Annotated in this window: 49 protein-coding genes and 1 riboswitch (2 of these 50 only partly in view); of the genes, 16 read left to right on the top strand and 33 right to left on the bottom strand. The window is 70.6% G+C overall.

The features are described 5' to 3' along the window. The 3 genes from AB0I04_RS19975 to AB0I04_RS19985 form a co-directional block, all read right to left on the bottom strand. On the bottom strand, positions 1 to 802 hold the 5' portion of the coding sequence (locus AB0I04_RS19975) for a LacI family DNA-binding transcriptional regulator (protein ID WP_360886372.1). The gene continues 248 nt to the left of window position 1, outside the view; only the first 802 of its 1,050 coding nucleotides appear in the window; it begins with the start codon at positions 800 to 802; the stop codon falls past the left edge of the window. A gap of 220 nt (positions 803 to 1,022) precedes the next feature. After that, positions 1,023 to 1,649: a helix-turn-helix domain-containing protein gene (locus AB0I04_RS19980; protein ID WP_360886374.1), complete on the bottom strand. Its 627-nt coding sequence runs from the start codon at positions 1,647 to 1,649 to the stop codon at positions 1,023 to 1,025. A gap of 30 nt (positions 1,650 to 1,679) precedes the next feature. Beyond that, entirely contained in the window at positions 1,680 to 2,525 is an 846-nt protein-coding gene (locus tag AB0I04_RS19985) for a class I SAM-dependent methyltransferase (RefSeq protein WP_360886376.1), read from the bottom strand. A 159-nt stretch (positions 2,526 to 2,684) separates the two neighbouring features. Between AB0I04_RS19985 and AB0I04_RS19990 the strand changes: the two genes are divergently transcribed. Together AB0I04_RS19990 and AB0I04_RS19995 are read left to right on the top strand one after the other, a co-directional pair. Beyond that, positions 2,685 to 3,500, top strand: coding sequence for an SAM-dependent methyltransferase (locus tag AB0I04_RS19990; protein ID WP_360886378.1), 816 nt, complete (start codon positions 2,685 to 2,687; stop codon positions 3,498 to 3,500). A gap of 30 nt (positions 3,501 to 3,530) precedes the next feature. Next, on the top strand, positions 3,531 to 4,397 hold the full coding sequence (locus AB0I04_RS19995; protein WP_360886380.1) for an ADP-ribosylglycohydrolase family protein: 867 nt from the start codon (positions 3,531 to 3,533) through the stop codon (positions 4,395 to 4,397). 6 nt (positions 4,398 to 4,403) lie between these two features. Here the strand turns inward: AB0I04_RS19995 and AB0I04_RS20000 are convergent, their stop codons facing one another. Further along, a complete protein-coding gene (locus AB0I04_RS20000; RefSeq protein ID WP_360886382.1) occupies positions 4,404 to 5,276 on the bottom strand; it encodes a helix-turn-helix transcriptional regulator in 873 nt (290 codons plus the stop codon). 119 nt (positions 5,277 to 5,395) lie between these two features. On the opposite strand from AB0I04_RS20000, the gene AB0I04_RS20005 reads away from it, so the two are divergent. Beyond that, positions 5,396 to 6,175, top strand: a complete 780-nt coding sequence (locus AB0I04_RS20005) for an NAD(P)H-dependent oxidoreductase (protein WP_360886384.1) — start codon at positions 5,396 to 5,398, stop codon at positions 6,173 to 6,175. Positions 6,176 to 6,244: 69 nt separating this feature from the next. On the opposite strand, the gene AB0I04_RS20010 is transcribed toward AB0I04_RS20005, so the two are convergent. From AB0I04_RS20010 to AB0I04_RS20055, 10 genes are all read right to left on the bottom strand, one after another. Next, positions 6,245 to 6,559 carry a hypothetical protein gene (locus AB0I04_RS20010; RefSeq protein WP_360886386.1) on the bottom strand — a complete coding sequence of 105 codons (315 nt, stop codon included), beginning with the start codon at positions 6,557 to 6,559 and terminating at the stop codon, positions 6,245 to 6,247. Positions 6,560 to 6,904: 345 nt separating this feature from the next. Next, complete coding sequence (locus AB0I04_RS20015; protein WP_360886388.1) at positions 6,905 to 8,062, bottom strand: glycoside hydrolase family 5 protein; 1,158 nt, start codon at positions 8,060 to 8,062, stop codon at positions 6,905 to 6,907. A gap of 152 nt (positions 8,063 to 8,214) precedes the next feature. Then, positions 8,215 to 9,912 carry a glycoside hydrolase family 6 protein gene (locus AB0I04_RS20020; protein ID WP_360886390.1) on the bottom strand — a complete coding sequence of 566 codons (1,698 nt, stop codon included), beginning with the start codon at positions 9,910 to 9,912 and terminating at the stop codon, positions 8,215 to 8,217. A gap of 115 nt (positions 9,913 to 10,027) precedes the next feature. Continuing rightward, positions 10,028 to 12,949 (bottom strand): glycoside hydrolase family 48 protein, encoded by a 2,922-nt coding sequence (locus AB0I04_RS20025; RefSeq protein ID WP_360886393.1) that lies wholly within the window; start codon positions 12,947 to 12,949, stop codon positions 10,028 to 10,030. A gap of 76 nt (positions 12,950 to 13,025) precedes the next feature. Then, the gene (locus AB0I04_RS20030; RefSeq protein ID WP_360886395.1) at positions 13,026 to 14,054 is read right to left on the bottom strand and encodes a LacI family DNA-binding transcriptional regulator; all 1,029 of its coding nucleotides are present in this window, start codon (positions 14,052 to 14,054) and stop codon (positions 13,026 to 13,028) included. Between the two features lie 242 nt (positions 14,055 to 14,296). Next, a complete protein-coding gene (locus AB0I04_RS20035) occupies positions 14,297 to 15,082 on the bottom strand; it encodes a CPBP family intramembrane glutamic endopeptidase (protein WP_360886397.1) in 786 nt (261 codons plus the stop codon). Continuing rightward, positions 15,070 to 15,822, bottom strand: a complete 753-nt coding sequence (locus tag AB0I04_RS20040; protein WP_360886399.1) for an enoyl-CoA hydratase-related protein — start codon at positions 15,820 to 15,822, stop codon at positions 15,070 to 15,072. The genes AB0I04_RS20035 and AB0I04_RS20040 overlap by 13 nt, the downstream gene beginning before the upstream one ends. Positions 15,823 to 15,902: 80 nt before the next feature. Next, entirely contained in the window at positions 15,903 to 17,828 is a 1,926-nt protein-coding gene (locus AB0I04_RS20045; protein ID WP_360886401.1) for a biotin carboxylase N-terminal domain-containing protein, read from the bottom strand. A gap of 3 nt (positions 17,829 to 17,831) precedes the next feature. Continuing rightward, positions 17,832 to 19,430: a carboxyl transferase domain-containing protein gene (locus AB0I04_RS20050; protein ID WP_360886403.1), complete on the bottom strand. Its 1,599-nt coding sequence runs from the start codon at positions 19,428 to 19,430 to the stop codon at positions 17,832 to 17,834. A 131-nt stretch (positions 19,431 to 19,561) separates the two neighbouring features. After that, positions 19,562 to 20,014, bottom strand: coding sequence for a MarR family transcriptional regulator (locus AB0I04_RS20055; RefSeq protein WP_360886405.1), 453 nt, complete (start codon positions 20,012 to 20,014; stop codon positions 19,562 to 19,564). A 100-nt stretch (positions 20,015 to 20,114) separates the two neighbouring features. Here AB0I04_RS20055 and AB0I04_RS20060 point away from each other — a divergent pair, with 100 nt between their 5' ends. Genes AB0I04_RS20060 through AB0I04_RS20075 form a run of 4 tightly spaced genes read left to right on the top strand, consistent with a single transcriptional unit; the run spans position 20,115 to position 22,391 of the window. Beyond that, positions 20,115 to 21,161, top strand: a complete 1,047-nt coding sequence (locus tag AB0I04_RS20060) for an alpha/beta fold hydrolase (RefSeq protein ID WP_360886407.1) — start codon at positions 20,115 to 20,117, stop codon at positions 21,159 to 21,161. Beyond that, complete coding sequence (locus tag AB0I04_RS20065) at positions 21,158 to 21,550, top strand: PPOX class F420-dependent oxidoreductase (RefSeq protein WP_360886409.1); 393 nt, start codon at positions 21,158 to 21,160, stop codon at positions 21,548 to 21,550. The genes AB0I04_RS20060 and AB0I04_RS20065 overlap by 4 nt, the downstream gene beginning before the upstream one ends. Positions 21,551 to 21,600: 50 nt before the next feature. After that, entirely contained in the window at positions 21,601 to 21,834 is a 234-nt protein-coding gene (locus AB0I04_RS20070; RefSeq protein ID WP_360886411.1) for an RNA polymerase subunit sigma-70, read from the top strand. Between the two features lie 2 nt (positions 21,835 to 21,836). Beyond that, positions 21,837 to 22,391, top strand: a complete 555-nt coding sequence (locus AB0I04_RS20075) for a Clp protease N-terminal domain-containing protein (protein WP_360886413.1) — start codon at positions 21,837 to 21,839, stop codon at positions 22,389 to 22,391. Between the two features lie 242 nt (positions 22,392 to 22,633). Here the strand turns inward: AB0I04_RS20075 and AB0I04_RS20080 are convergent, their stop codons facing one another. Next, positions 22,634 to 23,476 carry a TetR/AcrR family transcriptional regulator gene (locus AB0I04_RS20080; RefSeq protein ID WP_360886415.1) on the bottom strand — a complete coding sequence of 281 codons (843 nt, stop codon included), beginning with the start codon at positions 23,474 to 23,476 and terminating at the stop codon, positions 22,634 to 22,636. A 176-nt stretch (positions 23,477 to 23,652) separates the two neighbouring features. On the opposite strand from AB0I04_RS20080, the gene AB0I04_RS20085 reads away from it, so the two are divergent. Beyond that, a complete protein-coding gene (locus tag AB0I04_RS20085; protein ID WP_360886417.1) occupies positions 23,653 to 24,294 on the top strand; it encodes an SDR family oxidoreductase in 642 nt (213 codons plus the stop codon). A gap of 58 nt (positions 24,295 to 24,352) precedes the next feature. On the opposite strand, the gene AB0I04_RS20090 is transcribed toward AB0I04_RS20085, so the two are convergent. After that, the gene (locus AB0I04_RS20090) at positions 24,353 to 25,882 is read right to left on the bottom strand and encodes an MDR family MFS transporter (RefSeq protein WP_360886419.1); all 1,530 of its coding nucleotides are present in this window, start codon (positions 25,880 to 25,882) and stop codon (positions 24,353 to 24,355) included. Between the two features lie 452 nt (positions 25,883 to 26,334). Here AB0I04_RS20090 and AB0I04_RS20095 point away from each other — a divergent pair, with 452 nt between their 5' ends. After that, the gene (locus AB0I04_RS20095) at positions 26,335 to 27,348 is read left to right on the top strand and encodes a pectate lyase (protein WP_360886421.1); all 1,014 of its coding nucleotides are present in this window, start codon (positions 26,335 to 26,337) and stop codon (positions 27,346 to 27,348) included. Between the two features lie 72 nt (positions 27,349 to 27,420). Here the strand turns inward: AB0I04_RS20095 and AB0I04_RS20100 are convergent, their stop codons facing one another. The 6 genes from AB0I04_RS20100 to AB0I04_RS20125 form a co-directional block, all read right to left on the bottom strand. Beyond that, a complete protein-coding gene (locus AB0I04_RS20100) occupies positions 27,421 to 28,443 on the bottom strand; it encodes a glycosyl hydrolase 53 family protein (RefSeq protein WP_360886422.1) in 1,023 nt (340 codons plus the stop codon). A 221-nt stretch (positions 28,444 to 28,664) separates the two neighbouring features. Beyond that, a complete protein-coding gene (locus AB0I04_RS20105; protein ID WP_360886424.1) occupies positions 28,665 to 29,642 on the bottom strand; it encodes a leucine-rich repeat domain-containing protein in 978 nt (325 codons plus the stop codon). 61 nt (positions 29,643 to 29,703) lie between these two features. Next, complete coding sequence (locus AB0I04_RS20110; protein WP_360886426.1) at positions 29,704 to 30,450, bottom strand: hypothetical protein; 747 nt, start codon at positions 30,448 to 30,450, stop codon at positions 29,704 to 29,706. A 75-nt stretch (positions 30,451 to 30,525) separates the two neighbouring features. Beyond that, positions 30,526 to 31,230, bottom strand: a complete 705-nt coding sequence (locus tag AB0I04_RS20115) for a PhzF family phenazine biosynthesis protein (RefSeq protein WP_360886428.1) — start codon at positions 31,228 to 31,230, stop codon at positions 30,526 to 30,528. A gap of 85 nt (positions 31,231 to 31,315) precedes the next feature. After that, complete coding sequence (locus AB0I04_RS20120) at positions 31,316 to 32,353, bottom strand: hypothetical protein (protein WP_360886430.1); 1,038 nt, start codon at positions 32,351 to 32,353, stop codon at positions 31,316 to 31,318. A 284-nt stretch (positions 32,354 to 32,637) separates the two neighbouring features. Then, entirely contained in the window at positions 32,638 to 35,190 is a 2,553-nt protein-coding gene (locus AB0I04_RS20125; protein WP_360886432.1) for a carbohydrate-binding protein, read from the bottom strand. A gap of 169 nt (positions 35,191 to 35,359) precedes the next feature. Between AB0I04_RS20125 and AB0I04_RS20130 the strand changes: the two genes are divergently transcribed. The 5 genes from AB0I04_RS20130 to AB0I04_RS20150 all read left to right on the top strand — a co-directional run bounded on the left by AB0I04_RS20130 (position 35,360) and on the right by AB0I04_RS20150 (position 42,787). After that, on the top strand, positions 35,360 to 36,544 hold the full coding sequence (locus AB0I04_RS20130; protein WP_360886434.1) for an ROK family transcriptional regulator: 1,185 nt from the start codon (positions 35,360 to 35,362) through the stop codon (positions 36,542 to 36,544). A 284-nt stretch (positions 36,545 to 36,828) separates the two neighbouring features. Beyond that, complete coding sequence (locus tag AB0I04_RS20135; protein ID WP_360886436.1) at positions 36,829 to 37,275, top strand: GNAT family N-acetyltransferase; 447 nt, start codon at positions 36,829 to 36,831, stop codon at positions 37,273 to 37,275. A 110-nt stretch (positions 37,276 to 37,385) separates the two neighbouring features. After that, positions 37,386 to 37,484, top strand: a riboswitch (TPP riboswitch). A gap of 61 nt (positions 37,485 to 37,545) precedes the next feature. Further along, positions 37,546 to 38,226 (top strand): TenA family protein, encoded by a 681-nt coding sequence (locus tag AB0I04_RS20140; RefSeq protein WP_360886438.1) that lies wholly within the window; start codon positions 37,546 to 37,548, stop codon positions 38,224 to 38,226. Positions 38,227 to 38,643: 417 nt separating this feature from the next. Beyond that, entirely contained in the window at positions 38,644 to 41,646 is a 3,003-nt protein-coding gene (locus AB0I04_RS20145; RefSeq protein WP_360886440.1) for a hypothetical protein, read from the top strand. Positions 41,647 to 41,671: 25 nt separating this feature from the next. Continuing rightward, complete coding sequence (locus AB0I04_RS20150; RefSeq protein ID WP_360886442.1) at positions 41,672 to 42,787, top strand: GDSL-type esterase/lipase family protein; 1,116 nt, start codon at positions 41,672 to 41,674, stop codon at positions 42,785 to 42,787. A gap of 6 nt (positions 42,788 to 42,793) precedes the next feature. Here AB0I04_RS20150 and AB0I04_RS20155 read toward each other — a convergent pair whose 3' ends face one another. From AB0I04_RS20155 to AB0I04_RS20185, 7 genes are read right to left on the bottom strand one after another with little or no spacing between them, the layout of a single operon-like run. Then, positions 42,794 to 44,032 carry an acyltransferase gene (locus AB0I04_RS20155; RefSeq protein WP_360886444.1) on the bottom strand — a complete coding sequence of 413 codons (1,239 nt, stop codon included), beginning with the start codon at positions 44,030 to 44,032 and terminating at the stop codon, positions 42,794 to 42,796. 6 nt (positions 44,033 to 44,038) lie between these two features. Next, positions 44,039 to 45,211: a sialidase family protein gene (locus AB0I04_RS20160; protein ID WP_360886446.1), complete on the bottom strand. Its 1,173-nt coding sequence runs from the start codon at positions 45,209 to 45,211 to the stop codon at positions 44,039 to 44,041. 5 nt (positions 45,212 to 45,216) lie between these two features. Beyond that, positions 45,217 to 46,608: an ATP-binding cassette domain-containing protein gene (locus AB0I04_RS20165; RefSeq protein WP_360886448.1), complete on the bottom strand. Its 1,392-nt coding sequence runs from the start codon at positions 46,606 to 46,608 to the stop codon at positions 45,217 to 45,219. Positions 46,609 to 46,610: 2 nt separating this feature from the next. Then, a complete protein-coding gene (locus AB0I04_RS20170; protein WP_360886450.1) occupies positions 46,611 to 47,507 on the bottom strand; it encodes an ABC transporter permease in 897 nt (298 codons plus the stop codon). Then, entirely contained in the window at positions 47,504 to 49,441 is a 1,938-nt protein-coding gene (locus AB0I04_RS20175; protein ID WP_360886452.1) for a glycosyltransferase, read from the bottom strand. The genes AB0I04_RS20170 and AB0I04_RS20175 overlap by 4 nt, the downstream gene beginning before the upstream one ends. Then, positions 49,438 to 50,574, bottom strand: coding sequence for a UDP-galactopyranose mutase (gene glf / locus AB0I04_RS20180; RefSeq protein ID WP_360886454.1), 1,137 nt, complete (start codon positions 50,572 to 50,574; stop codon positions 49,438 to 49,440). Before glf ends, AB0I04_RS20175 begins: the two co-directional genes overlap by 4 nt. Then, positions 50,564 to 51,427 (bottom strand): glycosyltransferase, encoded by an 864-nt coding sequence (locus AB0I04_RS20185; RefSeq protein ID WP_360886456.1) that lies wholly within the window; start codon positions 51,425 to 51,427, stop codon positions 50,564 to 50,566. Before AB0I04_RS20185 ends, glf begins: the two co-directional genes overlap by 11 nt. A 184-nt stretch (positions 51,428 to 51,611) precedes the next feature. On the opposite strand from AB0I04_RS20185, the gene AB0I04_RS20190 reads away from it, so the two are divergent. Beyond that, a complete protein-coding gene (locus AB0I04_RS20190; RefSeq protein WP_360886458.1) occupies positions 51,612 to 52,481 on the top strand; it encodes a glycosyltransferase in 870 nt (289 codons plus the stop codon). A gap of 3 nt (positions 52,482 to 52,484) precedes the next feature. Here AB0I04_RS20190 and AB0I04_RS20195 read toward each other — a convergent pair whose 3' ends face one another. Then, a complete protein-coding gene (locus AB0I04_RS20195) occupies positions 52,485 to 54,062 on the bottom strand; it encodes an LCP family protein (RefSeq protein WP_360886460.1) in 1,578 nt (525 codons plus the stop codon). A gap of 248 nt (positions 54,063 to 54,310) precedes the next feature. Here AB0I04_RS20195 and fdhA point away from each other — a divergent pair, with 248 nt between their 5' ends. Beyond that, positions 54,311 to 55,528, top strand: a complete 1,218-nt coding sequence (gene fdhA / locus AB0I04_RS20200) for a formaldehyde dehydrogenase, glutathione-independent (RefSeq protein WP_360886462.1) — start codon at positions 54,311 to 54,313, stop codon at positions 55,526 to 55,528. Positions 55,529 to 55,549: 21 nt separating this feature from the next. Here fdhA and AB0I04_RS20205 read toward each other — a convergent pair whose 3' ends face one another. The 3 genes from AB0I04_RS20205 to AB0I04_RS20215 all read right to left on the bottom strand — a co-directional run. After that, positions 55,550 to 56,479: a DMT family transporter gene (locus AB0I04_RS20205; protein WP_360886463.1), complete on the bottom strand. Its 930-nt coding sequence runs from the start codon at positions 56,477 to 56,479 to the stop codon at positions 55,550 to 55,552. 138 nt (positions 56,480 to 56,617) lie between these two features. Next, entirely contained in the window at positions 56,618 to 57,556 is a 939-nt protein-coding gene (locus tag AB0I04_RS20210) for an aldo/keto reductase (RefSeq protein ID WP_360886465.1), read from the bottom strand. 38 nt (positions 57,557 to 57,594) lie between these two features. Next, positions 57,595 to 57,671: the final stretch of a lanthionine synthetase LanC family protein gene (locus tag AB0I04_RS20215; protein WP_360886467.1), read on the bottom strand. The gene runs 544 nt beyond the window's last position; only the last 77 of its 621 coding nucleotides appear in the window; its start codon lies beyond the right edge, outside the window; its stop codon occupies positions 57,595 to 57,597.

Below are 57,671 nucleotides of genomic sequence, written 5' to 3' on the forward strand. Positions count from 1 at the left end.
CGCCGAGCGCGATCAGGTCGTTGGCGCACAGGATGGCGTCCGGCCGGGAGCGTTCCAGGAGGCGATGTGCCGCCTCGGCGCCCTCGGAGCGGTAGAAGTCGCCGACCTCCACCAGGTCCGGGTCGTACGGCAGGCCGAGGCCGTCGAGCGCGTCGGCGTACGCGGCGGCCCGCGCCGCGCCCGGGACCGTGTCGAGCGGGCCGTTGAGGAAGCCGATGCTCCGCCGCCCGAGGCCGTACAGATGTTCCAGGGCCAGCCGCACGCCGGCCCGCGAGTCGGTCCGGACGTTGTCGACCGGTGCCCCTTCGGGGATCGAGCCGATCACGACGACGGGCGCCCGTGCGGCGATCAGCAGGTCGAGATGCTTCTCGGTGATGCCGCGCAGCGGGCTGATGATGAGCCCGTCGGCGTAGCGCTCGCCCAGCCGCCGGAGCACGTCCACCTCGTCGTCGACGTCGCCTCCGGTCGAGTGCAGGACCAGCCGGTATCCGGCGGTCTTCAGCACGGGCTGGATCTCCCGCACCATCGCGACGTACGTCGGGTTGCCGATGTCGGCCATCGCGAACGCCACCTGGTGCGTGCGGTTGGACTTCAGCGAGCGGGCCACGGCGTTCGGCACGTAGCCCAGCTCGTCGGCGGCGGCCAGCACCTTCCGCACGGTGTCCTCGCGGGTCGGCAGCCCGTTCAGCACGCGTGACACCGACGCGATCGAGACGCCCGCACGCGCGGCGATCGTCGTGATCGTCGGCCCCTGGGCCACGGCGTCCTCCCCGCTTCGTACGTGAGCCGACGAAGCGGTCACGAAGGTCGATCCCGGCTGCCGTAAACGTTTACAGACGGCCTGCACCGGAGCCGTAAACGTTTACGGAAGTGAGGAGTATGAAACCGGCCGGAAACCGTCGCCGTCAAGAGCCGAGGCGGAGATTCATGACACAGCGTCGCCGCGCAGTGGCGGAACAGAGGTGACACGGGAGCACGGGCGCCCGCCTTTACGTAGTAAGTTTCAGCCGGATCGGCGCAGGTCAGCGGCCGATACCGGCGAGCACGGCGGCGACCAGCGCGTCGACCTCCGCCGGCTCGACCGGCATCGCCTCCGGCACGAGGCCGCCGCCGAACAGGAGCGACAGGACCGCCTCATGGCAGACCCCGACGATCATCCTCGCCGCGGCGTCGACCTGCGCGTCCGGGGCCAGGCGGCCCAGGTCCCGCTCCGCCCGTAGATAACCGATCAGCCGGCCCCGCCAGGTCTCCCCCGACCCGACCAGGTCCGCGAACCTGGTCAGGGTCTCGGGCTGGGCGAGGAGCCCGGCCATGGCCGGCAGGATCGTCCGGTGCAGCGCCATTCCGTGGGTGACGTAGGCCCGCAGATTGGCCTCGATCGTGTCGCTGCCCGGCTCGGGGAGGGCCGGCAGGCCGCGTTCGACCGCCCGCACCCGGGCCCGCAGGGCGTGCGCCAGCAACTCCTCTTTGTCGGCGAAGTGGTTGTACAGCACGCCGTCCGCCACCCCGGCCTCACGCGCGATCCCTCGTACGGTTAGCCCGATCGTCCCGCGTTCGGAGATCATGCGTTCGGCGGTGGCGATCAGATGCTCGCGCAGGCTCCGCTCGCCGCCGCCGTCGCGGAGCACCGCGGCTCTTCTCGGTGACATCAACAGGCATCGTACGGGCGGAGCGCCGGGTCAGGATCCAGCGGGGCGGCGCGCGGTCACCAGCCATGCCGTCCCCCGCAGCCGGACGCCGTCGGGCCGGGCGAAGGACGCGAGGGCGGCCGTGAGCGCGTCCCGGGCCTCGGCCGCCGCCTCCGGGCCCGCCTGGTCCATGTGGTGCTTGACGGGCCCCCAGCCGCCGATGAACTCGGCCGCGTCGGCGCCGTCCCGGCCCCAGACCTGATCCGCCTCGACGCGCGTGCAGTCGACCTCGCCGAATCCCGCATCGGACAGGACCTCCCGGACATGCGCGGGGTCGGCGAACGACGTCGGGCCGGTGCCGTCCGGCCCCGTCGGCCGTGGCAGATGGGCGGCCATCGCCCCGAAGACGGTGCCCAGGTCCGTGCCTTCCAGCCGGGTCATGCACACGAACGCGAGCCGCCCGCCCGGCCGGAGGGCCTGGCCGATGTTGGCGAACGCGGCCACCGGGTCGGCGAAGAACATGACCCCGAACCGGCTGATCGCCGCATCGAAACCGCCCGCCGGGAACGCGTGGACCTGGGCGTCCGCCTGCTCGAAGGTGACGTTGGCCACGCCCTCCTCGGCCGCGCGGGCGCGCGCCGTGGCGAGCATGGGCGCGGACAGGTCGACCCCGTGGGCTCGCCCGGACCGGGCCGCGCGGGCGGCGAGCCGGGTCAGCCGGCCGTTGCCGCAGCCGATGTCCAGCACCTGCCCCTCAGCGGTGATCGTGGCCGCGTCGAGGATGAACCGGTTGAACCCATTGTTGACGGCGTCGTAGCGGTCGGCGTGGCCCGCCCAGTGCTCGCCCTCGTAGCCATTCCACGCCTCCGCCTGGGTGGTGTTGACGATCTGAGCCATTGAGGCCCCCTCACTTCCGAACGATATGAACGCACGTTCATGAACGTATGTTCATAATGAGGTCGAGACTCGCCGCCGTCAAGGGCGGCATAGCGGTACACGCGGAGGAACCGGCAGGATGGGGACTCCGTCCGTCGAACGGCATCGAGGAAGGGCCCCGTGACCGACAGCTCATCCAGCCCTGGACCAGCCCCCACGCCGGAGATCGACACCACCGTGCCGCACTCGGCGCGCGTGTGGAATTACTGGCTGGGCGGGAAGGACAACTATCCGGTCGACCGGGCCGCCGGCGACCGGTACCGCGAGATCTTTCCCGGGATCATCGACACGGCCCGCGCCTTCCGTCATTTCCTCGCCCGCGCCGTCCGGTATCTGGCCGGGGAAGAGGGCATCCGGCAGTTCCTCGACGTGGGGACGGGACTGCCGACGGTGGACAACACCCATGAGGTCGCCCAGCGGGTCGCGCCCGAGTGCCGCATCGTCTACGTCGACAACGACCCTTTGGTCCTCGCGCACGCCCGCGCGCTGCTGACCAGCTCGCCCGCGGGCCGCACCGACTACATCGACGCCGACATGCGCGAACCCGAGAAGATCGCTCAGGCGGTGGCGGAGACCCTCGACCTGACCCGCCCCGTCGCGCTGATGCTCATGGGCGTACTGGGCCACATGGACGACTACGACGAGGCCCGGTCGATCGTGCGGCGGCTGATGGACACGCTCCCCTCCGGTAGCTTCCTGGCGCTCGCCGACAGCATCAACGTCGGAGCCGGGCATCAGGAGGCGGCCCGGAACTACAAGGACAGCGGCGCGGTGCCCTACCACCTGCGGACACCAGAGCAGATCACCGGCTTCTTCGCCGGACTGGAGCCGGTCGAGCCCGGCATCGTGCCGATTCAGCGCTGGCGTCCGGAACCCGACCCGTTCGGCCCTCCCGCCGAGGTGGCGACGATGGGCGGCGTCGCCCGCAAGCCCTGACGGCGGAAACGTCCGCTACCGTGGCGGGCGATGACCGCTCTGGACTCTCTTGCCGGGCTCTCCGTCGGTGACGCGTTCGGTGCCCAGTTCTTCGCCGCCGAGAACAGACCGCTGCTCCTCGACGAGACGGCGGTGCCGCCCGGTCCCTGGCCGTGGACGGACGACACCGAGATGGCCTGCAATCTGGTCGATGTCCTGCATCGGCACGGGGAGGTCGACCGCGACGCCCTCGCCGCGGCGTTCGCGGATCGTTACGACCCCTACCGCGGGTACGGGCCGGGCACCGTGGTCCTGCTGAGGGCGCTGCGCGACGGAGAGTCGTGGCGTACGGTCTCCCCCGCTCAGTTCGGCGGCCGCGGTTCGATGGGCAACGGGGCGGCGATGCGGGCCGCACCGCTCGGCGCGTACTATCCCGGCGACCTCGAACGGGTGGCGTTGGAGGCCGCGGCGTCGGCCGTCGTCACGCACGCTCACCCGGAGGGCATCGCCGGTGCCGTCGCGGTGGCGGTCGCGGCCTCGTACGTCACGCGCGGTGACGCGGACGGGCTGATGGACGCCGTCCTCTCTCACACTCCGCCCGGCACCGTGCGCGACGGCGTGGAGCGGGCCGCCGGGCTGCTCGACCGGACACGCGAGGAGGCGGCGTACGAACTCGGCAACGGTTCGCGCGTCCTCGCGCACGACACCGTGCCCTTCTGCCTGTGGGTCGCCGCGCGCCATCTCACCGACTACGAGCAGGCGGTGCGCACCTGCGTCGCCGTCGGCGGGGACATCGACACGACGGCGGCCATCACCGGCGGTATCGTCGCCGCCCACACCGGCGCCGGCGGCGTTCCGGAATCCTGGCTCGCGGCCCGCGAGCCCCTGCCGGGCTGGGTGACCGGGTCCCTGATCTGACGGGGGCTACCCGCGCTCGGCCCGCCGTTCGTCTCCGGCCGGTGCGGTCCACGCCCCCAGGAGCCGCAGGGCGGTCTCCGCGTCGCCGCCCTGCTCTGGCAGGTGGACGTCCAGCTGCCGGCCCGGCTGCCCGTCCGACGCGGGAACGTGCAGCGTCTCGTACCGCAGCCACAGCTCCCCCACCGCCGGATGACGGAACCCCTTGAGCCCGTTCTCGCAGACCATGACGTCGCCGGCCGCCCACATGGCCCGGAATTCCCGGCTGTGCGCCGACAGCTCCGCCACCAGCTCCGCGAGTGCCGGGTCGTCGGGATCCCGGCCCACGGCCAGCCGCAGGACGGCCACGGTCTCCCGGGCGCGTTGCTCACGGTCGGGGAAGGTCTCGCCCGACCGGGGATCGAGGAACAGATACCGGGCCTGGTTACGGTCGCGCGCGCCGTCCTCAAGCCCGCCGAACAGCTCGGAGCCCAGCCGGTTCCACGCCAAGAGGTCCAGCCGGCCTCCCATGATGACGGCCGGCATGCCGGTCATTCCGTCGAGCACGCGCCGCAGCTCCGGGCTGACCCGCTCCCGCCGGGAGACAGGGCCGGAACGCGCCCGCCGGGTCCTGGCCAGGCGACGGAGATGATCGCGTTCGGTGGCGTCGAGGTCCAGCACGTCGGCGAGGGCGTCGAGCACCTCATCCGACGGCTGGGTCGCGCGCCCCTGCTCCAGCCGTACGTAGTAGTCCACGCTGATCGCCGCGAGCTGCGCCAGCTCCTCCCGGCGCAACCCCGCCACCCGGCGGCGCGGACCGGCGGTGAGCCCCATGCTCTCCGGGCTCACCCGTGCCCTGCGCGCGCGGAGGAACGCCCCGAGTTCCCGACCGTCGTCGTTCATACCGACCACTATGCACGTCCGGGAACATCCGAAACCGGCCCTGTCAGTACCAGGATGGCGAATCCGCCGGAGGCACAGGGTTCTGGCAACGTCCGACCGGGTGCGGGAGAACGGTGACCATGAGCAACATCCTCGTGGTCAGCGCCCATCCCGAGCCCCGTTCTCTCAACGGCGCGCTCGCCGCGTTCGCCGCCGACGAGCTTCGGCGGGAGAGGCATGAGGTGCTGGTGTCCGATCTGTACGCCATGAAGTGGAAGCCCGCCGTCGACGCGGACGACTTCCTCGACCACGATCCGGGCGAACGACTCGACGTCATCGGCGCCTCCGGCCGTGCCTACACCGACGGCCGCCTGTCTCCGGAGATCGCCGCCGAACAGGACAAGCTCCTGTGGGCCGACGCCGTGATCCTCCAGTTCCCGATGTGGTGGTTCTCGATGCCGGCGATCCTCAAGGGCTGGGTGGACCGGGTCCTCACCTATCGGTTCGGGTACGGCACCGGCAAGGTCGGCCGCGCGCTGTACGGCGACGGAACGCTCGCCGGGAGGCGGGCGATGCTCTCGCTGACGATCGGCGCGGACGAGCCGTCGTTCTCGGCCCGCGGCGTCCATGGGCGGCTGGACGACCTGCTGTTCCCCATCCAGCACGGCATCCTCTACTACACGGGCATGGACGTGCTGCCGCCGTTCGTCGTCTTCGACTCTCTCACGGTCGACGAGGAGCGGTTCGGGCGGCTGACGGACGCCTACGGCGAGCGGCTCCGGGCCCTCTTCACGACCGAGCCGGTGCCGTACCGTCCGCTGAAGGGCGGCGACTACACCCGGAGCATGGAGCTCAAGCCGGGCCTGGAGCCGGCCGGTGCCGGCGGTCTCGCGATCCACCTCTGCCCGGACGAGCGGTGAACGGCGGTGCCGCCCGCCGCCGTCAGGCGCGGCACGCGGCACCGCCGTCCGGGGCGCACCGCCTCAACGTCAGGGAGTGCAGGTGTACGTCGTCCAGTTCTTCGTGGACTTGGCCTTGATGATCCAGGCGATCGTCTTGCCGCGCTTCACGTAATGGCACTTGCCGCCGAACTTCAGGGTCTTGGTGTTGATGGGCACCTTCGCGATCGTGAAGTCACCGCAGTTGTGGTAGTGCATGGAGATCTTGCCGCCGGCTTGCTTGGCCGTCGACGTGCCACAGCGCCAATGCGGATCGGCGTGTGCGGCCGGGGAGACGGTGGCCAGCAGTCCGGCCGTCATCGCCACACTCGCGAGCGCCGTGTGGGTGATCCGAAGATTCTTCATGTGATCACATTCTCGCGACCGGAAGAGCCGGTACCAGGGGCCGCAGTCTCAATCTCACCGCTCCGCATTGGGCTCGCAGACCCAGCGACCGGCGGGGCGAGTCGTGAACGGGACGCCGGGGTCGCCCGGCGCTCCCACACCGTTGGTGGCGGCCCCGGCGTTCCACTCGTCCAGTCGTTCCAGGTGCGCGGAAGGTTGCCGTCGAATCGCGATTTTTCGGACACGACGAAAGGACGCCGGGGTCGCGGCGCTCCCACCGTTGGGTCGACCCCGGCGCCCCGTCTGGCGGTCGTCTCCCGGGGACTGCGACGCGCCGTCCCCGAGAGGCGAGCCCCCGGACTCCGGTCAGCTCGGAGGGATCAGGTAGGGGGTGAGGTAGGCCTGCTTCGTGGTGTTGACGGTGGTCCAGTCGTCGTTCAGGATCCCGCCGGTGTCACCGGAGTTGGGATTCCAGCACCAGTACGTGAAGCTCATCCCGCCGGCGCCCTGGCCGAGGTAGGCGAGCAGCGTCTTGAGCCAGGTCTGGTCGCGCGGGTCCTGCAGGGTCGTGCCGAACTCCCCGAGGAGGACCGGCGCGACGTTGTTCTTGTACAGGTAGCCCCAGTTCTTGTCCCAGATCCCGGCCAGGTTGTTCGGGAAGCTCGGGTCGGAGAACCACGGCTGCGGGTAGACGGAGGTCGCGTAGTCGTGCGCGGAGTAGACGAGGCGGTTCGCGACGTTCAGCCGCACGGGGGCCGAGGAGGCGCCCTGGAGGTTGCCGCCCCACCAGTAGCCGTTCCCGTTGTAGCTGTCGACGCCCTCGACGATGATCAGCCAGTTGGGGTTGACCGCCAGGATGGCGTTGCCGGCGCGTTCGGCGGCGAGCCGCCAGTCGGTGGACTGGTCGCCGCAGCCCCAGCAGGCCGGGCTGTGCGGCTCGTTGTGCAGGTCCGCGCCGACGACCGTGCTGTTGCCCGCGTACCGCTGGGCGAGCATCTTCCAGTCCGAGATCCACCGCGACTCGGGGTAGGCGCTGGTGTACCAGAGCGCGGACTGGCTTCCGGAGTCCGGCCGGTGCCGGTCGAGCACGACCTTCAGGCCGATCTGCCCGGCATAGGCGATGATCTTGTCGAGGATCTGCAGGCCGTTGAGCCCCTGCAGGTCGGGGTTCTTGTTGTAGTCGATGCTGTTCGGCGTGGATCCGGAGTCGAAGAGCTGGTTGGAGTACGGCAGCCGGAGCGTGTTGTACTTAAGGCCCTTGATCTGGTCGAGCATTTCCTTGTAGCCGCGGCTCCACAGGCCGTGCGGCGCGTACGTGCTGGTCTCGGCGCCGAACCAGTTGATGCCGGTCATCCGGACGGGCTGGTTCTGGGAGTCGAGCAGCTGCCGGCCGCTGGTGTGCCAGTAGCCCGTGCCGGCGGCGCTCGCCGGGCCGGCCGGTCCGACGATGGGCAAGATGGTCAGGGCGAGCAGGGCGACGATGGTGGTCAGGACGCTGGGAACGCGTCTGAGCGGCGAGGTCAACGAGACTCCCTCCGGCGGTTCGAGTGCGGGACGAAGCGGCGCGCCCCGCGGGAGCGGGTCCCCCGTGGAGGGCCGGGCGGAGGCGCCATGAGGCAGCGCCTCCGCCCGGCGTCGGTGGCGCGGGTCAGACCCGCGTGACGGTCACCGGCGTCTTACGACACCGGCGGGTAGGCGTTCTGCATGAGCTGGTGGAACTGCGCGGAGAACCAGTGGCCGGACAGAGGCGCGTCCGGCAGGGCGCCGCTCGGGCTGTTGCCGTTGCGCACGTTCCCGCCATAGGTCGGGTCGCACATCTGGTCGAAGCCCTTCCCCTCGTCATTCGGGATGGACTTGCTGGAGCCGTCGGACTCCCCCGGCGGCTTGACCCACGCGTAGGCGTCGAAGCCGGCGGCCGGAGAGGCGGTCGGCCGTGCCCCGAGGCCCGCGCCGGACTGGTTGCACCAGTCGCCGACGTGCGGCCGGCGGTCGACGCGCTCGGCGTTGACCTGCGTGTTGATGTCGCTGGCCGAGCTCGGCCCGGTCGGGCGGGCCGCGCCGCCCCAGCCGTTGCGGGAGGTGTCGATGACCATGCCGATCGACGACGAGAAGCCGTCCGAGATCAGCTGCTGGCGGAACGCCGCCGCGAAGCTCGACTCGTCGACGTACCAGTTCCAGTCCACCCACTTCGACTGGCGGGTCTGGCTGTTGACCGGCAGGTACGGCTCGGTGGTCGGCGAGTAGTTGGCGGTGTTGACGACGAAGCCGTCAACACTGTTCACGCCGGCCGTGGTGCCCTTGGCGACGGTGGCGAACAACTGCGTGGCGGGGCCGAAGTTGCTGTCCCAGCCGAGCCAGCCGTGATGCCCGGCGTCGAGGTAGGTGTAGACGTTGCTGATCGCGTGCAGCTTGTTCAGGGCGTACTGGACGCCCTTCACGTAGTTGCCGTTCTGCTGCATCGTCTGACACGCGGTGGTCGCGGTGTTGCCGCTGACATTGGTGACGAGGTTCGGCAGGGAGTCGGGCTCGATGTAGGTGACGATCTTGAGGTTCGCGTACTTCGAGTCGCTCATGATCGACGCGATGGCGTCGATGTACTCGGTCTCGTAGCGGCTGAGATCCCCCGCGCCGAGCTCGCCGTTGGAGGCCAGGGCGGCGCAGTCACGGCCGGGCAGGTCGTAGATGACGAACTGCGCGTAGTTCGCGCCCTGGGAGAGCGCCGCGTCGAGGTGGGCGCGCAGGCCCATGCTGCTGCTCGTCCCGGCGATGGTGGCGATGCGGTCCAGCCAGACGGCGGTCGGCTGGTTGGCGATCGCGGTGCCGCCGTCGCCCTTGGCCTCGGCCGACCACTCGGGGTTCACGTAGCCCTTGCCGCCGGCGAACGGGTTGTCGACATGAGATCCGCTCGGTGGCGGCGTAGGCGTGCCCCCACCGCCACCGGGGGTCCCGTTGCAGGTGGTGCCGTTCACGCTGAACGACGTCGGGGCGTCGTTCGTCCCGGAGTAGGAGGCGTTGAAGCCCAGCGACGTCGACGTGTTGGTGCCGAGGCTGCCGTTGTAGGACAGGCTCTGGACCGTGACGTGCTTGCCGGACTGCGAGAACGTGCCGCTCCAGCCCTGACTGATCTGCTGGTTGCCGGCGAAGTCCCACTCCAGGGTCCAGGAGCTGATCGGGTCGCCGAGGTTGGTGATGCCGACGCTGGCGGTGAAGCCGTTGCTCCACTGGTTCACCGAGTAGGTGACCTGACAGCCGACGGCCGCGTGGGCCCGGCCCATGCCGAACAGTACGGATACGAGGCCGAGCAGGAGCGCGGCGATCGCCACGCCCGCCCGGTCCATCCGCAGCGCCAGGGCGCGGTGGGGGTTGACCTTCATCGGGATGTGTCCTCCTCAGAGTTTTGGGAGCGCTCCCATATGCGTGACTCCGTGGCCATCGGGGCCGCCGAGTCGGGGGCCCCGGGGACGCGGGCCGCGTCCCCGGGGCGCTCGTTCACTGGTCGAACAGCTGGCCGTAGGTCGCCATCGCCATGGCGATGTCCGACTGCGCCCAGAACCGGTGGTAGTTGAAGCTCGGCGCCGCCCCGCCGTTCAGGTACGACTGGACCTTCGACCAGGCGGGGTCCTGCTTGTACCAGGAGCGGATCGACAGGAACGTCGCGCTGCTGTCGATCTTGTCGCCGTTCGGCATCGTCCCGGTCCAGCCGGACGGCACGTAGACGCCGTCGTGGTTGGTGTTGGAGGTGCTGTAGGCCTGGTTGAACCGGTTGTAGTCCGTACGGGTCTCCGGCACCGAGATGCCGATCCCGTCCTGGTCCTTGCTCCACATGTCGTCGAGCAGGGTCTGCGCGGTCGACTTCGCGGTGGTGTCGCCGGACTTGGCCGCGTAGTACGCCAGGGTCTTGGCGTACGCCGCCGTCACGCCGACGTCGTTGGTGTAGTCGGCGATCGTGACGTGCAGGCCCGCGTTGGAACCCGGGCTGGAGGCGTTCCAGGTGTCGGGCTGGCCGCTCCAGTGCAGCGTCGAGGGGATCTGGTAGGTCCCGTCGGCGTTCAGCTTGGTGTTGGCCGTCGCCCAGGTCACCCACTTGCTCAGCAGGGTCTTGGCGGTGCTGTCACCGGTGACGTAGTAGTACTCGGCGACCCGCTCCATCGACCACGCCTGGAAGCCGAACCACTGGTTGCTCGGCGGGTCGTGGTAGACCGGCTCCCAGTCGTAGGCCATGCCGTAGAAGGTGGAGTCGCCGGCCGGCGGCGTGCCGTACGCCCCGCCCCAGCTGTTGGTCGCCCCGCCGGCGATCGCGCCTTCGGACGACTGCAGCCAGCGGTAGAACTCCAGCTGCCGCTGCAGGCTCTTCTTCCAGTCGTCGACGCCTGTCGCGGACTTCGGCTGCATCGCCGTGTCGTTGGTGAGGGCGTACGCCGCCATCGGGTTCTGGTATCCGGAGTGGGAGGCGCCGTCACCGATCCGCCACGCCCAGCCGGCGCTGGTGTCGGTCGCGCCGCCCCAGGCGTAGTACCACGACAGCAGGTAGTGCTCGCTGTCCTTGCCGGTGCCGGCCGGGCAGCTCGGGCTGGTGCAGTTACCGATCTTCTTGAAGTACTTGTCGAAGAAGGAGTACCGCAGGTAGTCGCCCATCTTGCCCGCCTTGGCGACCGTGGCGGACACGTCCGAGCCCTTGCCCTGCTGCTTGGCCCAGGTGTCGGCCCAGTACGCGGCCTGGATGGCGCGCGCGTCGGCGTCCGGGGCGTCGGTGTACTTCCACTGCTTGGCGTAGCTGGAGTCCTTGATGAACAGGTCCAGGTAGCCGTTCTTGCCGCCGTAGGCGAACTTGTCGCAGGTCGGCTGCGGGATCGTCTCCCAGACCGACTCCTGCGGCCCGCGCTGGTAGCTGTTGATGTAGGACGGCGCGTTGGTCTTCGGGCCCTCCTCGCAGCCGCCGCCGGGGGTGTCGCCGTAGCCGTAGGTGTTGTCGACGTCCTGCAGCCAGTGCATGCCGTACACGTCGTCGGTGCCGTACGCCGACTTCAGCTCGGCGGCGATCGGGTCCTGGCCGACGGACACGCTGGAGTCGATCTGCGACGGGTACTGCTCGGGCAGGTCGTGCTCGGCCGCGTACGTCGCGGGCTTGCTCGCGTTGTAGAAGCTGTTGGTGGGCTGGTCGGCGTGGGTGGGGATCATGTACTTCTCCATGAGCGCCCACGCGTTGTTGAACTTGCTCCAGTCGCCGGTGACCTTCCCGTACACCGCCTGCATCCAGATCAGGTAGCTGTAGGCCTCGGAGGTGGTCTCGTGCCCCTGGTCCGGCGCCTCGACCATCAGCGTCTCCACCGAGTGGTACGGGATGCCCTCCTTGCTGAAGTAGCCGTTGGCCGGGTCGGTGATCTTGTTGTAGAGCGTGAGGAAGCGGTCCTCGTACGCGCCGTTCGACTTGGTCTCGGTGACGGTGACGCTCGCCGTGTCGTACCCGGTGGCCTTGGCGGTGAAGGTGGCCGCGCCCGTGCTCGAGGCGTCCGCGGTGACCGTGACGTTCTGCGCGGTCGACCAGTTGGACGACGTGAAGGTCAGCGTGCCGCCCGCGGAGACCGTGAGGCCGGTGTTGCCGCTCGCCCGCGCGACCGTGACGGTCACGTTGCCGGACGGCTGGCTCGACAGCTTCACGCCGAACGTCCCGGTCGTGCCCTGCTGGACCGCCAGCGCGGCCGGGCTCGCGACGACGGCGGGGCCGCTGGCGACGTGCACGCCGACCGGCGTGGACTCGGCGGTGGCGCCCTGGCTGTCATAGGCCTTGGCGTACAGCGAGTAGTCCCCGGCCGGCACGCTCGCCCAGTCGAAGGAGTACGGCGCGGAGGTGTCGGTGCCGAGCAGCGTCGTGTCGTTATAGAACTCGACCTTGCTGATCGTCGCGCCGTCGTTCGCGCTCGCCGTGGCGGCGAGCGGGATCGTCGCGCCCGAGGTGTACGTCGAGCCGGCCGCCGGGCTGGTCAGCGCCGCGGTCGGGGCCTTGTGCGCACCCGTGCAGGTGGTCCCGTTGAGGGAGAAGGACGTCGGGTTGGCGTTCGTGCCGCTGTAGGTGAAGTTGCCGCCGACGCTGACGGTGCCGTTGGTGGCGATCGCGCCGTTGTAGCTCAGGCTGGTGACGGTGACGTCCTTGCCGGACTGCGTCCAGGTGCCGCTCCAGCCCTGCGACAGGGTCTGGTTTCCGGCGTAGGAGTAGTTCAGGGTCCAGCCGTTGATCGCCGGACCGAGGTTGGTGATCGTGATGTTCGCGGTGAAGCCCGAGCCCCAGTCGTTGACCGAGTAGTCGACCTTGCACTGCACATCGGCGGCGTGCGCTCCAGTGCCGGCGACGAGCACGCCGGCCAGGAGCGACAGGACGACCAAGAGCGGTCGCCACCTCTGCCGTCTCTTCATGGGCGGTTTTCCTCCTGACGGGGGGCACCACCGGCCCGCCGGGCCGGCTGCTGAGGGGTCGGCCGTACGGGCCGGGTCACGCGGAGTCGCGGATGATCAACTTGGTGTTGAGCACGACGCCCTGGCCGACGGGCGCGTCGCCGGCGATGCGGCCGAGCAGCTCGCGGGCCATCCGGACGCCCATGTCCTCGATCGGCTGACGTACGGTCGTCAGCCGTGGACGGACGCGCCCGGCGATCGGCGAGTCGTCGAAGCCGACGACGGCCACGTCGTCCGGGACCCTTCGGCCGGTGCGGCGCAGGGCGCGCAGCGCGCCCACGGCCATCTGGTCGGAGGCGGCCAGCACGGCGTCGATGTCGGGCCTGCGGTCCAGCAGGCGGTTCATCGCGTGCTCGCCCGACGCCTGGTGCAGATCTCCATAAGTGATCAATCCGGAGGTGGGCAGGCCGGCGTCGCCGACGGCGGCGCGGTATCCGGCCAGCCGGTCGACCCCCACGGCTCGGTCGGGCGGCCCGGCGATCGTGCCGATCGTCTGGCGCCCGCACTTGAGCAGGTAGTCGACCGCCGTACGGGCGCCGCCGCGGTTGTCGGCGTCGACGTACGGCAGCGGCGTCGTCCAGAGGGGACGCCCGGCCAGCAGGACGGGGACCCCGGTCTGGCGGAGGGCCATGGCGGGGGCTCCGTGCGCGCTGATGAGGAGCACGCCGTCGGCACGACCGCCGCGCAGGTACTCGGCGACGGTGCCCCAGCGACCGGACCGTCCGACGACCAGGACGACCAGCTCACGTTGGTCGCCGAGCTCGCGCCGGACGCCGGAGAACAACCGGGCGTAGAAGTGGTCGGTGAAGACGCGGGCGTCGTCCTCGCAGACGACCGCCGCGATCGACCCGCTACGGCGATCCGCGGGGGCGGCGCGGTGACGCACGTAGCCGAGCCGTTGGACGGCCTCTTCAACGCGGGAGCGGGCGCGCGGGCTGACCCGGGCGGTGCCGTTGATGACGCGTGATGCTGTGGCGGGTGAAACTCCGGCGAGGGCGGCGACGTGGGCGAGCGTCGGCGTCTCGGCCGTGGTGCAGGAGGGTGCGGAGAGTTCCCTTCCGTTCACGGAAATGACTCCCTTCGGGCGCTAACGGCTCGAGTGGCGGGGGTGTGGGAGCGCTCCCACCATCCAAGGCGCGCGAAAGGGTTGTCAAGAGGAATGTATCAACCGTGTAAACGTGGAGTTTCCTGACGGCGATCACCGCACGTCCGGCCCTGCGGAAGAGCAGGCGGGTTGCCCGCGGAGCCGTCCTGACGGACCGGCTATCCGCCGTGAAAATCCATGAAAGAGGAAGAAAGACGTGGCGTTCAGGGCAGCCAGGACACGTGTCCGTGCAGGAGCGTGTAGCCCACGAATGTGACGGCGTCGATCAGGGTGTGGGCGACGATGAGCGGCATGGCGCGGCCCCATCGCCGGTACAGGACACCGAACAGCAACCCCATGATCAGGTTCCCGGCGAAGCCACCGAACCCCTGGTAGAGATGGTACGAGCCGCGTAGCACGGCGCTCAGCGTCAGGGCCCGGCCCGGCGACCACTCGAGCTGCGACAGCCGGTGCAGCAGGTACCCGGCGACGATGACCTCTTCGAGGATGCCGTTCTGCGCGGCGGACAGCAGCAGCACCGGGATGCGCCACCACACGGCCGGCAGCTGCGCCGGGACGACGGCGAGGTTGGCCCCCGAGTAGTACGCGGCGAGGTAGAACGCGAGGCCCGTACCGCCGACGACGGCGGCCAGCGCCGCGCCCCGCAGGAGGTCCTGCAGCGGCCGGCGGCGGTCCACGCCCAGCGTCTTGAGGGACTCGCCCGAGCGGGCCAGCAGGTAGGCGACGAGCGCGACCGGCGCCAGCGCGCTCGCGATGCCGAACAGCTGGAACGTCAGGTCGATCCAGGGCCGTCCGGGCGCGTACGAGCCGACGATCAGGGCCTTCTGGTGCGACAGCGCCTTCGGCCGGGTGAGCGAGGCGATCAGCTGCAGCAGGGCCTGGACTCCGCTCGCGCCGAGGGAGACCGCGAAGACGACCCAGATCTCGGCGGTGAGCAGCCGCCGGCTCAGCGGCTCGGCGCGGACGTCGGCGACGGTCACGGGATCCACCGCGGGTCACGCTTCTCCAGGAACGCCGCGATGCCCTCCCGCGCCTCCTCCGAGGCGAACCGCTCCGCGGACAACGCGGCCATCCGCGCGAAGTCCTCCTCCACCGACGGGCCCGGCACCGTGCGCGGCAGCCGCTTGGCGAGGGCGAGGGCCTCCGGCGCTCCGCGCAGCAGCATCCCCGTGTAGTGGGCGACGGTCGCGTCGAGCTCCTCCGGCGGCACGGCACGGTTGAGCAGGCCGATCTCCCGCGCCCGCCGGGCGTCGAAGACCTCCCCGGTCAGGAAGTACTCGGCGGCGGCACGCTGATCCATGCGGCGCAGGCAGGTCACCGCGATCATGGCGGGCACGACGCCGAGCCGCACCTCGCTGAAGGCGAACGTCGCGGTGTCGGGCGCGATCGCGATGTCACAGGCGGTGACCAGCCCGAGCCCACCGGCCCGCGCGGGCCCGTTGAGCCGCGCGACCACCGGCTTCGGGCTGTCCCAGACGAGCGTCAGCAGCCCCGGGACGTCCGGTGGAGGCTCGCCCGCCGACTGCTCCTTCAGGTCCGCGCCCGCGCAGAACACCGGTCCGGTGCCCGTGAGCACGACGACGCGCACGGCGTCGTCGGCGGTGACGGCGGTCAGCGTCTCGCGCAGCTCGGTGACGAGCCGGCGGGACAGCGCGTTGCGGTTCCGCGGCGAGTCGAGGGTGACGGTCGCGACGCCGCCCTCGGCGGTGAGACGGACGAGCGGTTCCATGGATCACATCCTGGTGCATCGGCGGGCCGGACGCGCCACGGGGTACGCGGACCGCGGCCGGGATCTCCTCGGCGCCCGGGTCAGCTCTCGGCGACGACGGCGAGGACGGCGCCGGTCTCGACCTGGCGGCCGACCTCGGCGTGCAGCGCCGTGACGACCCCGGCGGCCGGGGCGAGGATCTGGTGCTCCATCTTCATCGCCTCGAGCCACAGCACCGGCTGCCCGCGCTCGACGGTCTCGCCCTCGCGCACCGCGACCCGGACCACCGAGCCGGGCATCGGGGCGACCAGCGTGCCCGGCGCGACCTGCTCGGCCGGATCGGGCAGCCGCTCGACCGCGGTGAGGGTCACCGGCCCGAGGACGGAGTCCACGTGCACGCGCCGGTCGTACGACGCCACGGCGAACCGGAGCCGTACGCCATCCTCGTCGAGGACGACCTCGCCGGGCTCGGCGGACACCAGCGCGACGCCCGCATGGCCCTCGGCGGCCAGGCCGTCGCGGGTGATGCGGTAGGCGACCTCCGCTTCCTCGAAGACGGCGCGCTGCGGCTGGGACGGGACGTTGCGCCAGCCGCCGGGCAGGTCGCGCAGCACCGGGGCCGCCCGGCGGTTCGCGGCGGCCCGCGCGAGGGCGGCGGCGAGCGCCGACAGACGGACTGCCTCCTCGCCGGCGAGCGGCGCGGTGGTGGGATGCCGGTCGAGGAAGCCGGTGTCGGTGGCGCCGCGGCGGAAGGCCTCGTGCCGCAGCGTGGTGACGAGCTGGTCCCGGTTGGTGACGAGGCCGTGGACGCGGGCCCCGGCCAGGGCGGCGGCCAGGCGGCGCACCGCCGCGGCGCGGGTGGGCGCGTAGGCGATGACCTTGGCGAGCATCGGGTCGTAGTGCGTGGAGACGACGCTGCCGGAGACGACGCCGGAGTCCAGCCGCAGCCCGTACCCCGACGGGACGGCGAACTCGGCGTCCACGCCCGGGATCGCGAACGCGTGGAGCGGGCCGCTGTGCGGCCGGTACCCCTCGGCGGGGTCCTCGGCGTAGAGCCGCGCCTCGATCGCGTGGCCGCGCGGGCGGGGCGGGTCGCGCAGCACGGCGCCCTCGGCCACGTCGATCTGCAGCGCGACCAGATCGACGCCGTACACGCACTCGGTGACCGGGTGCTCGACCTGCAGCCGGGTGTTGACCTCGAGGAAGTAGAAGCCGCCGTCGGGGGCGAGCATGAACTCCACGGTGCCCGCGCCGGTGTACCCGATCGCGCGGGCCGCCGCGGACGCCGCCTCCGACAGTCGCTGCCGCAGGGCGGCGTCGACCACCGGGGACGGGGACTCCTCGATCACCTTCTGGTGGCGCCGCTGGATGGAGCACTCCCGCTCCCCCAGCGTCCAGACCGTGCCGTGGGAGTCCGCGAGGACCTGCACCTCGATGTGGCGGGCGCCGGTCAGCAGCGGCTCGCAGAAGACCGTGGGGTCGCCGAACGCCGAGGCCGCCTCCCGCCGCGCCGCCTCGACGGCGCCGGGCAACTCCTCGGCGGCCCGGACGACGCGCATGCCCCGGCCGCCGCCGCCCGCCGACGCCTTGACCAGCACCGGGAAGTCGGTCACCGTCTCGGGGTCCAGCTCCGGCAGGACGGGCACGCCCGCCTCTTTCATCAGCCGCTTGGCCTCGATCTTGGAGCCCATCGCGGCGATCGCCGCCGGGGACGGACCGACCCAGGTGAGCCCGGCGGCGACCACCGCGTCGGCGAACGCGGCGTTCTCCGACAAGAAGCCGTAGCCGGGGTGGATCGCGTCCGCGCCGGAGGCCTTGGCGGCCGCGATGATCGCCTTCTGGTCGAGGTACGTCTCGGTGGGGGTCGCGCCGGGCAGGCGCACCGCCAGGTCGGCCTCGCCGGCGTGCGGCAGCGACGCGTCGGGATCGGAGAAGACGGCGACCGTGGTGATGCCGAGATCGCGGCAGGTGCGGAACACCCGGCGGGCGATCTCGCCACGGTTCGCGACGAGCAGTCGTGAGATCATCGCCTACATCCTGAAGACGCCGAAGCCCTGCGCGGGCTCGGCGGCGGGGGCACTGTTGATCGCGGACAGGCAGAGGCCGAGGACGGTGCGGGTGTCGCGCGGGTCGATCACGCCGTCGTCGTACAGCCGCCCGGACAGGAAGAACGGCAGCGACTCGGCCTCGATCTGCTGCTCGACCATCGCGCGCATCTGAGTATCGGCCTCCTCGTCGTAGGCCTGCCCGCGCGCCTGGGCGGCCTGGCGCCCGACGATGGACAGCACGCCGGCCAGCTGCGCCGGGCCCATCACGGCGGACTTGGCGCTCGGCCAGGTGAACAGGAAGCGCGGGTCGTACGCCCGGCCGCACATGCCGTAGTTGCCCGCCCCGTACGAGGCGCCCATGACCACGGTGAGGTGCGGCACCCGGCTGTTGGACACCGCGTTGATCATCATCGCGCCGTGCTTGATGATGCCGCCCTGCTCGTACTCGGCGCCGACCATGTAGCCGGTGGTGTTCTGCAGGAACAGCAGCGGCGTGCCGCTCTGGTTCGCCAGCTGGATGAACTGCGCGGCCTTCTGCGCCTCTTCGCCGAACAGCACGCCGCGCGCGTTGGCGAGGATCCCGATCGGGTAGCCGTGTAGCGTCGCCCAGCCGGTGACGAGGCTGTCGCCGTACAGCGGCTTGAACTCGTCGAAGTCGGAGCCGTCGACGATCCGGGCGATCACCTCGCGCGGGTCGAACGGGACCTTGAGGTCCTCCGGGAGGATGCCCAGCAGTTCGTCCTCGTCGTACGCGGGCGGGCGCGCGGGCAGCGGTTCGCGTCCTTGCTTGCGCCAGTCGAGCCGGGCGACGATGCGGCGGCCGATCCGCAGCGCGTCGTGCTCGTCGGCGGCCATGTAGTCGGCCAGGCCGCTGGTGCGGGCGTGCATCTCGGCGCCGCCGAGGCTCTCGTCGTCGGACTCCTCACCGGTGGCCATCTTGACCAGCGGCGGGCCGCCGAGGAAGACCTTGGCGCGGTCCTTGACCATGACGACGTAGTCGCTCATGCCGGGCAGGTACGCGCCGCCGGCGGTGGAGTTGCCGAACACGAGGGCGATCGTCGGGATGCCGGCGGCCGACAGCCGGGTCAGATCGCGGAAGGTGCGGCCTCCCGGGATGAAGATCTCCTTCTGCGTCGGCAGGTCCGCGCCGCCGGACTCGACCAGGTTGATCAGCGGCAGCCGGTTACGTAGCGCGATCTCGGCGGCCCGGAACGACTTGCGCATCGTCCACGGGTTGCTGGACCCGCCGCGTACGGTCGGGTCGCTGGCGCCGATCACGCACTCGACGCCCTCCACCACGCCGATGCCGACGACCACGCTCGCGCCGACGGTGAAGTCAGTGCCCCAGGCGGCCAGCGGCGACAGCTCCAGGAACGGCGAGTCCGGGTCGATCAGCAGCTCGATCCGCTCCCGGGCCAGCAGTTTGCCGCGCTTCCGGTGCCGTTCGACGTACTTCGGGCCGCCGCCCGCGACCGCCTTGGCGTGCTCGGCGTCCAGCTCCGCCAGCTTGGCCAGCATCGCCGCCCGCCGGGCGGCATAGGCCGGGCCGGCGGTGTCGAGCGCGCTGGTGAGAACCGTCATCCCATCCCCTCCGTCACCGTGGCCCCCAGGCCCGTCCGTCGAGTATGGCCAACCGCACCGGCGCAGCGGAAGATCGCCGGGACGGTGAGTCGAATCTCATTCGGTCAGCCGCCGAGCCGGGAACCCGGGTCTCATTCGGTCGCCTGGTCGGCCGCCTCGGCCTGGATGGCCTTGGCGAACCGGGCGAGGAAGGCGCGGAGGGTGTCGCGCTCCTCGGGGGTGAACTCCCCGGAGACGCGGCGCTCGATCGCCGAGGCCCGCGCGTCCGCCTTCTCGAGCGCCGCCCGGCCCTTCTCGGTGAGCCGCGTCTCCAGCACGTTGCGGTGCCAGCGGTGCGGGGTGCGCTCGACCAGGCCGCGCTCCTCGAGGTTCTTCAGCACGCCCGTCATCGCCTGGGGGGTGACGACGCAGGCGCGGGCCAGGGCGGCGCCCGACATGCCGGGGTTGTCGGCGAGGACGTACAGCGCGGCGTACTGCGGGACGGTCAGCCCGGCGACCTTGACGGCGGCGTGCTTGGCCGCCATGAGCTCCTGCTCCACCCGCTTGAGGTCCATTCCGAGGCGTTCGTCCAGCGGCATGCCCATGTCCCGGATCATACAGACCCGATCGATCGTTCGTATCTTGACAGATATCAAGGTCTTGATAAGTTTCAGCCCCGTACCCATCCGAACGACGTGGAGGTGCGTGTTGACCTTCTTGGACGATCCGGCGGCGTTGCCGGCGTTCATCGCCTCGGCCCGCTCACGCGCGATGTCGGCGGGCGTGGACGCCTGCGAGTACGACGCCGTCACGGCCGGGATGACCGCCCTGCGCGACTGGCCGAGGGCCTTCCGCCGAGCCGGCCGGGAGCACCTGGAGGCGGGTGAGCGGGCCGAGAGCGAGGGCCGGCCCGTCTCGGCGGGCGAGGCCTACCGGGACGCCGCGCTGTGGCTCCACTTCGCCACGACGATCCCCCACCCCGACCGGAACGGCCACGGCGAGTCCGCCGACGCGATGCGCCGGGCGCTCACCTGCCTGGACCCCACCTGGGAACGGGTCGACGCCGGCGACGTCGTCGGGACCCTGCGCCGGCCGCCCGGAGTCCCGCGGCCGCCGCTCGTCGTGGTGATCCCGGGGATGGACTCCGGCAAGGAGGAGTTCGCCTCCATCGCCGACGCGCTGCTGCGGCGGGGCCTGGCGACGCTGGCCATCGACGGCCCAGGCCAGGGCGAGCTCGCTCCCCGGACCGCGCCACGACCCGACTACGACAAGGTCACCTCCGCCGCGATCGACGCGATCGCCGGCCGGGACGACCTGGACACCGGACGGATCGGCGCGATCGCCCTCAGCCTCGGCGGCTTCTACGGGGCCCTGTCGCTGGCCGCCGAGCCACGCCTCCGGAGCGGGGTGCTGGTCAGCGGTGTGACCCGGCTCGACTGGGACGCGCTCCCGCCGTTCGTCACCGAGACGCTCACGCTGCGCACCGGCGGAGTGGACGCCGCCCGGGAGTTCGCCCGTCGCGTCGACGCGACCGGCGTGCCCGAGCGCATTGAGCAGCCGCTCCTGGTCGTCGACGGCGGTCGGGACGTCATCCCGGGCGCGACCAACGGCGAGGACCTCGCCCGGAACGCGCCGCGCGGCGAGTACCTCCTGATCCCCGAGGGCGACCACCTGGTGGCCAACGCCCGATGGACATGGCTTCCCCTTGCGGCCGACCGGCTCGCCCGACACCTGACCGGGAGCGATCGATGACCACCACCATTCCCGAGAGCCACCGGGACCTTCTCCAACGCCCGCTGTTCGCCCATCTGGCCACGACGGGGCCCGGCGGACGCCCGCAGGTCACTCCGGTGTGGATGCTCTGGGACGGCGAGCACCTGCGGTTCACCACGACGACCGATCGCCAGAAGTGCCGCAACGTCCAGCGCGAGCCGGCCGTCGCGATCTCCGTCAACGATCCCGACCGGCCGTACCGCTATCTGGAGGTGCGCGGCCTCGTCGAGGGCGTCGAGCCCGACCCCGAAGGCGCGTTCTTCGACGTCCTCGCCCGCCGCTACGGCCTCGCCTACGAGCCGCCGCTGCCCGACGCGGAGCGGCGGGTCGTCCTGGTGATGCGCCCGACGCACGTGACATTCCAGTAATGCGTCAACTTGGGTTGACAGCCGCCACGCTGTCAACCTATGTTGACGGCATGAGCGATGGAGTCCAGCTCGCCCAGGAGGCGAGCAGCCGCGACCCGGCGATCGGGTTGCGAGCGGTGCGCGCGCTGCGCGAACTCGCCGAGCGCCTGGAGGCGCTGCAGGTCGAGAACGCGCGTGGCCAGGGATGGTCCTGGCAGGAGATCGCCGTCTGCCTCGGCGTCAGCCGGCAGGCGGTCCACAAGAAGCACGGCGGTGGCCGGCGGATCCTCGGAAAGGAGCGGTAGCGATGTTCGAACGGTTCACCGACCAGGCCCGCCTGGTGGTGCGGCTCTCCCAGGATGAGGCCCGGCGGCTCGGCCATCCGTTCATCGGCACGGAGCACCTGCTGCTGGCCATCCTGAGCGAAGGCCACGGTCCGGCGGCCCAGGCCCTGATCGCCCAGGGCGTCACCGGGCCGGACCTGAGCCGGCGGATCATCGGGCTCATCGCCCCGCCCGACAACGAGCTCGACTCGGAGGCGCTGGCCACGATCGGCATCGATCTGGACCAGGTGCGCCAGGCGACCGAGGCCAGTTTCGGGCCCGGAGCCCTCGAACCGAAGGCACGCCGGGAGGTGAGGAAGGGCCACATCCCCTTCACCAGGCGGGCCAAGAAGGTCCTGGAGCTGGCGCTCCGGGAGGCCCTCGCCCTCGGGCACAACTACATCGGCAGCGGGCACCTCCTGCTCGGCCTGCTCCGCGAGGGCAATGGCCTGGCGGTCCACGCTCTCGCCAACTCCGGCGTCGACCTGGCCGCCCTCCGCGACGACGTCACCCGTCGCATCCCGCCGAAGGCGGCCTGACGAAGGGCGTCGAGTACGAGGGTCCGGCGCGGCCGACCGGACCCTCCTCCGTCGCCCGCAACGGCGGGCGTTCAGTCGAGGGCGAGCGGCTCGTCCCGGCGCGGCATCAGGGCCACCGCCATGACGCCGAGGACCGCCGGCACGACGAGGGTGGTTCGACGCCGTCGAGTGCGGGCTCATCGCCATTGCCCGCCTGAGAGAAGGCGATGAGCCCTCCACCCGCCCTGTGGACGGCGGCCGGGTCAGAGCGGGGATCGCGTGGCAGAACCGGACGGCTCGCCGCCCGGACGCGTCCGGGGGCCGGAAGAGCCGGGCGCGTCGGCATGCCCCGCCCCCGCCCAGGCGTCGCGGGCGCGACGCAGGCGGGTCAGTACCTGCTCGCGCGACCGGTCACAGGCCCGCGCCGCCCTGGCGAGGTGATCAGGGTCGTCATGCCCCTGCACCAGCAGGGCGAAGGACCAGAGTCCCGTCTCCAGCAGACTCGCCGCCTGTTCGATGTCGGCGACGACCGCGGCACGGGCGCCGACGGCATCGGTCGCGGTCTTCGCCTCGCGCCGCAGGGCACGGAAGGCGACCGCCCACAGACCGGTGATGGCGTTGGCGGCGATCTGCGATGCCGGGTCGAAGGGGTCCAGGCCCGCCCGCCGGGCCATCGCCTCCGCGGCGACCTGAGCGAGGCGGTCCATCATGTCGCGCTGGGCCGCCCGCAGCGAAGGCGACGACTCGATGACCTCGGCCAAACGCAGCACCTGCCGGAAGTCGCCCCCCGCGGTCCCCGAGCGCTCGAAGAAGGCGCCGATCTCAGCGATGAACGCCTGTTTCACGGCCTCGATCGGCGAGGCGATGAGCGCGGCCGGGTCCAACGCCTCACGCAGCATGTCGGAGAGGTGGGCTTCGCGGTCCAGCAGCAGGGATTCCTTGGTCGGGAAGTAGTTGTAGACGGTCTTCTCCGACACCCCGCAGGCGGCCGCCACGTCGACGACCCGCACCGCGTCGAACCCCCGCGCGAAGAACAGGGCCGTCGCGGTGTCGGAGATCTGCTGCCGGGTCTGGCGTTTCTTACGCTCCCGCAGCCCTTCCGCCACCCATCTCCTCCTCGTCTTCCGCGTCACCGGTACGCGGCCGGAACCACGGTAACAGAGATACCGCCACTATATTTTTATAGCCACAGAATTCTTACTGGTACTGTACGTTCCGTTCTGGGGCACTGCCCACGCGGCCCGAGCGCCGCCACGATCGCTCACACGGAAGAAAGGGCGTCATGAGCCGTCTCATCGTCTTCGGTGCCGCCGGACGCACCGGAGAGGTCATCGTCCGCGAAGCGCTGCACGCCGGCCACACCGTCACCGCGGCCGTACGCGACCCTGGCCGTTTCAGCCCTGAGTTGGCGGTGGAGGCCGCGAGACGTATTTCGGTGGCTCGGGCGGACGTACGCGATCCGGCCGAGGTCCGTGCCGCCCTGGCCGGCCACGACGCCGTCGTCTCCGCGATCGGGCCGGCCGGCCGCAGTGCGCAGGGCCTGTACTCCGGCGCCGCCCGATCCCTTGTCGCCGCGATGACGGCGACGGGCGTGCGTCGTCTGCTCACCATCTCCTCCGCCGGAGTCCGCGACGACGACCCGGGCTTCCCGCTGTGGTACCGCGCCGTCGCGCACACGCTGCTCAAAGAGCTCTACGGCGACATGCGCCGCATGGAGACGATCATCCGCGAGAGTCCTCTGGACTGGACATTCGTACGTCCCACCCGGCTGACGGACACTCCCGCCACCGGGAAATATCGCGTCGGCGAGGGTATCACCCCGCCGCGAGGCCGGATGATCGCCCGTACCGACCTCGCCCGCTTCATCGTCCGCGAGCTGGAAGAAAGCCGCTGGTCACGGAAGGCGCCCACCCTCGCCCAATGAGTCGCGGCCGTGGATCCGCCCGGGTGAGGACGCCGCCCGCAGGCACGTCCATGGCTCCTCAGTCGAGGGCGAGCGGCTCGGCCCGGCGCGGCATCAGGGCCACCGCCATGACGCCGAAGACCGCCAGCACGACGAGGGTGAGGAAGACGTTGTGGGCCGCGTGGGAGAGCGAGGACCGGACGAACGCCCCGGTCGCCCCGTCCCGCGCGCCGCCCCGTCCCGCCGACACCAGGCTGGCGGCGTCGACGTTCTTCCCCAGCCGGCCGGCGAGCGCGGCCGGAGGATGGGCGAACCGGCTCGCGAGGGTCCCGTTGGCGATCGCGCCGAACACCGCAGCGCCGACCGCGCTGCCGAGCGAGCGGCCGAACATGTTGGTCCCGGTGACGACGCCGCGGCGATCCCACCCGACTACGGACTGCACGGCGACCAGGGTCGGACTCGAGGTGAAGCCCAGGCCGACGCCGATCACGAAACACGCGCCGCCGACCTGCCAGAGCTTCGTGTCCGTGCCGAAGGGAACGCACAGGAGCGTCCCGGCCACCACCACGACGCTGCCGATCAGCGCGGTGTCGCGGAATCCGATGCGCAGGTAGAGGCGGCCGGACTGTGAGGCGGAGATCGGCCAGCCCACCGTGAGCGCGGCGAGCGCGAACCCCGCCACCAACGCGCTGGTGCCCAGCACTCCCTGGGCGTACGTCGGCACGTACGAGCTGAGCCCGATCAGCACCGCGCCCACGGTGACGGCCGTGAGATTCCCGCCGGTCAGGATGCGGTGACGGAAGACCCACAGCGGCAGGATCGGCTCGGCCGCCCGCCGTTCCACCAGGCCGAAGACCACGAGGGCGACCGCGCCGACCGCGAAGATCAGCAGGCTCGGCGCCGACGCCCAGCCCCACGCCACCCCGCCTTCCAGCAGGCCCAGGATGATCAGGGAGCAACCGGCCGTGAGCAGGGCGGCACCGGGGTAGTCGATGCGGTGCGAGCGCCGCTCGACGGCCTCGTTGAACCGCCGCGCGAGCATGAAGGCGGCCAGCGCCCCCAGCGGAAGGTTGACGAAGAAGATCCAGCGCCACGACAGGTAGTCGGAGAACACGCCGCCGAGCGTCGGGCCGACGACCGAGGCCACGCCCCAGACGCTGGCGATGTACCCCTGCACCCGGGCGCGTTCCTCGACGGTGTACATGTCGCCGACCATCGTCATGCTCATCGGCTGGACGGCGCCCGCGCCGATTCCCTGCACGGCTCGGAACACGATGAGGCTGACCATGCTCCAGGCGGCCCCGCACAGCACGGAGCCGAGGAGGAACGCTCCAATCCCGAAGAACATGATCGGCTTGCGGCCGAAGACGTCGGCCAGTTTGCCGTACAGCGGCACGGTGACCGCCTGGGTCAGCAGGTAGATCGAGAACAGCCACGGGAACTGCGTGAAGCCCCCGAGGTCGTGGACCACGGACGGCACCGCGGTCGCGATGATCGTGCTGTCCAGCGCGACGAGCCCCGTGCTGAGCATGAGCGCGGCGAGCACGGGTCCCCGTTCGGATCGCAGGCCCACTCCCTCTGCCGTCGACGGGGGCCTTGTCGTCGTCACGTGGGTGTCCCTTTCTCCCGGCAGCGCGAGACCGGTCCTCCCGAGGGGAGCGACCGGCCGTTAGCTCGCCCAACCATCTCACTCCAGATCGCATTCCACCTCAACCCGATAATTCCGCTTAACGGACCATGAGCGATGATTCGGCGCCCGCAGCGCCGTCCTCCGCCGCAAGGGACGGCGCGACGGAGACCTCGCCGCCCGGCGCGCGCAGGCCCCGGCCGGGCCGCCGGTGAAACTTTCACGGTGGTCGCCCGCCGCGCGCTCGTCGTCCGCCACACGTCCTCCCTGGTGACCGATGCGCGGGATGCCCGCGTGACCACCGAGCCGATCGATGCGCGCGGCTCCGCGCACCCGTCGTTGACGCTTCAGTAACAACGGCGCGACCCTGACGGCCAGGAAAAGCTTTTCCACGACGCTCCCACCGCACCACCCACCCCCTGGAGGAGGTCCACGTGGGGAATCTCCAAGTAACGACCCGGGCCCGGCGGCTTCCGCTCCGCCCCCTGGGCGTGGTCGCCGCCCTCGGTCTCGCACTCGGTGCCGGTGCGCTGACCGGCACGGGAGCGACCGCCACGACCGGCACGGCGGCACCGGCCGCCGCGGCGTACGAGTCCAGCCCGGTCGGGTTCGCGAGCCTGAACGGCGGCACGACCGGCGGCGCCGGCGGCACGACGGTCACCGTGACGACCGCGTCGCAGCTGACCGACTACGCGTCGCGCAGCGGCTCCTTCGTCATCAAGGTCAACGGCTCGATCTCGCTGTCGTCGATGACGAAGGTCACCTCGAACAAGACGATCATCGGCGTCGGCACCGCCGGGAAGATCACGGGGTACGGGCTCAACGTCGCCAGCGCCAAGAACGTGATCATCCGGAATCTGACGTTCACCGGCTCGGCCGACGACGCGATCAACGTGCAGTACTCCACGAACGTGTGGATCGACCACAACGACCTGTCGAACGCCTACGACGGCCTGACCGACATCAAGCGGGCGTCCGACTACGTCACCGTGTCGTGGAACCATTACCACAACCACGACAAGACCGCGCTGCTCGGCCACTCCGACAGCAACGGGTCCGAGGACATCGGCCACCTGCGGGTGACCTACGTGCACAACTGGTTCGACAAGACGACCCAGCGGCACCCGCGGGTCCGCTTCGGCAACCCGGTGCACGTCTTCAACAACTACTACGGCGCCGTCACCAGCTACGGTGTCGCCTCCACCTGCAACGCCGGCGTGTTCGTCGAGAAGAACTACTTCGACAACGTCGCGAATCCGACGGTCATCCAGACCGGTGACTCGCCGGACGGCAACCTGAAGGCGGACGGCAACTACCTGGTGGGTTCGGGCAGCGTCACCACCCGCAACGCCTCCAGCGTCGCGAGCATCCCCTACTCCTACTCCGCCGAGTCCGCTTCGTCGGTGAAGTCGACCGTCACCGCGGGCGCGGGCGTCGGCAAGATCTGATCCGACCGGACGCGCGGCGAACGGCCGTGGCGGGCATCCCCGCCACGGCCGTTCGCCCGAACAGCGCGCCGGTCAGGCGTTGAGGAAGCCGTTCAGCGCCGTCGTGGGACGCCGGGTGGCCGGGTCCCACGCCCCCGATGCGTAGGAGTTGAACGGGGAGTACACCTCGGGCTCCCAGTAGAACAGCCCCAGCCCGCCGAAGTTCTTCAGGCCGGTGATGAAGGTCTGCATGTCGGTGCGGGTCCGGTCCGGCCGGTCGTAGCGCCCGCCGAACTCCACCTGCATCACCGGCTTTCCGTACTTCGACTGGATCGCCGCCATGTTGGACAGGACGCCGGTGATGTTCGAGCCACTGGCATACGAGGACAGCGCCGTGATGTCCCATTTGCCGCCGTTGCTCTTGTAGGCATCGAGGAAGCCGTAGACGCTGTCGAGGTTCTGCGGCTGGGCCAGGTGGACGAGGACCGGAGTGCTCGGGAAGACCTCTTTCACCATGTCGTACGCCGCGTTGAGCAGCCCCGTCATCTGCGTGGGCTTGCTGACGCTGCCGACCGGATGGCAGATGCCGCCGTTGGTCTCGTTGCCGATCTGCACCCAGCCGGGCGTCACGCCGTTGGCCTTGATGACGTTCATCGAGTGATAGACGTAGTCGTACATGGCCTGCAGCATCTGGCTGTAGGACATGCTCGCCCAGGCGGCGGGCGGGTTCTGCACCCCGGCGGAGTTCCACGTGTCGCCGAAGTGGAAATCGATGTCGACCGGCAGGCCGGCGCTCTTGCACCGTTTGGCCATCGCGGCGGTCTCAGCGATCGAGCAGTGGCCGTTGCTCGGATTGCTCGACGGGTTGACCCAGGTCCGCAGCCTGATCGCGTTGATTCCGTAGCCTTTGAGGATGGTGAGCAGGTCGCGCTGGACCCCGCTGCTGTCGTAGAAGGTGTAGCCGGTCGCCTCCATCTGCGGCAGCCAGCTGACGTCGGCGCCCTTGACGAACGTCGCCGCCGACGCGGGCGTGGCCGGGAGCAGGGACGGCAGTGCCAGCGCGGCCGCGCCGGCTCCGGCCGCCTTGAGTGCGGTCCTTCTGCTGATGTGGTCCATGAGGAGCTCCGTCAGGGGGTGTAGATGTTCGGGCGGGCGGGCTCAGCCATGCCGTTGGGTTCGTGGGCGTCTCATGGGCGTCCTCCTTCGTCGTACGGTCGTACGGCCGTGCGGGCAGCGTGGAGAACAGGGAGCGTGGAAAACGCTTTCCCGCGCGGTCGCCGAAGGCTAATCCGCCCGATGGGATGGGCCAAGGTGCTTTCATCGCCCTTTCACGGTCGCTACCGCAGAACGACGCAGCCCCGCTCTCGCAGTCGCTCGATCCAGCCGGGCATCCTGTCGAGCTTGGTCCAGCGCAGATCGAGCTTCTCCAGCCGGGGAAGGTCACCGAGGCCGTCGGGCAGCTCCCGCAGCCGGGTCGCCCGGAGGTCCAGATGCCTGAGTCGCGTCAGCCGTACGACCGCCGCGGGCAACCGGGTCAGCGGATTGTTCCGCAGGTCGAGCAGCCGCAGGTCACTCATGGCTCCGACCGACTCGGGCAGTTCGGTGATGCGGTTACCGCACAGGTACAGCTCCCGGAGCCGTACGAGCCGACCCACCGACGCGGGTACCCCGGTCAGCCGGTTGTCCTGGAGCCGCAGCTCGTGCAGCGCGGCCATCCCGCCGATCGAGCCCGGCAGCGCGGTGAGGCGGTTCCCGGCGAGGTTGAGGTAGCCGAGCCGGTCGAGCCGCCCCAGCGAGGCGGGCACGGACGTGAGCTCGTTGTCGTGGAGGTAGAGGTAGTCGGTGAGCCCGGTCAGGTCGCCGATGCTCTCCGGGATCCGGCGGAGCCGGTTGTGCCCGAGGTCGAGCATCCTCAGCGCGGTGAGCCGGCCGATGGCCTCGGGGATCTCGGCGAAGGCGTTCTCCGCCAGGTTGAGCGAGCGCAGCCCGGTGAGCCGCCACAGCGTTTCGGGAACCGAGGACAGCAGGTTGCCGCCGACGCTCAGGTGCCGCAGCGACGTCACGCCGCCGAGCTCGGGCGGGAACGCGGCGAGCCGGTTCTTGTAGAGCAGGAGGGTCTCCAGCCGCGGGAGCCGCGCGATCTCCGTCGGAAGGGCCGTCAGGGCGTTGCCGTCCAGGTCGATGTGGCGCAGCCCGGTGAGTTCGCCGATCGACGACGGGAGCGCGGTCAGGCCCGCTCCGGGCGCCGTGAGCGAGACCGCGACCCCGCCCTCGTAACGGAAGGAGCCCTCGAGTGGTCCGGCGGTGTCGATCACAGGTACCGACCCTATTACCGCGAGGCCCGTCTCTCGACACGCCTTCGCGGCCGCGAGATTCCTACCTCGAAGAGGGCCTGCCTCCATTCAGTCGGGCCAGCACCATCGAGACCATACTGCGCACCGAATCCTCGGAACCGTATCGCAGATACTTGCGAACCTTTCCGAGCATATTGACCGCCATTTCGTCGCTGGGAGGGCCGACGGCGACGTGCAGCGGCCCGATCATCGGTTCTCGTCCGAGCACCCAGCGCCCGCCGGCGGCCGACCGCAGCACCTCGCCCGCGTACGCGCCGCCCAGCACGATCAGGTCACCATCGGCGAACTCCTCGTCGGTGTCGTCCGGCCCGAGCCCCTCCTCTCGCCGGCGCGCCTCCAGCACCTCGTCGAGCCGGTGCAGGGACTCGACGGTGCCGTCCAGGCCGTGCCGCCCGGCGAAGTCGGCGGCGTTCGCGGCCTGCAGGGCGTCCAGGTCGGGACTCCCGTCGGGCAGGTTCGGGAACCGGGGCAGGCGGCCGACGGCCGGACGCTCCCTCTCCCCGAGGCCGACCACGGCCCGTACGCCCGCGGCACTCAGGAACTCCAGCACACCGGCGGGCGGCTCGTCCGCGCTGTGCACGGTGACCGAGCAGCGCTTCCCGCACGTCTCGGCGTAGTGGAGCATACCGGTCAGTTTGACGAGCAGCTGCACATGGTAAAGCGCCTCACGCTCCGGCGGCCACCCGTTTCCGGCGACGATATGCAGGCCCTCGGTCCCGTCGTCCTCCGTGGCGACGACATCGATGGTCTGCAGGTCGGCCAAGCCCATCGGAATTCCTCTTCTGATATGGCCGTTAAGCCGTTCGAACAATGGCGCCAGCGTAGATTTCTGTGATTCACAAGGTCAATCGATTTGTCGGCGCGGAGATGCCGGCTCGGACGCGGCGGAGATGGTGGCGCGCACGCGGCCGCCCACCTCGATCAGGCCGTCCGGCCTCGGCCTCGTCTGGATCTGGGAGCCGTGTCCCTGCGTGATCGTCAGGGCGCGGCCGAGGTGGGCGGTCAGCAGCAGTGCGGCCGCGCCGGTCGCTTCGTCCTCATCGATGCCGTCGTCGCGTCCGGGAAAGGCGCGCGCCCTCACCCGTCCGGCCGCCTCGTCCTGCCACGCCCACGCGTAGATCCACTCCCCCGGCGGCGGCACGGACAGCGCGTCCACCTCGGCCGCCGAACCGTACTGCCGGAGCGTGCGCTGCGGCGCCCACTCCGCCCGCGCCTCGATCCAGGCCCACTCACCGTCACGGCGAGCCCGGACCCGCCCGGCCAGGGTGATCAGCGCGGGCAGGCCGAGCAGCCACGCCGTCCCGACACACGGATGCCCCGCGAACGGCAGCCGCAGCGTCGGCGTGAAGATGTCGATGACCCCGCGCTCGGCGTCGTCGACGAACACCGTTTCGCTGAACCCCAGCTTTCGCGCGAACGCCTGGCGCTCGGCCTCCGTGGGGACGGCGGCGCCGTCGCGGACGACCCCGAGCTCGTTGCCGTGCCGGCCGTCGGGCCCGCAGAACACGCGCAGTACGTCGTACTCGATCACCCGCGCAGTGAACCACACCTCCCTTAGGAGAACGCGTCGACGCCGGTGAGCTCGCTGGAGGCCGCATCGGCCGTGGCGAGCACTCCCGGCGTGGCCGCAGAGTTCAGCCGCGCCCGGGAGATCCGAGATCTGTGGCAGGCTCGCGATCCGGAGAGCCGGGCTTGAGGCGGCGGAATTCCGTCGCGATGACCCAGGCCACGAGAAGGTCGATGGCCAGGCCGGACAGCGCCGCGAACTGGTTGATCGTGAACTTGAAGAACTGCCCGGCGAGGATGTCGAGCAGCACCGCGGCGTTGAACACCCGGAACGCCGCCATGCGGTCGCGGCGCAGCCGCCCCATGCCGTAAACGCCCAGAACCGTCGACACGACCGCGCAGCAGACGACGGCCGCGACCGCGCCCGTCTCCCGTTCTCCCGCGTGCGTGGTGATGACCTCGTCAGCGATCACTCCGGCAAGAGTCAGCGTCCCCCGGGCGACGAGATAGCAGACGGCGACGCGGAGAACGACGCGGTGTGCGACGAGCCGACCGGCGACGGTGCGGGCGCGGGCCGCCGCCGTGCGTACCGGGCGCGGGGCGGCGGGCCGCCGGTCGGGCGCCGCCGTTAGCAGGTGCAGCAGCGCGACCTGAGCCTCGCCGTCCACCTCCTCGATCAGGCGGACCGCCGCGCGGCGCTCCTGCGGCGTCAGGCCCGACGTGATCCCGGCCAGCGCGACAGAGGCGGCGTTGACCGTACGCTCGCGTGGGCTGAGCAGTGTCCGTCCGCCGGTCCACTGGCTGAGGAGGACGAGCGCGGCGAAGGTGAGGTAGATGAGCCCCGCGGCGGGCCGGTAGAAGTAGCCGGTCTTGTTGACCAGCTTGCCGATCTCGTCGATGAACAGGCCGAAGCCCACGCCGCCCACCATCGTGGCCCACATCCGCGCCGGCCGGCCGAGGAAGGCGACGGCGATGACCACGCCCGCCGCCATCAGCAGACCACCCCACAGGGCGTGGGCGATGTGCAGGTTCCCGCTGCCGACCTTGGGATAGCCGGCCTGCGCCAGGCACGCCCGGGTGACGAGCACGGTGGCGATCCCGGAGAGGACGAACCCCCGCAGATACGACGCCGCGTTCGCCGCTCGGACGAGTCCGAATCGGTGCATCGACACTCCGGCCTGTTCCGTCCCCGCATCACCCGGTCACCTGATCGGCGGCGTGGACGCGGCCGTGACGGCCCCCGATCTCTCTTCGGCGGCCCACGCTACGACCGCACCGGCACCCCGGACACTGCCGCCAGCCCCCGAACTGCCGGTCCGGACAGCCCCAGGTCCGGCGACCAACAGAATGAGCGTTTGACGCGGCGCCCCCACGCCCACGACGACGACCGTGGCAGGTCTCCCTTCCTCTCTGCCCGAGCGGAGGAGAGGAAGGGAGACCTGCCGTGGCGTCACCGCCGGGTCAAGGTCACGGAGACGGTGGATCCATGGCCAGGACTGACGCGCACCGAGAAGAGGTGTGAGGCGCTGTCGTAACCGACCTGACCGACGCTGCCGCCGGAGGCGGTCGCCGACACCGGGCTCGGGGAGTACCCGTGCAGCGTCACCGGGCCGTCTCCCGCGGCGAACGCGACCGTGGCGTGGATCGTGCCGTTGTCGGACAGCGACCGGATCCGCTGCTTGCCCAGGGACACGAACTTGCCCGCGTCGCCGAGGAAGGCGATGCCCGACCTGCCCACCGGGACCACCTGGAGGTAGGACCCGTCACGGGTCACCTGGGCGGTGTAGGGTGCGTTGCCGTCGACCAGCGCACCGTTGCCGGCGAAGTAGTCGTACACGTACGCCTTTCCGGTGACACCGAGGTCGGCGGGCCGGAATGAGGCGTCGTCTGTCGTCGGGAGGCCGACCGTACCGGCGCTGACGCCGAGGTTGTCGATGTTCGGGCCGTTGGCTCCCGTCGTGGTGGCCCGTACGGTGTGCCGGCCGGCGGAGAGTTCGACCACGACCGGCTGTACCGCCCAGGTGTCCCAGCTGCCGGTCGGCGCGAACGCCTGCGTGGAGGCCGCGCCGCCGTCCGCCGAGACCGCGAGCGGCCGGTCGGCGCCGCCGCCGTTGGCGTACCGGAACATCAGCGTGTACGTGCCGCTGGACGGCGCGTTGACGGTCCACTCCACGTAGTCGCCGGAGTCGTGCTGGTAGTCGGCGAACCCGCCGCCGGTGTAGCCGGAGTGGTCGGTGCCCACCACGGGCCCGGACAGGGTGGCGTCCTCGGCCTCGTAGGTCGTATCCGGCTTCGGCGCCGGGATGGTGCGGGCGTAGGCGTAGACGTAGCCGGCGGACAGCGAGCCGTGCCGGCTGCCGGTCGTCGCCACCATCGGGCCGGACGATCCGGAGGCGTCGCGGACGTAGGTGGCGTCATCGGGGACGATCGGGGTGTCCGGCTTCACGATCGTGCCGTCCGCTTCCGCCACCTTGTTCAGGTTGGCGACGCTCTCCTTGCCGATCGCGTCGCCGACACCGACCGGGCCGGCGGACAGGTTGGACAGCAGGAGGTTCCGGGTCTCCGTGCTCATCATCACGTCGGTGAAGGGCCACACGCCGAGGGCGCCGGCCAGGCGTGACGTGTAGAGGAACTCATCCCACTTGGACCGCTCGAACCGGTCGCCCGAGACCCGGGCGTTCGTCACGTTGCCGTACAGCGTGCTCTGCAGGTAGTCCTGCGCCAGTGCCATGCAGTACTGGATGTCGAGGCCGTTGGCCGCCGCGGCCTTGGCCATGTTGCCGAGGAACGCGGCGCGGTCGGTGAGGTTGAAGTCGGGCTGCGCGCCCGCGCACAGCCAGTCCTGCTCGTAGGTGTCGACCCCGGAGGACTTGAGGTAGCTCATCCGGTCGTTCCAGTACGCCGGGTCGGTGATCACGTTCCCGGACATCTTGTACTGGCTCCGGTACGGGCTGGACGGGTCGATCCACCGGGCGTGGGTGATCAGGGGTACGTCGACGCTCTTCTGGAACGAGGCGAGGCCGTTCGGGAACAGGGTGCGATCCGCCTCATAGCGGTACTGGCCGTCGGGTTTGTCGTTCCAGACGGCGTTCGGGCCCTTCGGATACCACCAACTGTCCAGTTGCAGGTTCCCCATCGGCAGGCCCTTGCTCTTCCAGTCGTTCTGGACCGCCCGCAGCGTGCCCTCGTAACCGAGGTTGGAGTCGTACTTGTAGTAATAGGAGGCACCGTTGTCGGTCCAGTAGCCGAGCTTGGCGAGGGTGTTCGTGGAGCTCTGCGCGGGGCGGTGCTTGCCGGACAGGCCGGTCAAAGCGTTGCCCCAGGTGTTGTACACGCCGTTGATGCTGGTGCCGTACACCAGGATGCTCTTCTGGGTGAACCCGGCCGGCAGGCCACCGACGCCTGCGGAGACGGTACTGGTCAGCGCGCCGTTCACGAACTTCACGACGCCGGTTGTGAAGTTCGAGGCGGGAGAGAGCATGTAGCCGCTGTGGGAGGCGTCGAACGCCAGGTACGGGCTGAAGCCCGGATCGCCCGGGGCGTCGAGCCGGCGTCCCGCGAAGCAGCCGTTGAAGCTCTCGTTGTGCGGCAGCGAGGGCCGGGACGACAGCGCGGGGAACGGATCGGCGTTGGCCGCCGCCTGCCGGTACGTGGTGCTGAAGAGCACCACCGGTCTGTTGTCGTAGGTCCGGATGCCGCTGCTCCGCGCCGCCCCGCCGGCCGTGTAGTCGAAGTCGGTCTCGTGGTAGACGCCGACACGATCCCGGCCGGTGACGGTTTTGATGTTGCTCGCGGAGGCGCCGACCGAACCACCGAAGTGGTAGCGCGGTGCACTGGTGTCGATGGTGTAACCGCCGTCGGCGCGCACCGTCACCGTGGCGCCCGCCGTGGGCGTGGCGGCGTCGGCCGGTTCTGGGGCGAGCGCCAGGCTCACCGGGAGGGTGACCGCGAGCGCGCAGGCGACTGCGCTGCGCCGAAGGGATCTTCGTACTGGCTTGCTCATGGGCTCTCCAGGGGTCGGGGTTCTGCATCCCCTCGGCTGCGCGCATATGGGGTTTTTGTGAAGTTAAAACGCGATTTATGCCGTGTCAACAGACTGATAGGCGCCGCATTTGGCCTTATTATGCTGAGTACGTGACAAAATTGGTGAACCCGCATGGGTGGGGGGCGCCATGAGCGCAGCCAGGCCTCGATCGCACCGCGCCTACAACCTCGACCGCGTGGTCGCGGCGGTACGTGAGCGCGGATCGGTCACCCGGGCGGATCTTGAGCGGATGACCGAGCTGTCGCGCGCGACCGTGGCCGTGCTGGTCGCGCGGCTGATCGACGACGGCGTCCTGCGCGAGTTGCCCGCAGCCGAGAAAGCGGGGACGGGTCCGGGCCGGCCGCCCGCCCGGCTGGCGCTGACCGAGTCGGCTGGCCTCGTCGCCGGCATGGCCTTCGGGCACGGCGACCTCCGGATCGCGGTGGCGACATTGTCAGGCGACGTCGCTGCCGAGCGCTACGTACGGCTCGCGGTGGACAACTCCGTGGGCGCGGCCCTCGACACCGCTGCCAGTGAATTGGGCGGAATATTGCGCGAAATCGGCCATCCGAGAGAGGACATAAACAACGTCGTCCTCGGCCTGCCCGCCCCGCTCGACCGGCGCACCGGCCGTGTGCTGGTCAACAACATCCTGCCCGGATGGGTCGACCTGGATCCCGCAGCCGGCCTCGAAGAGCGGGTCCGTCGGCCGGTGTTCATGGAGAACGCCGTCAACCTCGGCGCCGTCGGCGAGCTGACCTACGGAGCGGGCGCCGGCGTACGCGACCTGGTGTTCGTCAAGGTCTCGACCGGCGTCGGTGCCGGGCTGATCTTCGATGGACGCCTGTACCGGGGCGTCAGCGGCTACGCGGGCGAACTGGGCCACGTGCAGGTCGAAGCGAACGGTCTGCTGTGCCGGTGCGGCAGCCGCGGCTGCCTGGAGACGCTGGTCTCGACGCCGAACATCATCGCCGCCCTCCAGCCGATGCACGCGGACCCGCTCACCATCGCCGACGTGATCCGGCTGCTGGAGGCGGGAGACTCGGGAGCCGTCCGTGTCGTCGGCGACGCAGGACGGACCATCGGCCGGACGCTGGCCGACATGTGCAACGTGCTCAACCCCGAGGTGATCATCGTTGGCGGCGAACTCGGCCTGCCGAACGGCGTGCTCGCCGACGGCATCCGCGAGATGATCACGCGCTACGCCCAGCCGGGGGTGGCCCGGGCGGTGACCGTGACAACCGGGACCCTGGACAACCACGCCGAACTCCTCGGCGCGATCGCTCTCGCCGTCCGCCGCACCGGCAGCTCGACCGCACCAGCGCTGGGATGACGAGCCGTTGTCGACCGGGCCGGGAGAGTTCAGGCGGCGTGGCATGATGCCCGATTCACCGACGGACATTTGCCGGCACAGACTCGTCCACTGACCTTCTTGTAACGGCCTCCGAGTCGGTCACTGGTCCTTCGCTTTCGCCGTGAAGTGGCCGTGTTCCGGAAGACCGCTCGTCTTTACGCTCGGACGCCTGGGCCTGTCCTCGTCGCAGGCCGTATGTAGTCGCAGGCCGTATGGAGGGAGCGTCCGCCGACCCTCGGCCCGCTCGACCTGACAGGAGACCGATGATCACCATCCGCAAACTCATTCCGTCCGACAGGGCCGCCTGGGAGGGCCTGTTTCGCGGATACATCGACTTCTACGAGCGCGTGGAACCCGCCGAGATGTACGAGCAGGCGTGGCACGAGTTCCTGGCGGACACGCGCATGCACGCCCTCTGCGCGACGCTGGACGGCCGGCTCGTCGGCATCGTGCACTTCCTCGCTCACGCCAGCACGTCGTTGCCCGACGCCGACGTCTGCTACCTGCAGGACCTGTTCACCGCGCCGGAAGCCCGCGGCATGGGCGTTGGACGTGCCCTGATCGCGGCCGTGACCGACTGGGCCAAGGCCCACGACTGCGCCCGGGTGTACTGGCACACCCACGAGTCGAACGCGACGGCGCGGCGCCTGTACGACAAGGTGGCGGAGAACCGCGGCTTCATCCAGTACCGGATCGACCTGCCGCGCTAGGTTCTGTCCAACGGTCCGGTGGCGACGACTGGTGCAAGAAGGCCCGGTGACGGCGACCGCTCTCGGGCGTCGCGGCGGGTGGTCATGACCGGCCGGTTGTTGTTACGGTCGGCGGTGACGCGGGGTGCCCAGGACGTATCCGGGCTGAGATCACACCCGTCGAACCTGATCTAGTTCGGACTAGCGAAGGGACGTCACCGGTGACCGGAGCTCTCCTGGTGTTGCTCGAACGTCCTCGCCTCGCCGTCCGGTGACCGCTGAGAGGAACCGATGTTCTGCGACGACGTGTGGAAGCGCTCGACCCGCCTGATCCGCGCGATCCACGAGCACCCGTTCAACACCACCCTTAGCGCGGGCACGCTGGACCGTGAGCGGTTCGCGTTCTACATCGTGCAGGACGCCCGCTATCTGGAGGCGTTCTCCCGGGCGCTCGCGGTCGCGTCCGCACGGGCCACCGACACCAACGACGCGGTCTTCTTCGCCGAGAGCGCGCACGCCGCGCTGGCGGCGGAGCGTACGCTGCACGCCGGCTACATCGAGGAGTTCGGCCTGACCGCCGACGACCTCGCAGGCATCGACACCTCGCCCACCTGCCTCGGCTATTCGTCCTTCCTCCAGGCGACGGCCCTCTCCGACCCGTACCCGGTGCTCGCGGCGGCGGTGCTGCCCTGCTTCTGGGTCTACCAGGACGTCGGCACGGCCCTGCTCGAGAACACGGCAGGCGTCGAGGACCACCCCTACCGCGCCTGGATCGCGACCTACTCCGACCCGGCCTTCGCCGAAGCCACCGCACGCGCCAAGGACATCACCGACCGGCTGGCGGCGACGACCGACGCGACGACACGAGAGGGCATGGCCCGCGCCTTCTTCCGCGCCACCGAATACGAGTGGATGTTCTGGGACAGCGCCTGGCACCGCGAAACCTGGCCCACCGCCGAATGGCTGGGGTAGCTCACTTCGGTAGGGCTTATCACCCCTATCCGAGGAGCTCCCCCACGTCCGGCGCCACACATCCGCTGTCTGCGCGCCGACGCCCATACTGCGAACGTGGTCCAGCTGATCTTCCGGAGGCAAAGCCAGTGCATCCAATACCTGAATTAGCCATGCACGAAGATCCCGGTGCGCATCTTTCACTGAATCACACCACCTAGATCAAGGCATCCGATCCGGCCGCCGACACTTCACCTAGGGGCTCACACTTCCCCCGCGTAAATTCGCGATAAAGGTCCGGACGGACCTTAACATCGACAAGATCGCCAGCAATAGCACCCGCTCTGCAACCCGTCCGGATGCCGACAGAGGAAACCGGCGCCGAGTGCACCCACATGACCGCTTTGTCCCGATAAGATTCGCGCAACGACGCTCTGCGTGGAGCTCGGGTTGGGGGTCGCCCTCGCGGCGATGGACGGGAAGGTGCACGTGGCCGGGCAGAAGACGCCGGACGACGATCCGAACACGGAGCCTCCGGACGACGATCCGAACACGGAGCCTCCGGCCGACGACGAGTGGTCGTCTCCTCCCCCGCCGCCTCCGACCTGGGGGCCGGATCCGGCTCAGCCGCCGCTGCCGCCCTGGACCATTCCCGTCCCGCCGTCGTACGGCGCCGCGCCGCCGGGCCTGCCCGGTTCGCCGCCGTACGAGCCTCCGCCGGAGAGCGCTCCGGGGCTACCGCCCTACGGCTCACCGCCGCAGGAGACCGAGGAGCCGGCGCCGCGCGACGCGACGTGGCAGGAGCCGCCGGAGACCCAGGAATGGGCTCCGCAGCCACAGGCCGACCCGTGGCGGATCCCGCCGCAGCCGGTGTGGGACCCGGCGGCGGAACCCTCCCCTGCCGTGCCTCCGCCCTCGTACGGACCGGGCGAGCAGGAGCCACCGCGCTTCCCGGCGTACGACGCGGGCGGGGCGGACCAACCGACCGCCCTGGACCTGCCGCCGTCCGCGATGGTGCCGCGGTCCACCCCACGGCCGCCTGTCCCTCCCGGACGCGACCCACGAACCTCGGGTGAGAACACCACTGTCCGGTTCGACGAACCGTGGCGCACGGAGACACCCCGCCGGTCGGGCCGCCGGGTGCGTCTGCGGCCGGTCCTCATCGGCATCGCGGGCGTCGTCGTCGCAGGTCTGGTCGCCGCCGGGGTCTACGTTCTCACCGGTGACGAGAAGAGCGCGCCGAAGATGCCGGCCGCCCAGCTGGCTGCTCGGCTGTTCGCCGCCGACCCACAGGCCAGGACCGATGGGCGGGACCAGGAACTGCTCGGGGTCGCGTCGTCGGGCTCGATCGTGGTCGCCATCGGCGGAGAGGCCGACACGGCGGATTATCGTGCGGAGTTCCTCGTCTCCACCGACGGCGGGCGTACCTTCCGGCTCGGCGGTCTGAAGACGGCCGACGGGACGGAGCCCGCGTACGGCGACGTCCCGCGGGTGATCGCCGGTTCGGGTGGTTCCTGGGTCGCCCTCGGAAGCTCTCACACCGGGACGGCGGTTTGGACCAGTCGTGACGGGAGCGCCTGGATCCGGCAGCCCGACGTGGCGGGTGCGGCGTTCGGCCGCGATCGGGTCGCGCGGGTCGCGAAGACGGCGAGTGGGTTCGTCGCCATCGGCGACACCTCGCAGAAGGGCGACTACAGCGACGCGGTGCCCGTCGTCTGGCTGTCGTCGGACGGCCGGAACTGGGAGCGGCTCGGCAACGACCAGCTCAAGATGTCGCTGTCCGGGGGGCCGCTGACCCTGGTCGACGTGGCGGCGGTGGGCAACACCGCGCTCGTCTACGGCTGGACGACCGACGGCAAGGGCCAGGTCGTCAAGGACGCCGTGTGGCGGTCCGCCGACGGTGGACGGTCCTGGGAGCCGGTCGACGTGCCGCACCCGAAGGGCACGGCCGGTCCGGGCGTCGCCATCGCGGCCACCCCGTCCGGTTTCGTCGCCGGTCGTAACGCGAGTGGCAAGTCGGAGCGGTACGGCGTGGTGATGACGTCCGCCGACGGCAGGCAGTGGCAGACCGCCGGAGAGATCCACCTGCCCGGCTTCGGCGGTCTCCAGCGGCTGGCCGGATCCGACCGTGGCGTGGCCGCCCTCATCGGCGGCGACAAGAAGGTGCTGCTGGCGCGCAGCGCGGACGGACGGTCCTGGCAGAACGCCGGAGAGGTGCCGGCGCCGCCGAGCGTCGCGATCCAGGGTATGGCCGTGACCGCCGGCGCGACGATCGTCGCCGGCCGCGATAATAACGACGCGCAGGACGCCAACGCGGTGCTCGCGGTCCGCGATCCCGTGGGGCAGGAGATCGCGGTCGATCCCACCCGGATCGCCGGAGCGGTCCAGAGCGACCAGGCGCTGACGTCGGTCGCGACGGGGTCGCGGCTCAGCGTCGTCGCGGGCAGCACGAACGGGGACGCCGCGGTCTGGACGTCGGCCGACGGCAGGAGATGGAGCCGTGCCCAGGGGCAGGTGTTCGCCCGGCCGGGCCCGCAGCGTCTCATCAGCGTCGTCTCCGGGAACGCGGGCTGGCTCGCCGTCGGATTCGACGCGGCCCGTCCTCTCGTCGTCGCCTCCGACGACGGCACGACCTGGCGGGCCGCCGATGGCGGAGGCGCGTTCGCGGTGAAGGGCGTCGATCATGTGGCCACGTACGCGGCGACGGTCGGCCCGGCGGGTTACGTGGTCGTCGGCGAATCCGGTCTCTCCGCGGCGACGTGGCATTCGTCGGATCTGAAGGCATGGGATCGCGGCGGCGGCGCGGACCTTCAAGGCGGTCAGAACGCCAATCGCTGGATGCGCGGTGTGGTCGGCGGTTCGTTCGGATACGTCGCGGTCGGTGGCCTCAGCGACCCGTCGGTCAAGGACGCCCCATCGGGCAGGCCGGCCGCTTGGACCTCGCCCGACGGCAAGAAGTGGACGCTCCACCGGATACCGCTTCCCTCCGGTTCGCTCGAGGGGTGGTTCGACAAGGTCGCCGCCGTCGGCAACGTGATCATCGCCGCGGGGTCCGCCGCGACGAACTCCGGCCGTGTCGCCTTCGCGTTCGTGTCGGCCGACGGCGGGTCATCGTGGCAGGAGGTCCGATTGCCGGCCGCCGGCCCGGCCGGCCCCGACTCGAGCGACCGGAATTCCCTCGTCACCGCCGCGACCGCCACGCCCCGGGGATTCGTCGTCACCGGCGCCGTCGGGCGGCTTGGGCGGTCCGACGTCGTCCTGTGGACGTCCCGGGACGGACGCTCCTGGACCGCGGAGACACCCCAGGGAACCGGTCTGTCCGGCCGGGGCGACCAGTGGCTCACCGGGATGACCCCGTTGGGCGCCGACCTCCTCGCCGTCGGGGTGAGCGCGGATCACCGCGGTGAGCAGCCGACGCTGTGGCGGAGGCCGTTGCCATGAGGGTTCCGCACGAGGTCGCACGGTCGTGAGCGGCCGGCTCCAGGCCGCCCTGGCGGCCGTGACGAGCGCATGCCTGCTCGTCACGGCCACGGCGTGCGTGGAGGCGAGGTCGCGGGCCACGACGGATCCCCGGCGTGCCGTCACGATCGCGCCGTCCAGACCGCCGCTCCGGGTGATGCCGCTCGGGGACTCCATCACCGATGGCCTGCTGACGCTCGGCGGTTACCGCAGCGACCTGTGGCAGTACATGACGGCCGACGGGATGTCGGTCGACTTCGTCGGATCGCGCTCGAACGGGCCCGCGCAGCTGGGCGACCGCGCCGAGGAAGGCCACCCGGGGTGGCGGATCCACCAGCTCGCCGTGCACGTACGAGCGTGGCTGCGGACCTACCGCCCCGACGTCGTGCTGCTGCACATCGGCACGAACGACGTGATCCAGCGCAGTGCGCTGCCGCAGGCTCCGGCCCGGCTCGCCGCGCTGGTGGACCTCATCACCGGGACACTGCCGAACGCGCAGGTGTACGTGGCGACGATCGTCCCGCTGGCCGATCCGGTGGGTGATGGCCTGGCCCGGCGGTACAACGCGGCGATCCCGGGGATCGTCGCGGCGCGGGTCGCGCACGGCCGGCATGTCCATCTCGTCGACATGCACGCGGCGCTCACGAAGACCGACCTGTCCGCCGATGGTGTTCATCCGAGCGACGGCGGCTACTCGAAGATGGCGGCGCGCTGGTACACGGCGTTGACGGGCACTCCGATGACACGGTGGGAGGCGGAGACGCCGGCGTACGCGACGATCGGCAATGGGGAACGGCTGACGACGCCGCGGGCGTCGGGCAACGGCAAGGCCGGCTATCTCGCCGCGCCGGGAAGCTATCTGGAGTTCGCGCTTCCGCTGCCGAGCGGCGGCCGGTACCGGATCTACGTACGCGCCGCCGACGGCATGAGCACGCCGTGCGACCAGTCGCTCTCGGTCAACGGCCGGCCGCAGGGGCGGTTGGTCTACCTCCCGTACGGCTGGGACCAGTGGACGATCACCGCCGTCGACGTGTCACTGAACGCGGGCCGGAACACCGTGCGGTTCAGCCGGGACACCTGCAGCGCGGAGATCGACGCGATCGATCTGGCGCCCGTCCGATGACGCCGCTCAGGAGGACGGGAGCTCGGCGCCGTCCGCCGGAGGTCGCTCCGTCGGCGCCGGCTCTTCGCGGCGCGTGCCGTCCGTTTCGGGAAGGCCGCCCCGCCGGATCTGCGCAAGCGCCGCCTTCAGGCGACCACGTAGGACGCGCTGCGCGGGCACTTCGACGAGCCGGTGGATCAGGTACGCCGACACGAGCGCGACGGCGATCAGCACGCCGAGCACGGCCCAGCGGCCCATGTGCGGGTAGAGCCGCGGGACGAGCGTCCGTGAGACCGTCTGGTGGACCAGGTACAGCGGGTAGGTCAGCATCCCTAGGAGCGTGAGACCGCGCCAGCGCAGCCACGCCAGCCGATGCGTGGCGACGAGCGCCATGATCACGAAGACCAGGGTGACGCCGGCCGGAATGACGTACTCCGAGACCCCGGGGACGATGAAGTCGGGGAAGTTGTACTTGACGTCGTAGTAGCAGCCGAGTGCCCAGCTCGCCGCGATGAGCAGCCAGACGATGAGGTTGCCGCCGAACCGGTAGATGAGGAAGAACCCCATTCCGGCGACGAAGAACGGCGCGTACCGCCAGAGGAGCACGACCTTGAGGAAACCGAAGTCGGCCTCCATGGCGAACACGCTGAGCAGGAGCCAGCCGGTCATGAACGCGACGCACCGGCTGTAGGTGATACCGCGCCAGACGAAGAGCGCGATGAGCGCGTAGAAGTGCAGTTCGACATAGAGGGTCCAGTAGACGACCTCCATGCGCTGTGACCCGACGCCTTCCTGCAGCATCGTCAGGTTGGGCAGGAACCGCCTGATCGGCCCGTCGGTACCCGGGCCGAAGGGAACGTAGGAGTGGAACGCGAGGTATGCGGCGAGCGAGAGCACGACGCTCACCCAGTAGGCCGGGAACAACCGCACGACGCGGGACACGGCGAAGTCGCCCACACGGCGGTCCCAGGCGCTCATCAGGATGACGAACCCGCTGATCAGGAAGAACAGCTCGACCCCGAGGAAGCCGAACCGCGTCACCTGGCCGAGACCGGGGAAGATCGTGCGGGCGTTCCCGCCGGGCCACTCCGGCGCGGGCACGCCCGTGAAGTGGTGCAGCATCACGGCGGCCGCGGCCACGAAACGCAGCAGGTCGAGTTCGCGGAGCCGCCCTGCCGGCCGTTTCCGCTCAAGGCTCGCCGGGACCTCGGCGCCGTTCGCGGAGCCGACCGTGTCGTCCTTCGAGGAGCCGTTCGTCGATGGCATGGCGACTCACCTGGTGGCGAAGTAAGGGATGCAGAGCGTCCCGGCCTTGTCCGTAGCGATCTCCAGCACCGAGGTGCCCGTGGCCGCCGGGAGCAGCGCGGAGCTGTAGTTGGGGCAGTACTCGTTCTTCGCGTCGGGTACGGCGACCGGCGCCCTCACCGCACGCCACGTGCCGGTGCCGCCCTTCGTGCCGACGAACAGCGTGCGGCCGTTGCCGGGTGCGGCCCTTCCGTTCGCGTCGACCAGCATCTGCCCGACAAGGAGCAGCGATCCGTCCGGGCGAGGGGCGATCGTCGGGGCGTGCGCGAAGTGCCGGCCGCCGACCGCCGGGCGGGTGCCGAGGGCGGTCTCCGTGCCCCAGCTCCAGCCGTTCGCCGACGTGCGGAGCCGTACCTCGCATTTGTGGGAGCCGCAGAACTCGTAGCTCATCGCGTAGTGGCCGTTCGGCAGGCGGCGTACGACGGGCATGCCGGGACGCTCGGCCTTGGCGGCGAGGGTGACGGTGTTCGCCGGGGCGCTCCACTTCCGGCCGTCGGTGGAGCGGACGCGGACGATCTTCTGGCTGTGCCGGGAGTCGGTCTCGTCGGAGTAGAACGCGACGAGCCTGCCGTCCGAGGAGACGGTGAGCTCTGGCTCCCAGAGGCCGCCCGTGTTCTTGGCCTTGGCGATGGTGGACAGGTAGGTCCAGGTACGGCCGTGGTCGAGGCTGCGCCACAGCCCGATGGTCATGCGACGGTTCGGCTTGACGCTCCTGCCGAAGGAGGCGGCCCACAGGAGGGTGCCGGCCGGGTTGGCGCCGACCTTCTTCGGCAGCTCGTACAGCGTGCCGCAACACGTGCCCTTGCCGCCGGAGCCGGAAGCGTCGGCGATGGAGCCGATCGGGCGGAATGTCCTCCCGGCGTCGTCGCTCTCGTACACCGACCCGATCCCGGCGTTGCCGGAGAACGTGACGACGCTCGCGATGACACGGCCGTTGGCGGATCCGCTGTGCGCGAGGCGGACCACGCGCGGGTACAGGCCGGTGCCGGTGCGCAGGGGCGTGGCGGCGGCCGGGGCGGCGTTGCCCGCTCCGACGGCCCGCTGCTCGCCCGAGCCGGTGGCGGCCACCGCCGCGCCCGCGCCGCCGAGGAGCAGCGCGCCGGCCGCCGCGTACACCGTGATCCGTCGCCTCTTGTCCATGGGGGTCATTGCTCCGTTATCCGTACGATGACCTGCTCGTTGTCGCGCGTGTATCCCTCGTAGCGGAACCGCAGGCCGGTCTCCTCGACGTACTCCGTCCAGGCGCGGTACTCGTGCTCGCGCCAGCCGGGATAGCCGAAGAACTCGTCGAAGACGATGACGCTGCCGGGCCGCAGGCGAGGGCCGGCGTGGCGCAGGACGGTCCGTGTCGAGGAGTACAGGTCGGCGTCGACGTGGAGGAAGGCGACCGGTTCGGGGTGCTCGTCGAGGAAGCCGGGGAGCGTGTCCTCGAACAGCCCGACGACGAGTTCGGCCCCGAGCACCTCGGGCGGCTCGTCGACGGCGAAGGTGCCCGCCGGGAAGCCCTCCCGCCAGTCCTCGGGAAGCCCCTGGAAGGAGTCGAACCCGAAGACGTTCTTGCCGCGGGCGGCGGTGATGGTCCGCAGCGTACGGCCGGAGAAGACGCCGAACTCCAGGGCCATGCCCTCCTGGCCCTCGGCGAGGGACAGGGCGTGCTCGAGCGTCGCCTGCGGGTCGGGGAACGCCGGGACCTCGGGCATGATCTCGTCGATCAGCTCGGCGGTCTCGGCCGCCGCGGCCCGCTCCTCCTTGAGCGTGGCGGCGGCCAGTTTGGCCTCCTCGCGGGCCCGCTGGCGGCGCGCGGCGTCGAGCGGGCCGTCCGGCGGGGCGAGGAAGTCGACGGCGTCGGTGATGTCGCCCTCGAACGCCACCCGGCCCTCCCGCAGCACGACGCCCCGTCCGCTGACCTTCTCCAGCGTGCCCATGTCGTGGGAGACGATGACGAGCGTGCGTCCCTCGCCGTGGAGTTCCTCGATGCGCTCCAGGCACTTCTTCTGGAAGGGCGGGTCGCCGACGGACAGGACCTCGTCGACGAGGAAGATGTCCGGTTCGGTGTGGACGGCGACGGAGAAGCCGAGCCGCATGAACATGCCGGAGGAGTAGAACTTCACCTGGGTGTCGAGGAACTTCTCGATCTCGGAGAACGCGACGATCGCGTCGTACTTCGCCTCGGTCTCCGCCTTGCTCATGCCGAGGATCGCGGCGTTGAGGAAGATGTTCTCCCGGCCGGTCAGGTCGGGGTGCAGACCGGCGCCGACCTCGATCAGGCCCGCGACCCGGCCGCGTACGCCCACCGACCCGCCGTCGGGCTGCATCACGCCGGAGATGAGCTTGAGGAGGGTGCTCTTGCCCGAGCCGTTGAGGCCCATGAGAGCCAGCGACTCACCCTGCTCGACGGTCACGGACACCTCGTCGAGCGCCGTGAACCGCTCGGACAGGCTCTGCCGCCGCGCGGCCCGTACGGTCATCTCCTTGATCGAGTGCGCGTGGCGCAGTGTGAAGCGCTTGGTCACGCCGTCGACGACGATCGATTCCATCTCTAGAGCTCCTGGGCGAACCGCCGCTGCAGGCGGAAGAAGACCATCTGCGCCAGCCCCAGCAGCACGACGGCGGCCAGCAGGCTTCCCAGGCCTCGTACGGTCAGGTGGTCGGGGAAGGCGTGCCTGCCGTCGGGGAAGGTCGGGGTGCCGTCGGGCAGGTGGGCCTGGCGGGGGTTGGCGGGCCACCAGAACGCCCGCTGGAACAGCAGCGTGGCCGTTCCGAGCGGGTTGGCGAGGTAGATCTGCAGGCCGAGGCCGTTCCCGGTCGACTCCTGCACCGTCGTCCACGGGTAGATCATCGGGACGGTCCACGGGATGACGATGTTGAGGATGTCGACGACCTGGCCGAAGTCCCGGAAGAACACGTTGATCCCGGCGAACAGCAGACCGAACGCCAGGCCGAGCACGGCCACGATCGCGAAGCCGAGCGCCATCGACCCGAGCCCGAGCGCGGACGGCGTCCAGCCGCCGAGGAGCGCGCCGCCCCACAGGATGGCCAGGCCGGGCAGCATGTGCACCATCGACACGAGCGCCGACGAGGCGGGGAACATCTCGCGCGGCAGATAGATCTTCTGGACGAGCGGCGCGTTCCCGATGACGGACCAGGTGCTGGTGATCAGCGTCTCGGTGAAGAAGCTGATCACCACCATCCCGGAGAACAGGAACACCGGGTAACCGGGGATCGCCTTGCTCATCTTCAGGAAGATGCCGACGACGAAGAAGTAGACCGCGAAGTTGACGGCGGGGCGGACGTATGACCAGCCCAGTCCGAGCAGGGATCCCTGGTAGCGGCTCCGCAGCTCCCGGCGGACCAGGAGACGGAGCAGGTATCGCCGCCGGGCGACCTCGAGCAGACCGCCGCCGCGTCCCGGGGCGGTCAGCGGGGGTGCCGTCATCGCTCCCCCGGCCGTTCCGCCGCCTCGAACGTCTCGCGCCAGCGCTCGGGCGAGGCGAGCTCGGGGATGGCCGCGCGGTAGCGGCGGCTCAGCTCCGGCCACTCGTACGCGAGACGTGCGTGCAGCGCCGTGGCGCGCTGCAGCAGTGCGCGGAATCGCGCCGGATCCCGCTGGTACCAGGCGGCCTTGGTGCCGTCGGCCGAGGTCACCAGTGCGCTGTCGAATCGCGACAGCAGCCACCAGGTCTGGTCGACGTGCGGCACGGTGACCTCGGGATGTCTCTGCGGGAAGGAGTCGACCGGCCGGACGTGCCTGAGCACGCCGCTGAGGGCGGTCTTGACCATCGCCTTCCGCCCTTCCGGAGCGACCGGCTCGCGCCCGCGCTTGGGCGGCCTGCGCCGCTTGACCGTCGGGAACTCGTCGATGTCGGGCTTGGCCAGCGCGTCGGGGAACTCGGCGCGCAGGGCCCGGAGCTCGGCCAGCTTCGTCGTCATCGACTCGTGCAGGTGCTCCGGGCCGAGCAGCACGTCCTCGACGGCGCGCAGCATCAGCTCGACGGTGGAGTACTGCATCGCCAGCGCGTGCTTGGTCGTGATGAACAGGCTCTCCTTGAGCATGTTGCCGCCGCGCTTGTAGGGCGAGTACATGAGCGCGGTGATGACGCGGTTCCGCTCGGTGAAGTAGGCCTGCCAGTCCAGCGTGTCGTCCTTGGAATGCCACGGCACGTGCCAGACCGCCGCCCCCGGGAGCGACACCGTGGGGAACCCCGCCTTCTGGGCGCGGATGCCGTATTCGATGTCGTCCCACTTGATGAAGAACGGCAGCGACAGCCCGACCTTGCGGACCACGTCGACCGGGATGAGGCACATCCACCAGGCGTTGTAGTCGACGTCGACCCGCCGATGCAGCCATGGCGTGCGGCGCAGCGGGTGCTCGGCCAGGTCGTGTCCCAGGAAGGTGTGCGCGGCGGGGGTCATCCACCAGCGGTAGCGGGCGATCGTCTCACCGAAGACGTGCAGCACCGACCGGTGGAAGATGTCCAGCATGTGGCCGCCGACGATCGTCGGGGTCCGGGCGAGGTCGGCGAAGGTGACGGCGCGCAGGATGCCCTCGGGCTCGACGGTCACGTCGTCGTCGAGCAGCAGCACGTAGTCGCTGCGTCCGGCGTCGAGGGTCTCGCTCATCGCCCGGGAGAACCCGCCGGAACCGCCGATGTTGCCCTGGTCGATGAGGCGGAGCCGGTCGCCCAGCGCCTTCGCGGCGGCCGGGAAGTCCGGGTGGTCCTCGACCCGGTTCGTGCCCTGGTCCACGACGTAGATCTCGTCGATGACCTCCAGGACGTCGCTCGCCTCACCCATCGCGGCGAGTTGCTCGACGCAGAACTTCGGCCGGTTGAACGTCGTGATGCCGATGCTGACGCTGCCCTGCGGCCGTTCGACGTCGGCGCACCAGTCCGCGCCGTCCAGAACGGCGTCGCGATCGCCGCCGACGACGTCGAACCAGTACCATCCGCCGTCGATGAACGGCTCCAGCGGCAGGTCGATCTCGCGGACGACGGTGGCGCGGGTGTCCACGTCGAGCTGGGAGACGCGCTGGGTGAGGCCCTTGCCGGTGGATCGGTGGACGCTGACGATGGCGTCGCCGCGCAGCCGCAGCCGCAGCGTGATGCGGTCGACGACGCTCCAGCGCCGCCAGTAGCTCGCCGGGAAGGCGTTGAAATAGGTGCAGAAGGACACGCGCCGGCCGGCGGGCACGACCACACCGCGCCGCCCGGTGATCCTGACCTCGGTCCCGGTCCGTGTCGTGGACCGCCGCGTGGCGGGGCCGTCCGCCTCGGTCCTGCCCCGGCCCCACACGACCGGTGCGTCGACGTACAGCCCGACCACGTCCGGATCGCGTTGGACTGGCAGCACGACGCGCTGCAGCACCCTCATTCCGTGCCTCCGGTGAAATGCGGCCGAAGCCGGTTGTCGTACATGGTCAGCGCGGAGGCGATGGCCATGTGCATGTCCAGGTACTTGTACGTGCCGAGGCGGCCGCCGAACAGCACGCCCTTCTCCACGCGGGCCAGTTCGCGGTACCGGCTCAGCCGCGCGCGGTCGGCGGGCGTGTCGATCGGGTAGTACGGCTCGTCGCCGGGTCCGGCGAAGCGAGAGTACTCACGCATGATCACGGTTTTGTCACCCGGGTAGTCCCGTTCGGGGTGGAAATGCCGGAATTCGTGGATGCGCGTGTACGGGACGTCCTCGTCGGCGTAGTTCATCACCGGGGTGCCCTGGAAGTCGCCGGTCGGCAGGACCTCCAGCTCGAAGTCGAGGGTGCGCCAGCCGAGTTCGCCCTCGCGGTGGCCGAAGTAGTGGTCGAGGGGGCCGGTGTAGACGACCGGGACGTTGCCGACGGCGTCGAGGTCGAAGAAGTCCGTGCCCAGCCGGACCTCGATCCTCGGGTGGTCGGCCATGCGCTCCAGCCAAGCCGTGTAGCCGTCCACGGGCAGGCCCTCGTACCGGTCGGCGAAGTAGCGGTTGTCGAAGGTGTAGCGCACCGGGAGCCGGGTGATGATCTCCGCGGGCAGTTCGCGGGGGTCGGTCTGCCACTGCTTGGCGGTGTAGCCCCGGATGAACGCCTCGTACAGCGGCCGCCCGATGAGGGAGATCGCCTTCTCCTCGAGGTTCGCCGGGTCGGTGATCTCGGCGGCCTGCCCGGCGACCAGGGCGCGGGCCTGGTCCGGGGACATGGCGCGGCCGAAGTACTCGCAGATCGTGCCGAGATTGATCGGCATCGGATAGACGCGGCCCTTGAAGATCGTGAAGACCCGGTGCCGGTAGTCGGTGAAGGCGGTGAACCGGTTGACGTACTCCCAGACGCGCTCGTTGGAGGTGTGGAAGAGGTGCGCGCCGTACCGGTGGACCTCGATGCCGGTGGCCGGCTCGGTCTCGCTGTAGGCGTTCCCGCCGATGTGGTCGCGGCGCTCGACGATCAGCACCCGCAGGCCGAGGTCGCGGGCGCAGCGCTCGGCGACGGTCAGCCCGAACAGCCCGGCGCCCGCGACGACCAGGTCAGCGTTCACTCGTCTCCTCCACGGGCGACGTCCGCTGCTCGCCGCGCGGCGCGACGAACCGCCGGTACAGGGGGCGGCGGATCCAGGAGGGCGTCAGGCGGTACCCGCCGCGGACGCTCACGTTGCGCAGGTACTGCGCGGGGGTGGTGAAGCCGCTGCGCAGCAGCTCGCGCTGCAGGCGCAGTTCCGCGCGCAGCAGCACCAGGCCGCCGCGGCGTTCGTACGCGCCCTCGCCTACGCGGTAGTACACGAGCGGCTCGGGAAGGTTGACGACCGTGGCCCCGCTCGCGATCATGCGGGCGAACAGCCAGTAGTCCTCCATGAGCGGCATGTGGCCGTAGCCGCCGGCGGCCAGGACCGCGGTGCGCCGGTAGACGATCGTCGGGTGGTTGAACGGGTCGTGCAGCCGCGCGTACCGGGCGATGTAGTCCGGTTCGGAGACCGGCGTGCGGCTCCCCACGATGTCGTCCCGGCCCGTCCCGAACTCCAGCATTCCCGCGCCGACCAGGTCGGCCCCCCGCTCGATCACCGGCAGCTGGACGGCGAACCGGTGCGGCATCGCGATGTCGTCGGCGTCCATGCGGGCGACGACGTCGTGCCGGCTGGCCGCCAGCCCGGCATCGAGGGCCAGGCCCAGGCCGCCGTTGTGCTCCAGCGGCAGGAACGTCACGGGTACCGGGCTCTCCTTCGTGAGTTCGGCCAGGCGGTCGGCGAGCTCGGCCGAGACCGGCCCGTCCTGGACGAGGATCACCTGGTCGGGGCGGCGCGTCTGGGCGTCGACCGCGCTGCGGAACGCCTCTCGTACGTGGTCCGCCCGGTCCCCGCCGTAGACGGTCAGGAGCAGCGCGAAGGGTTCGGCCATGCGTCCGTCCTGTTGGCCACCCCCGTGGCTTCGCCCCACCACCTCCCGGCACGGAAGGGAGGGCGATGAGGCCAGCGGGGCGGAATGCATCTTATGCTACTTTTGCGAACTTCATCCGAGCGTCTTACTCCCACTAACTCGGCGATACGTGAGGTGTCAGCTGAAAGACGCCCAAATCGTCGCCGTGGTTGTCACGTACGACCGGCGGGATCTGCTGACGGAGGCGCTGACCGCTCTCGAGGGACAGACCAGGCCGCCGGACACGGTCGTGGTCGTCGACAACGCCTCCGCCGACGGCACCTCGCGGCTGGTCCGCGAGCGCTTCCCCGCCGTCCGCCTGCTGGAGCTTCCCCGCAACACCGGCGGGGCGGGCGGATTCGCCGCGGGCATCGCCCGCGCCCTGGAACTCGGCGCGGACGCGCTCTGGCTACTGGACGACGACACCGTGCCCGAGCCCGGCGCGCTGGCCGCCCTGCTGGCGGCGCGCGACCGGGGACGGGACGGCGCCGGGCGGCCGCCCGCGCTCGTCGCGAGCCGCGTCGTGTGGACCGACGGCCGCGACCACCCGATGAACACCCCCCGGTCCAGGCCGTCGGCCGTCCCCGGGTGCGCCCGGATCCGGTCCGCGTCGTTCGTGTCGGTGCTGGTCGACGCCGACGCCGTACGGGAGCGCGGGCTGCCCATCGCCGACTACTTCCTGTGGAACGACGACTTCGAGTTCACGCTGCGGCTGCTGCGCGGGCGCACCGGCCTGCTGTGCGCGGACAGCGTCGCCGTGCACAAGACGGCCTCCCCCGACTTCGACCCGGGCCGGCGGTTCTTCTACGAGGTCCGCAACAAGGTGTGGCTGTTCACCCGCAGCTGCTGCCTCGGCCCCGGCGAACGCCTGCTCTACGCCGGCGCGACGGCGCGCCGCTGGGCCCGTACGCTCGCGGGCTCGGCGGACCGGGCGGACCTGGCCCGCGCGCTGGGCCGGGGACTGTGGGCGGGCGTCCGCTCCGGTCCCCGGCCCAACGAGGCCGTGCTCACCGACAGGGCTTCCAGGCCGTCCTGATGCTCACGTGCAGGGATTCTGGGCCGCGTTGATCTCGCCGTTGACCTTGGGGATGTCCGGATTCTTCACCTGGACGCCCTCCGGGCCGACGGCCAGGGAGACGGTGCCCGGCGCGACGGTGTTGTCGGCGGCGATGACGACGCCCGGGACGGCGACCGCGAGCGCGTCGGCGAAGCGTTCGGCGCCCGCCCCGTACAGGATCCTGGTCTGCGGCTGCGCCGGGCCCTTCGCCGCCGTCACCTGGAAGCCCTGGGCCTTCAGGTCCTTCACGGCCGTCTTCGGCGCGTTGACCGCGGTGACCTTGACCTCCTGCGGCTTCGGCGCCGCCGGTTTGGACGGCTCCGGCTTCGGTGCGGGCAGGCTGTCGTCCTTGCGGATCGCCTCGAACAGCGGACCGGCCTGGGACATGTCCCACTGCACGCGGTTGGGGTCCTTGGGGTACGTCTGCGTCGGCACGGTGACGAACCGCACGGTGCCCGCGCTCATGCCCTTGAGGCTCGTGGCGAGCTTCTTCATCGCGGACACGCTGAACTCGTCGTCGGTGGCGATCGACTTGGTGGCGGCGTTCAGGAACTTGTACGCCCGGGTCGGGTCGGTCAGCATGTCCCGGTTCGTGGCCTTCTTGACCACCGAGGCCATGAACTTCTGCTGCCGCTGGATCCGCTCGAGGTCGGAGCCGTCGCCGAGGCCGTAGCGCGTGCGGACGTACCCCAGCGCGTCGTTGCCCTTGACGACCTGGCGGCCCGCCTTCAGGGAGAGGTTCGCGCGTGGGTCGTTGACCGCCTGCGGCACGCAGATCTCCACCCCGCCGAGCGCGTCGACGACCCGCTTGAACCCGGCGAAGTCGATCTTCACGTAGTGGTCGATGTGGATGTCGGTGTCCGCCTCGATCATCTTCCAGGTGCAGGTCGCCCCGGCGTAGGCGAAGGCGGCGTTGAGCATCCCGAAGAACGCGGGGACCGTCCCGCCGCCCTTCTTCTTGCAGTCGGGGACGTGGACCATCGAGTCGCGGGGGAAACTGACCGCCACCGCGCGGTCCCGGTTCGGCGACAGGTGCAGGAGGATCGTCGTGTCCGAGCGCTCCCCGCTGATGTCGGGCGACCAGTACTCATGGTTCTCCCCGTCCCGGGAGTCCGAGCCGAGCAGCAGGATGTTCATCGACTTGTTCAGCTTCGGCGGGCGGTTGGTGCCCAGTTGCTGCTGGTCGACGTGCTCCTTGTGGATGTTGCCCTGCAGTTTCTCGTACAGCCCGAAGGCCGTGCCGCCGGCCAGGACGAGCGCCACCGCGACACCGGCGGCGACCCAGCGCACGACGCGCCGCCCGCGGCGGCGCCCGGACCCGGGCACGGGCACGTCCTCACCGCCGGAGTCGCCGGCCCCGTCCGGGCGGCCGGGCGCGTCGGACTCGCCGGCTCCGTCCGGAGCTCCGCCCGAGCCTTCAGCCTTCTCGGTGCTCCTCGCCTCGTCGCCCGGCTTTTCGCTCTCGCCCGCGGCCGGCGTGTCGTCCGCCGGACCGTCGGAGTCCGGCGCTTTCGGCGACGTGTTCTCCGGCGTCACGTCGTCAGCGTCGTTGTCGGCCATTCCACCTCATCGATCGGTCGCGCGGGCGCGCCGCGCGGGTCTCTGCCCCTTAGACGCACGCCGAAGTGCATCGGATGACAATCACGGCATTTGACGCGCAAAGTCAAGAATCAACCCACGTCACGGTTCTACCTGGACGTTTACCGCGAATCGCCACAGGCGTAGACTTTGATCACAAGGCGCCGCAGGGGGCGGTGTCTTGCCGCGCCCCGGCGCCAAGCGAGGACATCCGCTTGGGGGGATCAGTCGTGGCGGATACCAATCGAGGCGTCGTCTACGTCGAACCCGGCAGGGTATCGGTCGAGGACATGCCCTATCCGATGCTCGTCCTGGAAGAACAGAACAACCGGAAGCTCCAGCACGGGGCCATCCTCAAGGTGCTGGCCACCAACATCTGCGGCTCCGACCAGCACATGGTGCGCGGACGCACCACCGCTCCCGCCGGTCTCACCCTCGGCCACGAGATCACCGGCGAAGTGATCGAGACCGGGGAGGACGTCGAGTTCATCAAGGTGGGCGACATCGTCAGCGTCCCGTTCAACATCGCCTGCGGCCGCTGCCGCAACTGCAAGGAGGGTCATACCGGCGTCTGCGAGAACGTCAACCCCGCCCGGGCCGGAGCGGCCTACGGCTACGTTGACATGGGCGGGTGGCACGGCGGCCAGGCCAGGTACGTCGTCATCCCGTACGCCGACTGGAACCTGCTGAAGATCCCGGCGGACCGGGACACCGTGATGGCCAAGCTGCTCGACCTGGCCATGCTGTCGGACATCTTCCCCACCGGCTACCACGGCGCGTACACCGCGGGCGTCACCACCGGGTCGACGGTGTACGTCGCGGGCGCCGGCCCCGTGGGGCTGGCCTGCGCCACGGCGTGCTTCCTCCTGGGCGCCGCCGTCGTGATCGTCGGTGACATGAACAAGGACCGGCTCGCGCAGGCGAGCAGCTTCGGCTGCGAGATCGTCGACCTGTCGGCCCACGGCAACCTCGCCGAAGAGATCGAGCACGTCCTCGGCCGGCCCGAGGTCGACGCCGCGGTCGACTGCGTGGGATTCGAGGCGCGGGGCCACGGACCGGAGGGCTCCACCACCGAGCAGCCCGCCACGGTCCTGAACTCCCTGATGAACGCCACCCGTGCCGCCGGCCGGATCGGCATCCCGGGCCTGTACGTCACCGGCGACCCGGGGGCCGCCGACACGAAGGCCAAGGAGGGCACGCTGGGCATCCGCATCGGTCTCGGCTGGGCCAAGTCGCACGTCTTCACGACCGGGCAGTGCCCGGTCATGCGCTACAACCGGCAGCTGATGATGGCGATCCTGCACGACCGCGTCCAGATCGCGCGCAACGTCAACGCCATCGTCATCCCGCTGGACCAGGCGCCGCACGGCTACGAGGAGTTCGACAGGGGCGCCGCCCACAAGTACGTCCTCGACCCGCACGGCGAGCTGGCGGGAGCACGGTTCTAGGGCGTGTCCGCCGGACGCGATCTACGCGCGCTCGCGCGCGGGTGAGGTCAGCGCGGCGCCGGAGCGCTCCTCCACGGCCTCGTGCCGGGGGAACAGCACCAGCGCCGCGCCGGCCAGGACGAACGCGCCGATCCGCAGCGCGAGCAGCAGCCGGTCGGACGGCCACGGCTCCTTGTAGAGCACCGTGCCCAGGATCACCAGCTGGGTCTTGGCGGTCACGGTGAGCACGGACACGACGATCGACATGCGGCAGCGCTGCAGGCCGATCTGCAGCTGGGCCAGGCCGAGCGCCGCCATCCCGACCGCGACGTACGGGTACGGCGAGCCGTAGAGCGCGGTCGCGAGCCCGTGCGCGTTGTAGACGGCGGCCACGCCCTTGAGCGCGAGTTCGGAGACACCGAGGCTGACGCCACACCCGATGCCGTGCGCGATGCCGGCCAGGGGCCGGGCGTGCCGGCCGAACGTGCGGACGTCACCGCCGACCAGCACCGCCACGCCCACCAGGATGCCCGGGATCACGATGGCGAACAGGACCATGGGTCCCGCGACCGAGCTGGTCATCACCTCGCGGCGGCCGTTCGACGCGCCGACCAGCGCGGTCGCCAGACCGAACAGGCCGACACACGCCCACTCCCGGCCGGAGAGCCGCTCGCCGAAGAAGACGCCGGCGTAGAAGAGAACGAAGATGAGGCTGGCGGCGAAGATCGGCTGGGCGAGACTCAGCGGGAGCATCGTCAGCGCCTTGACCTGCGTGGCCACGCCGGCCAGCACGATCACCAGGCCGGACAGCCACAGCCAGTTGGTGTAGGTGTACCGGATCAGGCTGAGCGGGCGGGTGCCGCGAAGCTCGGGCATGCGGTTCGCGGAGACCCGGAAGACGATGAAGCCCAGGTAGTAGATGAGGGTCGCCATCAGCGCCAGGATGGCGCCTCTGATGTCGGATCCGCCCATACACCGAGCCTTTCGTCCCGTCTTCCCGTCACATGATCATCGCTCCAAGTGCCACGACTGTCGCGGATAGCGATCATCGAGTCAAGACATGTTCGCGGATATACGGGGATTTCGTACAGTGTTTTGACGATTACCGGATTAGTTCCACGGCAGGGCGGCGCGGCGGTCCCAGTACTCCCCAGGCGGCGTCGCCAGTGCGCCCAGCTCGGCCGGCTCCTCCTCGCCCAGCACGACGGTCGTGGCCGCGAGATTGGACGTCAGCTGACCCACGCTCGCGGCGCCACTCAGCACCGTGTCGACCCAGGGCTGCGCGAGTACGGCCGCCAGCGCCACCGCGTCCGGGCCCACGCCGTGCCGCTCCGCCACCTTCCGCACCGCCGGAGGCGGCTCCACCGCCAGCCGGCCGTTGGCCAGTCCCTCCTTCACCAGGACCTGAGCGCCCCGCGCGTGGGCCTCGGCGAGCGCGCCGCCCGCCGAGGGCTCCAGGACGTTCCACGTCGACTGCACCACCGTGAACAACGGCCGCCCGTCCACCTCCACGTCGAGCGCGCGCCGTACCGTGTCGGCCTGGGCCGGCCCGGACGTGGAGAAGCCGACGCGCACGCCCTCGGCGGCCAGGCCGGCGAGGGCCCGCAGCAGCCCGCCGTCGGCGAACAGCGGACCGTCCGCCATCAGGGAGTGGACCTGGTAGACCGCCAGCCGGTCGCCGAGCAGCCTCCGGGTCTGCGCCAGCTGATCCCGGAACCTCGGCAGGGAGTGCTCCTTGACCTCGTGCACGTCCGCGTCCATGCGCCAGTCGCCGACGTAGGCGTACCCCCACTTGCTGGAGACGGTGACGTCGCGGTGCCCGCGCTCGTCCAGCCAGCCGGCCAGGAACTCCTCGGCGAGGCCGTACGACCGGGCGGCGTCGACCGAGCGGACCCCCGCCGCGTACGCCGCGTCGAGCACCCGCCAGGCGGCCTCCCGCATCGCCTTGACGGTCCGGTCGGCGGGCAGCGCGCCGTCGCGACCCAGGTTGATGTACGCCGGCCGCCCCAGAGCGGCCAGGCCCAGTCCCATCCTCGCGATGACAGTCATCTCCCCACCGTGTCATGGAGGGCCCCCGGCATGGCACCTCAGGCGACCAGCAACGCCTCGTCCCAGCCGACGACGGACCGGTCCTCGGCGTAGGCGTCCAGCGCGAGCGCGACGC

The organism is Actinoallomurus sp. NPDC050550 (genome assembly GCF_040655075.1).
In the GTDB taxonomy this organism is placed as follows: Bacteria; Actinomycetota; Actinomycetes; order Streptosporangiales; family Streptosporangiaceae; genus Actinoallomurus.

Coding starts and splice junctions, on each gene's coding strand:
- AB0I04_RS20165 (WP_360886448.1), bottom strand. CDS start 46,608: ATGGAATCGATCGTCGTCGACGGCGTGACCAAGCGCTTCACACTGCGC.
- AB0I04_RS20210 (WP_360886465.1), bottom strand. CDS start 57,556: ATGACTGTCATCGCGAGGATGGGACTGGGCCTGGCCGCTCTGGGGCGG.
- AB0I04_RS20175 (WP_360886452.1), bottom strand. CDS start 49,441: ATGAGGGTGCTGCAGCGCGTCGTGCTGCCAGTCCAACGCGATCCGGAC.
- AB0I04_RS20130 (WP_360886434.1), top strand. CDS start 35,360: ATGAGCGCAGCCAGGCCTCGATCGCACCGCGCCTACAACCTCGACCGC.
- AB0I04_RS20065 (WP_360886409.1), top strand. CDS start 21,158: ATGACCACCACCATTCCCGAGAGCCACCGGGACCTTCTCCAACGCCCG.
- AB0I04_RS20050 (WP_360886403.1), bottom strand. CDS start 19,430: ATGACGGTTCTCACCAGCGCGCTCGACACCGCCGGCCCGGCCTATGCC.
- AB0I04_RS20020 (WP_360886390.1), bottom strand. CDS start 9,912: ATGAAGGTCAACCCCCACCGCGCCCTGGCGCTGCGGATGGACCGGGCG.
- AB0I04_RS20185 (WP_360886456.1), bottom strand. CDS start 51,427: ATGGCCGAACCCTTCGCGCTGCTCCTGACCGTCTACGGCGGGGACCGG.
- AB0I04_RS20040 (WP_360886399.1), bottom strand. CDS start 15,822: ATGGAACCGCTCGTCCGTCTCACCGCCGAGGGCGGCGTCGCGACCGTC.
- AB0I04_RS20155 (WP_360886444.1), bottom strand. CDS start 44,032: ATGCCATCGACGAACGGCTCCTCGAAGGACGACACGGTCGGCTCCGCG.
- AB0I04_RS20025 (WP_360886393.1), bottom strand. CDS start 12,949: ATGAAGAGACGGCAGAGGTGGCGACCGCTCTTGGTCGTCCTGTCGCTC.
- AB0I04_RS20125 (WP_360886432.1), bottom strand. CDS start 35,190: ATGAGCAAGCCAGTACGAAGATCCCTTCGGCGCAGCGCAGTCGCCTGC.
- AB0I04_RS20160 (WP_360886446.1), bottom strand. CDS start 45,211: ATGGACAAGAGGCGACGGATCACGGTGTACGCGGCGGCCGGCGCGCTG.
- AB0I04_RS19995 (WP_360886380.1), top strand. CDS start 3,531: ATGACCGCTCTGGACTCTCTTGCCGGGCTCTCCGTCGGTGACGCGTTC.
- AB0I04_RS19980 (WP_360886374.1), bottom strand. CDS start 1,649: ATGTCACCGAGAAGAGCCGCGGTGCTCCGCGACGGCGGCGGCGAGCGG.
- AB0I04_RS20070 (WP_360886411.1), top strand. CDS start 21,601: ATGAGCGATGGAGTCCAGCTCGCCCAGGAGGCGAGCAGCCGCGACCCG.
- AB0I04_RS20005 (WP_360886384.1), top strand. CDS start 5,396: ATGAGCAACATCCTCGTGGTCAGCGCCCATCCCGAGCCCCGTTCTCTC.
- AB0I04_RS20075 (WP_360886413.1), top strand. CDS start 21,837: ATGTTCGAACGGTTCACCGACCAGGCCCGCCTGGTGGTGCGGCTCTCC.
- AB0I04_RS20055 (WP_360886405.1), bottom strand. CDS start 20,014: ATGGGCATGCCGCTGGACGAACGCCTCGGAATGGACCTCAAGCGGGTG.
- AB0I04_RS20140 (WP_360886438.1), top strand. CDS start 37,546: ATGTTCTGCGACGACGTGTGGAAGCGCTCGACCCGCCTGATCCGCGCG.
- AB0I04_RS20135 (WP_360886436.1), top strand. CDS start 36,829: ATGATCACCATCCGCAAACTCATTCCGTCCGACAGGGCCGCCTGGGAG.
- AB0I04_RS20120 (WP_360886430.1), bottom strand. CDS start 32,353: ATGCACCGATTCGGACTCGTCCGAGCGGCGAACGCGGCGTCGTATCTG.
- AB0I04_RS20100 (WP_360886422.1), bottom strand. CDS start 28,443: ATGGACCACATCAGCAGAAGGACCGCACTCAAGGCGGCCGGAGCCGGC.
- AB0I04_RS20205 (WP_360886463.1), bottom strand. CDS start 56,479: ATGGGCGGATCCGACATCAGAGGCGCCATCCTGGCGCTGATGGCGACC.
- AB0I04_RS20195 (WP_360886460.1), bottom strand. CDS start 54,062: ATGGCCGACAACGACGCTGACGACGTGACGCCGGAGAACACGTCGCCG.
- AB0I04_RS20170 (WP_360886450.1), bottom strand. CDS start 47,507: ATGACGGCACCCCCGCTGACCGCCCCGGGACGCGGCGGCGGTCTGCTC.
- AB0I04_RS20085 (WP_360886417.1), top strand. CDS start 23,653: ATGAGCCGTCTCATCGTCTTCGGTGCCGCCGGACGCACCGGAGAGGTC.
- AB0I04_RS19985 (WP_360886376.1), bottom strand. CDS start 2,525: ATGGCTCAGATCGTCAACACCACCCAGGCGGAGGCGTGGAATGGCTAC.
- AB0I04_RS20000 (WP_360886382.1), bottom strand. CDS start 5,276: ATGAACGACGACGGTCGGGAACTCGGGGCGTTCCTCCGCGCGCGCAGG.
- AB0I04_RS20010 (WP_360886386.1), bottom strand. CDS start 6,559: ATGAAGAATCTTCGGATCACCCACACGGCGCTCGCGAGTGTGGCGATG.
- AB0I04_RS20045 (WP_360886401.1), bottom strand. CDS start 17,828: ATGATCTCACGACTGCTCGTCGCGAACCGTGGCGAGATCGCCCGCCGG.
- AB0I04_RS20110 (WP_360886426.1), bottom strand. CDS start 30,450: ATGGGCTTGGCCGACCTGCAGACCATCGATGTCGTCGCCACGGAGGAC.